Source organism: Pseudarthrobacter sp. J1763 (genome assembly GCF_050490295.1).
Lineage (GTDB): Bacteria > Actinomycetota > Actinomycetes > Actinomycetales > Micrococcaceae > JBNPEO01.
This window is the reverse complement of the sequence record NZ_JBNPEN010000013.1, coordinates 1-55097: the sequence shown is the minus strand read 5'-3', so window position 1 is coordinate 55097 and position 55097 is coordinate 1. Positions and strand designations below refer to the sequence as shown.

General features: G+C 64.8%; 57 protein-coding genes, 1 rRNA gene and 2 pseudogenes (1 of these 60 running past the window's edge). 39 read left to right on the top strand and 21 right to left on the bottom strand.

Translation table 11 applies throughout. The features are described 5' to 3' along the window. From ACQQCD_RS12045 to ACQQCD_RS12025, 5 genes are all read right to left on the bottom strand, one after another. Window positions 1–267 carry the 5' portion of a sulfite exporter TauE/SafE family protein gene (locus tag ACQQCD_RS12045; protein ID WP_430268627.1) on the bottom strand. It extends 498 nt beyond the left edge of the window, so 267 of the gene's 765 nt are visible here — the first part of the coding sequence; it begins with the start codon at window positions 265–267; its stop codon lies off the left edge, out of view. Beyond that, complete coding sequence (locus tag ACQQCD_RS12040; RefSeq protein WP_430268626.1) at window positions 264–872, bottom strand: rhodanese-like domain-containing protein; 609 nt, start codon at window positions 870–872, stop codon at window positions 264–266. Before ACQQCD_RS12040 ends, ACQQCD_RS12045 begins: the two co-directional genes overlap by 4 nt. A gap of 155 nt (window positions 873–1027) precedes the next feature. Further along, the gene (locus ACQQCD_RS12035; RefSeq protein WP_430268625.1) at window positions 1028–1330 is read right to left on the bottom strand and encodes a rhodanese-like domain-containing protein; all 303 of its coding nucleotides are present in this window, start codon (window positions 1328–1330) and stop codon (window positions 1028–1030) included. A 72-nt stretch (window positions 1331–1402) separates the two neighbouring features. Next, window positions 1403–1732 carry a metal-sensitive transcriptional regulator gene (locus ACQQCD_RS12030; protein WP_430268624.1) on the bottom strand — a complete coding sequence of 110 codons (330 nt, stop codon included), beginning with the start codon at window positions 1730–1732 and terminating at the stop codon, window positions 1403–1405. 2 nt (window positions 1733–1734) lie between these two features. Further along, window positions 1735–2049, bottom strand: coding sequence for a rhodanese-like domain-containing protein (locus ACQQCD_RS12025; RefSeq protein WP_430268623.1), 315 nt, complete (start codon window positions 2047–2049; stop codon window positions 1735–1737). A gap of 130 nt (window positions 2050–2179) precedes the next feature. Between ACQQCD_RS12025 and trxA the strand changes: the two genes are divergently transcribed. The 3 genes from trxA to ACQQCD_RS12010 all read left to right on the top strand — a co-directional run bounded on the left by trxA (window position 2180) and on the right by ACQQCD_RS12010 (window position 4780). Continuing rightward, window positions 2180–2545 carry a thioredoxin gene (gene trxA, locus ACQQCD_RS12020; protein ID WP_430268622.1) on the top strand — a complete coding sequence of 122 codons (366 nt, stop codon included), beginning with the start codon at window positions 2180–2182 and terminating at the stop codon, window positions 2543–2545. A gap of 400 nt (window positions 2546–2945) precedes the next feature. Continuing rightward, a complete protein-coding gene (locus ACQQCD_RS12015) occupies window positions 2946–4253 on the top strand; it encodes an MFS transporter (RefSeq protein WP_430268621.1) in 1308 nt (435 codons plus the stop codon). Beyond that, window positions 4250–4780: a hypothetical protein gene (locus ACQQCD_RS12010; RefSeq protein WP_430268620.1), complete on the top strand. Its 531-nt coding sequence runs from the start codon at window positions 4250–4252 to the stop codon at window positions 4778–4780. The genes ACQQCD_RS12015 and ACQQCD_RS12010 overlap by 4 nt, the downstream gene beginning before the upstream one ends. 36 nt (window positions 4781–4816) lie before the next feature. Here ACQQCD_RS12010 and ACQQCD_RS12005 read toward each other — a convergent pair whose 3' ends face one another. Beyond that, window positions 4817–5101: a DsrE family protein gene (locus ACQQCD_RS12005; protein ID WP_430268619.1), complete on the bottom strand. Its 285-nt coding sequence runs from the start codon at window positions 5099–5101 to the stop codon at window positions 4817–4819. A 381-nt stretch (window positions 5102–5482) separates the two neighbouring features. Between ACQQCD_RS12005 and ACQQCD_RS12000 the strand changes: the two genes are divergently transcribed. From ACQQCD_RS12000 to ACQQCD_RS11990, 3 genes are read left to right on the top strand one after another with little or no spacing between them, the layout of a single operon-like run. Continuing rightward, complete coding sequence (locus ACQQCD_RS12000) at window positions 5483–6247, top strand: DsbA family protein (protein ID WP_430268618.1); 765 nt, start codon at window positions 5483–5485, stop codon at window positions 6245–6247. After that, entirely contained in the window at window positions 6247–7089 is an 843-nt protein-coding gene (locus tag ACQQCD_RS11995; RefSeq protein ID WP_430268617.1) for a cytochrome c biogenesis CcdA family protein, read from the top strand. Before ACQQCD_RS12000 ends, ACQQCD_RS11995 begins: the two co-directional genes overlap by 1 nt. After that, window positions 7076–7600, top strand: coding sequence for a hypothetical protein (locus ACQQCD_RS11990; protein ID WP_430268616.1), 525 nt, complete (start codon window positions 7076–7078; stop codon window positions 7598–7600). The genes ACQQCD_RS11995 and ACQQCD_RS11990 overlap by 14 nt, the downstream gene beginning before the upstream one ends. A gap of 10 nt (window positions 7601–7610) precedes the next feature. On the opposite strand, the gene ACQQCD_RS11985 is transcribed toward ACQQCD_RS11990, so the two are convergent. Continuing rightward, window positions 7611–8381: a GntR family transcriptional regulator gene (locus tag ACQQCD_RS11985; RefSeq protein WP_430268615.1), complete on the bottom strand. Its 771-nt coding sequence runs from the start codon at window positions 8379–8381 to the stop codon at window positions 7611–7613. 116 nt (window positions 8382–8497) lie between these two features. On the opposite strand from ACQQCD_RS11985, the pseudogene ACQQCD_RS11980 reads away from it, so the two are divergent. From ACQQCD_RS11980 to ACQQCD_RS11920, 13 genes and pseudogenes are all read left to right on the top strand, one after another. Further along, window positions 8498–8621, top strand: a pseudogene (locus ACQQCD_RS11980) (IS21-like element helper ATPase IstB); the annotation flags it as partial. A 67-nt stretch (window positions 8622–8688) separates the two neighbouring features. Beyond that, entirely contained in the window at window positions 8689–9144 is a 456-nt protein-coding gene (locus ACQQCD_RS11975) for a MarR family winged helix-turn-helix transcriptional regulator (protein WP_430268614.1), read from the top strand. Further along, a complete protein-coding gene (locus ACQQCD_RS11970; RefSeq protein ID WP_430268613.1) occupies window positions 9122–9673 on the top strand; it encodes a hypothetical protein in 552 nt (183 codons plus the stop codon). Before ACQQCD_RS11975 ends, ACQQCD_RS11970 begins: the two co-directional genes overlap by 23 nt. A gap of 262 nt (window positions 9674–9935) precedes the next feature. Further along, window positions 9936–10253 carry a heavy-metal-associated domain-containing protein gene (locus ACQQCD_RS11965; RefSeq protein ID WP_430268612.1) on the top strand — a complete coding sequence of 106 codons (318 nt, stop codon included), beginning with the start codon at window positions 9936–9938 and terminating at the stop codon, window positions 10251–10253. Between the two features lie 72 nt (window positions 10254–10325). Continuing rightward, window positions 10326–12455 (top strand): heavy metal translocating P-type ATPase, encoded by a 2130-nt coding sequence (locus ACQQCD_RS11960; protein WP_430268611.1) that lies wholly within the window; start codon window positions 10326–10328, stop codon window positions 12453–12455. A 74-nt stretch (window positions 12456–12529) separates the two neighbouring features. Further along, a complete protein-coding gene (locus ACQQCD_RS11955) occupies window positions 12530–12997 on the top strand; it encodes a hypothetical protein (protein ID WP_430268610.1) in 468 nt (155 codons plus the stop codon). A 139-nt stretch (window positions 12998–13136) separates the two neighbouring features. Next, complete coding sequence (locus ACQQCD_RS11950) at window positions 13137–13754, top strand: DUF305 domain-containing protein (protein ID WP_430268609.1); 618 nt, start codon at window positions 13137–13139, stop codon at window positions 13752–13754. 79 nt (window positions 13755–13833) lie between these two features. Then, a complete protein-coding gene (locus ACQQCD_RS11945; protein ID WP_430268608.1) occupies window positions 13834–14709 on the top strand; it encodes a F510_1955 family glycosylhydrolase in 876 nt (291 codons plus the stop codon). A gap of 4 nt (window positions 14710–14713) precedes the next feature. Continuing rightward, window positions 14714–15463 (top strand): cytochrome c biogenesis CcdA family protein, encoded by a 750-nt coding sequence (locus tag ACQQCD_RS11940; RefSeq protein WP_430268607.1) that lies wholly within the window; start codon window positions 14714–14716, stop codon window positions 15461–15463. A gap of 40 nt (window positions 15464–15503) precedes the next feature. Next, a complete protein-coding gene (locus ACQQCD_RS11935; RefSeq protein ID WP_430268606.1) occupies window positions 15504–17057 on the top strand; it encodes a multicopper oxidase family protein in 1554 nt (517 codons plus the stop codon). A 12-nt stretch (window positions 17058–17069) separates the two neighbouring features. Then, window positions 17070–17975 (top strand): prolipoprotein diacylglyceryl transferase, encoded by a 906-nt coding sequence (gene lgt, locus ACQQCD_RS11930; protein ID WP_430268605.1) that lies wholly within the window; start codon window positions 17070–17072, stop codon window positions 17973–17975. Further along, window positions 17972–18607, top strand: a complete 636-nt coding sequence (locus tag ACQQCD_RS11925; protein WP_430268604.1) for a DUF3105 domain-containing protein — start codon at window positions 17972–17974, stop codon at window positions 18605–18607. The genes lgt and ACQQCD_RS11925 overlap by 4 nt, the downstream gene beginning before the upstream one ends. 908 nt (window positions 18608–19515) lie before the next feature. After that, a complete protein-coding gene (locus ACQQCD_RS11920) occupies window positions 19516–20850 on the top strand; it encodes a hypothetical protein (RefSeq protein ID WP_430268603.1) in 1335 nt (444 codons plus the stop codon). 49 nt (window positions 20851–20899) lie between these two features. On the opposite strand, the gene ACQQCD_RS11915 is transcribed toward ACQQCD_RS11920, so the two are convergent. Beyond that, a complete protein-coding gene (locus ACQQCD_RS11915) occupies window positions 20900–21310 on the bottom strand; it encodes a rhodanese-like domain-containing protein (RefSeq protein ID WP_430268602.1) in 411 nt (136 codons plus the stop codon). Between the two features lie 332 nt (window positions 21311–21642). Between ACQQCD_RS11915 and ACQQCD_RS11910 the strand changes: the two genes are divergently transcribed. The 5 genes from ACQQCD_RS11910 to ACQQCD_RS11890 all read left to right on the top strand — a co-directional run bounded on the left by ACQQCD_RS11910 (window position 21643) and on the right by ACQQCD_RS11890 (window position 24857). Beyond that, window positions 21643–21915: an SHOCT domain-containing protein gene (locus ACQQCD_RS11910; protein ID WP_430268601.1), complete on the top strand. Its 273-nt coding sequence runs from the start codon at window positions 21643–21645 to the stop codon at window positions 21913–21915. After that, entirely contained in the window at window positions 21915–23372 is a 1458-nt protein-coding gene (locus ACQQCD_RS11905) for a multicopper oxidase family protein (protein WP_430268600.1), read from the top strand. Before ACQQCD_RS11910 ends, ACQQCD_RS11905 begins: the two co-directional genes overlap by 1 nt. 54 nt (window positions 23373–23426) lie before the next feature. Then, a complete protein-coding gene (locus ACQQCD_RS11900; protein ID WP_430268599.1) occupies window positions 23427–23837 on the top strand; it encodes a DUF302 domain-containing protein in 411 nt (136 codons plus the stop codon). 193 nt (window positions 23838–24030) lie between these two features. Further along, complete coding sequence (locus ACQQCD_RS11895) at window positions 24031–24288, top strand: SHOCT domain-containing protein (RefSeq protein WP_430268598.1); 258 nt, start codon at window positions 24031–24033, stop codon at window positions 24286–24288. After that, window positions 24285–24857 (top strand): sulfocyanin-like copper-binding protein, encoded by a 573-nt coding sequence (locus ACQQCD_RS11890; protein WP_430268597.1) that lies wholly within the window; start codon window positions 24285–24287, stop codon window positions 24855–24857. Before ACQQCD_RS11895 ends, ACQQCD_RS11890 begins: the two co-directional genes overlap by 4 nt. Window positions 24858–24996: 139 nt before the next feature. Here the strand turns inward: ACQQCD_RS11890 and ACQQCD_RS11885 are convergent, their stop codons facing one another. Together ACQQCD_RS11885 and ACQQCD_RS11880 are read right to left on the bottom strand one after the other, a co-directional pair. Further along, window positions 24997–25371, bottom strand: coding sequence for an SHOCT domain-containing protein (locus ACQQCD_RS11885; protein WP_430268596.1), 375 nt, complete (start codon window positions 25369–25371; stop codon window positions 24997–24999). Between the two features lie 105 nt (window positions 25372–25476). Next, the gene (locus ACQQCD_RS11880; RefSeq protein ID WP_430268595.1) at window positions 25477–26151 is read right to left on the bottom strand and encodes an ArsR/SmtB family transcription factor; all 675 of its coding nucleotides are present in this window, start codon (window positions 26149–26151) and stop codon (window positions 25477–25479) included. Window positions 26152–26196: 45 nt separating this feature from the next. Between ACQQCD_RS11880 and ACQQCD_RS11875 the strand changes: the two genes are divergently transcribed. The 5 genes from ACQQCD_RS11875 (at window position 26197) to ACQQCD_RS11855 (ending at window position 29214) form a co-directional block, all read left to right on the top strand. Then, entirely contained in the window at window positions 26197–26424 is a 228-nt protein-coding gene (locus tag ACQQCD_RS11875) for a hypothetical protein (RefSeq protein WP_430268594.1), read from the top strand. Continuing rightward, a complete protein-coding gene (locus ACQQCD_RS11870) occupies window positions 26421–27704 on the top strand; it encodes an MFS transporter (RefSeq protein WP_430268593.1) in 1284 nt (427 codons plus the stop codon). Before ACQQCD_RS11875 ends, ACQQCD_RS11870 begins: the two co-directional genes overlap by 4 nt. Before the next feature lie 219 nt (window positions 27705–27923). Next, a complete protein-coding gene (locus tag ACQQCD_RS11865) occupies window positions 27924–28223 on the top strand; it encodes an ArsR/SmtB family transcription factor (RefSeq protein WP_430268592.1) in 300 nt (99 codons plus the stop codon). Then, entirely contained in the window at window positions 28220–28498 is a 279-nt protein-coding gene (locus ACQQCD_RS11860) for a glutaredoxin family protein (protein WP_430268591.1), read from the top strand. Before ACQQCD_RS11865 ends, ACQQCD_RS11860 begins: the two co-directional genes overlap by 4 nt. Continuing rightward, window positions 28495–29214 carry a class I SAM-dependent methyltransferase gene (locus tag ACQQCD_RS11855; RefSeq protein WP_430268590.1) on the top strand — a complete coding sequence of 240 codons (720 nt, stop codon included), beginning with the start codon at window positions 28495–28497 and terminating at the stop codon, window positions 29212–29214. The genes ACQQCD_RS11860 and ACQQCD_RS11855 overlap by 4 nt, the downstream gene beginning before the upstream one ends. 213 nt (window positions 29215–29427) lie before the next feature. Here ACQQCD_RS11855 and ACQQCD_RS11850 read toward each other — a convergent pair whose 3' ends face one another. Further along, complete coding sequence (locus ACQQCD_RS11850; RefSeq protein ID WP_430268589.1) at window positions 29428–29865, bottom strand: DUF4913 domain-containing protein; 438 nt, start codon at window positions 29863–29865, stop codon at window positions 29428–29430. A 13-nt stretch (window positions 29866–29878) separates the two neighbouring features. Continuing rightward, the gene (locus ACQQCD_RS11845; protein WP_430268588.1) at window positions 29879–31651 is read right to left on the bottom strand and encodes a TraM recognition domain-containing protein; all 1773 of its coding nucleotides are present in this window, start codon (window positions 31649–31651) and stop codon (window positions 29879–29881) included. A gap of 227 nt (window positions 31652–31878) precedes the next feature. Here ACQQCD_RS11845 and ACQQCD_RS11840 point away from each other — a divergent pair, with 227 nt between their 5' ends. From ACQQCD_RS11840 to ACQQCD_RS11825, 4 genes and pseudogenes are all read left to right on the top strand, one after another. Continuing rightward, on the top strand, window positions 31879–32970 hold the full coding sequence (locus tag ACQQCD_RS11840) for a tyrosine-type recombinase/integrase (RefSeq protein ID WP_430268587.1): 1092 nt from the start codon (window positions 31879–31881) through the stop codon (window positions 32968–32970). A gap of 4 nt (window positions 32971–32974) precedes the next feature. Continuing rightward, complete coding sequence (locus ACQQCD_RS11835) at window positions 32975–33325, top strand: helix-turn-helix domain-containing protein (RefSeq protein ID WP_430268586.1); 351 nt, start codon at window positions 32975–32977, stop codon at window positions 33323–33325. Window positions 33326–33732: 407 nt separating this feature from the next. After that, a complete protein-coding gene (locus ACQQCD_RS11830; RefSeq protein WP_430268585.1) occupies window positions 33733–34305 on the top strand; it encodes a hypothetical protein in 573 nt (190 codons plus the stop codon). 64 nt (window positions 34306–34369) lie between these two features. Continuing rightward, window positions 34370–37438: pseudogene (locus ACQQCD_RS11825) on the top strand (Tn3 family transposase). A gap of 120 nt (window positions 37439–37558) precedes the next feature. Here the strand turns inward: ACQQCD_RS11825 and ACQQCD_RS11820 are convergent. Next, window positions 37559–37951, bottom strand: coding sequence for a MerR family transcriptional regulator (locus tag ACQQCD_RS11820; RefSeq protein WP_430268584.1), 393 nt, complete (start codon window positions 37949–37951; stop codon window positions 37559–37561). 190 nt (window positions 37952–38141) lie between these two features. On the opposite strand from ACQQCD_RS11820, the gene ACQQCD_RS11815 reads away from it, so the two are divergent. Continuing rightward, the gene (locus ACQQCD_RS11815; RefSeq protein WP_430268583.1) at window positions 38142–39665 is read left to right on the top strand and encodes a SulP family inorganic anion transporter; all 1524 of its coding nucleotides are present in this window, start codon (window positions 38142–38144) and stop codon (window positions 39663–39665) included. A gap of 181 nt (window positions 39666–39846) precedes the next feature. Here the strand turns inward: ACQQCD_RS11815 and ACQQCD_RS11810 are convergent, their stop codons facing one another. Together ACQQCD_RS11810 and ACQQCD_RS11805 are read right to left on the bottom strand one after the other, a co-directional pair. Beyond that, a complete protein-coding gene (locus tag ACQQCD_RS11810; RefSeq protein WP_430268582.1) occupies window positions 39847–41100 on the bottom strand; it encodes an APC family permease in 1254 nt (417 codons plus the stop codon). A 2-nt stretch (window positions 41101–41102) separates the two neighbouring features. Continuing rightward, a complete protein-coding gene (locus ACQQCD_RS11805; protein WP_430268581.1) occupies window positions 41103–41414 on the bottom strand; it encodes a PadR family transcriptional regulator in 312 nt (103 codons plus the stop codon). A 524-nt stretch (window positions 41415–41938) separates the two neighbouring features. On the opposite strand from ACQQCD_RS11805, the gene ACQQCD_RS11800 reads away from it, so the two are divergent. The 5 genes from ACQQCD_RS11800 (at window position 41939) to ACQQCD_RS11780 (ending at window position 47396) form a co-directional block, all read left to right on the top strand. Next, window positions 41939–42514 carry a recombinase family protein gene (locus tag ACQQCD_RS11800; RefSeq protein ID WP_430268580.1) on the top strand — a complete coding sequence of 192 codons (576 nt, stop codon included), beginning with the start codon at window positions 41939–41941 and terminating at the stop codon, window positions 42512–42514. Between the two features lie 323 nt (window positions 42515–42837). Continuing rightward, the gene (locus tag ACQQCD_RS11795) at window positions 42838–44235 is read left to right on the top strand and encodes a hypothetical protein (RefSeq protein ID WP_430268579.1); all 1398 of its coding nucleotides are present in this window, start codon (window positions 42838–42840) and stop codon (window positions 44233–44235) included. 3 nt (window positions 44236–44238) lie between these two features. Beyond that, window positions 44239–44751: a GNAT family N-acetyltransferase gene (locus ACQQCD_RS11790; RefSeq protein WP_430268578.1), complete on the top strand. Its 513-nt coding sequence runs from the start codon at window positions 44239–44241 to the stop codon at window positions 44749–44751. Window positions 44752–44760: 9 nt separating this feature from the next. Continuing rightward, complete coding sequence (locus ACQQCD_RS11785) at window positions 44761–46353, top strand: helicase HerA-like domain-containing protein (RefSeq protein ID WP_430268577.1); 1593 nt, start codon at window positions 44761–44763, stop codon at window positions 46351–46353. A 50-nt stretch (window positions 46354–46403) separates the two neighbouring features. Further along, window positions 46404–47396: a hypothetical protein gene (locus ACQQCD_RS11780; protein ID WP_430268576.1), complete on the top strand. Its 993-nt coding sequence runs from the start codon at window positions 46404–46406 to the stop codon at window positions 47394–47396. Between the two features lie 55 nt (window positions 47397–47451). On the opposite strand, the gene ACQQCD_RS11775 is transcribed toward ACQQCD_RS11780, so the two are convergent. From ACQQCD_RS11775 to rrf, 6 genes are all read right to left on the bottom strand, one after another. Beyond that, window positions 47452–49419 (bottom strand): NHL domain-containing thioredoxin family protein, encoded by a 1968-nt coding sequence (locus ACQQCD_RS11775; RefSeq protein WP_430268575.1) that lies wholly within the window; start codon window positions 49417–49419, stop codon window positions 47452–47454. After that, entirely contained in the window at window positions 49416–51611 is a 2196-nt protein-coding gene (locus tag ACQQCD_RS11770) for a cytochrome c oxidase assembly protein (protein ID WP_430268574.1), read from the bottom strand. The genes ACQQCD_RS11775 and ACQQCD_RS11770 overlap by 4 nt, the downstream gene beginning before the upstream one ends. Window positions 51612–52287: 676 nt before the next feature. Further along, window positions 52288–52899 carry a DUF305 domain-containing protein gene (locus ACQQCD_RS11765; protein ID WP_430268573.1) on the bottom strand — a complete coding sequence of 204 codons (612 nt, stop codon included), beginning with the start codon at window positions 52897–52899 and terminating at the stop codon, window positions 52288–52290. A gap of 138 nt (window positions 52900–53037) precedes the next feature. Beyond that, window positions 53038–53502 (bottom strand): hypothetical protein, encoded by a 465-nt coding sequence (locus ACQQCD_RS11760; protein WP_430268572.1) that lies wholly within the window; start codon window positions 53500–53502, stop codon window positions 53038–53040. A gap of 682 nt (window positions 53503–54184) precedes the next feature. After that, entirely contained in the window at window positions 54185–54472 is a 288-nt protein-coding gene (locus ACQQCD_RS11755) for an HU family DNA-binding protein (RefSeq protein WP_430268571.1), read from the bottom strand. A 525-nt stretch (window positions 54473–54997) separates the two neighbouring features. Beyond that, window positions 54998–55097: ribosomal RNA gene (gene rrf / locus ACQQCD_RS11750) — 5S ribosomal RNA — on the bottom strand; the annotation flags it as partial.

Here is a 55097-nt window from a genome sequence, read left to right as displayed (position 1 = left end):
GTTCACATACGCGCCGAGGTAGGCGGTCGCGGTGCCGGCAGCGCCGATGATGATAGCCAGGCGCCAGTTCACCCCGCCGCGCAGCCGCGGCAGGACCGCGACGGCGGACGAGGCTCCAACGACGACGAGCGAGGTCGGGATCGCCGCAGCCAGCGGGAGCCCGACGCCGTAGACCAGAGCGGGGACGGCGAGAATGGACCCGCCGCCGCCGACCAGGCCCAGCAGGCCGCCGACGATCAGCCCGAACGCCGCCGCGGTGATGATCATGCCTTCGAGCCCAGGTTCTGCAGCGCCTGGTGGGCGGTGGGCTCGTTCGCGGACCGGTTCCACGGCATCTTGGAGAGCATCTGGCCCATTGCGCAGCTGTTGGTCGCTGCGGAGAAGGTCAGGCCCGCGCCGATCCCGCCGGCCAGCAGGCCAAGCTTGGGCGAGAGCAGCTTGCTGCCCACGACACCGGCGAGCACCAGTGAACCGGCCGTCATCCGGACCTGGCGTTCCAGGGCCCAGGTGTTCTTACCCTTGACGACGTTGCCGCCGGCCGCGGCGTAGGCGGGAACCCCGCCGGCCAGCACGCTGGCGCTGCCCAGGCCGACGGCGTCGAGGTGCTTGCGGGCCTGTTCGGCGCGGTTCCCGGACTGGCAGACCAGCACCACGCGGGTGCCCATCTTGGCGGCGAATTCCTCGGCATGCTCACTCAGCAGGGGCAACGGCACGTGGTACGAGCCCTTGATGTGCATCGAATCAAACTCGGCACCGCCGCGGACGTCAATCACCATCAGGTCATCGTGGTTGTCCTCCCAGGATTTCAAAGTGGCGGCGTCAATGGACTGGGGCGCGGACTGGACCGAAGTGGTCTTGTTTGAGGAAGTCATAATCTCTTTCGGTATAGCTTGGGCAGTTCTGGGGGCACCCCTGCGGATGCGGGGGCCGCCGTCCACCTTCCTGGGCCCGCGCGCGCGCGGTCAGGGCAGGTGGAAGCCCGGGCGGCGCACTGGGGGGAGGCGCCGCCCGGGCAGTCTTAGGGGTTCTAGCCGGCGGGCAGCCCTTTGGCGGACCAGTCGAGCATGCCGCCGGTCATCGTGTAGGCGGTGAACCCGGCCGCGGCCAGCTGGTCAGCAGCGGCGGCGCTGCGGCGGCCGCTGCGGCAGACGGCGATGACGGGACGGGCCTTGTTCAGTTCGCCCATCCGGGCAGGCAGGTCGCCGAGCGGGATGTGCCGGGCGCCGGCAATCATCCCGGCGGCGACCTCGTCGGCTTCGCGGACGTCCACGACCTGCGCGTCGGTGCCGTTCTGGAGGTGTGCGTTGAGTTCGGTGGGGGTGATGTCCATGGGGTGAGCCTTTCGGGGAACGTGGGGTCGACGGTGTGGCAGGGGAACGTCCGGAAGTAGTACCGGGGCGGTTCAGGTCAGGCGTAGGAAGAGGGCCCGGATTTCCTGAAGACTTGGCTGTCGGCCCGGTGCGTTGCCTCGGCCTTCACCCTCGGCGGGGATGGCGGCCGGGACCGTCAGGCAGTCCCGCATGGCAGCGGAGATCAGTTCGAAGCCGGCTTTGTCCAGGGCTCCGCGGACCGCCGCGAGCTGCGTTACGGCGTTCCGGCAGTCAGCGCCGGACTCTACGGCGTCGATCAACGCATTCAGCTGTCCCCTGGCCCGCTTGAGCCGATTGACCGTCCGCCGGTTCCCGGCCCCCGCCGGGGACTCGGGCGGGCGCGGGGTGAGTGTGGAGGACATGCTCAGTTGCCGTTCGCCCGATAGGTGACCGGGTGGCCGTTGCGGTACCACTCGGTGATGCCGCCCATGACGTTGACCGCATCGTATCCTTCGGCGACCAGGTGTGCCGTGGCCCGGGAACTGCGTCCCCCGGACGCGCACATGACGTAGACGGTCTTACCCGCGGGGACATCGCCCATGGACTGCTGGAACCGGGACAGCGGGACGTTTCTGGTCCCCGGGACCGATGCCTCCGCGTATTCATCCTCTTCCCGGACATCAATGATGGAAACCCCGGGTCCGAGTGCAGCCAGATCGTCCACTGAAATGCTCTTCATGCTCGTGTTCCTCTCATCAGGTCCGGACGCCCGGCGGGTCATCGCTCCTTCAATAATGATACCCCCAGGGGTATTTACGCAAGTTCACAGACCACTTGCAGAAATACCCCCGGGGGTATAGATTGCTGCTATGGCAACCATCGACATCTCTGAAAAAACCTTCAATGACACCATCACCGGCAACGACATCGTGCTGGTTGATTTCTGGGCAGCCTGGTGCGGCCCCTGCCGCATGTTCGCCCCGACGTTCAGCAAGGCCTCGGAATCCCACCCGGAAATCGTTTTCGCAAAAGTGGACACCGAGGCCGAGCCGGCACTTTCCGCTGCCGCCCGCATTACCTCCATCCCCACCCTGATGGCTTTCCGCGAGGGAATCCTGGTCTTCTCCCAGCCCGGCGCCATGAACGCCAGCGGCCTGGACCAACTCATCACCGGCATCAAGGAACTCGACATGGGCGAAATCCGGGCCAAGATGGCTGAAGCGCCGGTCTCCTAACCGTCCGCCGCCGGAGTCCCCGCCGGCCTCTTCGTCGGCCTGCCGCCACGCTGTTCAACGCCCGGCGGCAGGGGCATCAACGTCCTCCCCGCCGAAACGGGCAGGACGTTGGTGCCTGCCCTGCTTCTACTTACAGGTGCAGCGCTGCTCGGCGGGAACGTTGGCCATAACGGCGTCCACATGCTCGCCGCAACCGGACCAGGTCGTTTTTCCGCACTTAGCGCACTTCACGGGACTGCACATTTTGGCTCCTTAGAGTAGTTGACTGAATCTCAGACGATACCCATGGGGGTATTGTTTGCCAAGCCCCGGTGCTGTCGGAGTGGTACCCGGATTTCGGACGTACCTTGAAGGAAGCGCCCGGGACCGGGTTGCGGACGCGCACCACGAAGGATCATTCATGCAGAAAGAAGACACGCTGTCCGGCGCAGCGCCCGGGGGCGCCGCAGCACCGGACGCCCTTGGCCGCAGGGGGAATCCGCACGCGCGCCTGCAGCGCCGCGTCGTCCGGATCCTTGTCGGCGGCCAGATTCTCGGCGGAATCGGGATGGGGGCAACCCTGTCCCTGGGCTCGCTTTTGGCCGCCCAGCTCTCGGGATCCAATGCCTGGTCCGGTATGGCCGCGACAATGAGCACCCTCGGTGCGGCCCTGGCCGCGGTCCCCCTGGCCAGGCTGGCACAACGCCGCGGCCGCCGCATCTCGCTGTCCACCGGTGCGCTGATAGCCGGAGCCGGCGCCGTAACAGCCATCGCCTCCGCTGCCCTTGGCATTTTTCCGCTGCTTTTGTCGGGCCTGATGCTGCTGGGAGCGGGTTCGGCCGTGAACCTGCAGGCCCGCTTCGCCGCGACCGACCTTTCCCGGCCCGGGTCCCGCGGCCGCGACCTCTCGATCGTGGTGTGGTCCACGACGATCGGCGCCGTCCTGGGCCCGAACCTGTTCGGTCCCGGGGAATCCGTCGGCGCCGCCCTCGGTCTGCCGCCGCTGACAGGTGCTTTCGCCTTTTCCGTCGCCGCCCAGCTCGCGGCAGCCGCCGTCTACGCTGCCGGACTGCAACCGGACCCGCTCCTGACCGCAACAGCCTCCCGGGTGCATGACGCTGCCGCGCCCCGCCCGCAGGGTGGTCTGAGAATCCTGCGCAGCAACCCCCGCGCCCGGTATGCCGTGGCGGCGGTCGCCCTCAGCCACGCCACGATGGTGGCGCTGATGTCCATGACCCCCGTCCACCTGCGTGACCACGGAGCCAGCCTGACTGTCGTTGGGCTGACGATAAGCCTGCACATTGCCGGCATGTACGCCCTCTCCCCCGTCTTCGGGTGGATGTCGGACAAGGCGGGACGGCTGCCCACCATCCTTACCGGCCAGGCCATGCTGGTGGCCTCACTGGTACTGGCGGGAGTAGCCGCGGATACCCGTGCGGCCGTGACGGCAAGCCTGATCCTCCTGGGCCTTGGCTGGTCGGCCTCGGTGGTCGCAGGCTCCGCCCTGGTCGCTGAGTCCGCACAGCCCCAGGACCGGCCTGCCCTTCAGGGCGTGTCGGACCTGAGCATGAATGCCTCCGGCGCCATTGGCGGCGCATTGGCCGGCCCGGTACTGGCCGCCACCGGGTATTCGGGGCTGGGGTTCGCCTCCCTGGCCCTCGTCGCCGTCGTCATTATCTGGACCGCTTTGCAACCACGCCACACCACCCGGGAATCGGAGCAGCCATGACAGTCAACAACCGGAACGCCGAAGGATTACGCGCAGACAGCCCCGGGGCGCCGGCGGCCAGGGCAGGCTGGCTCCCGTTGCCCGCCATACTCCTCAAATGGTCCCGGAAACGGGTGGTCACAGCCGTCGTCGTTGCGGCAGCCTCCGCCGCCTTCCTCCTGGCCGCAACCGGCATCGCGGCCGACCCGGCAGCGGGCTGGACAGGCTACGTATCGGTGGCCGCCGCGGCGATCCTCGCCGGCCTGCTGGCCGGCAGCTACGTGGACGCACCCATCGGCGCGGCCGCCACATTCTGCGATCTGCGGTGGCCCGTCGCGGGCCTCTTCGGCACGATCTGGGCGAATTCACCCCGGGAAGCCCAGCCCCCGGTCCAGATCGCCGTCGGCATCCTGGCCCTGGCCGTGATGGCCTGGGCCCTGCATGCACGCCTTCAACTCGAGCACCGGGCCACGCTGGCCCAGGGCGCAGAGAATGCCGAACTCGAGGTCTGCACAGATTGCCGCCCGCTGTTTCCGGCCAAACCCTAGCCGCCGCTGAACTGCAACCGCCGGGGCCGACGCCGCTCAGAGCCGGACGTAGGCCCACCCCTGCCATTGGCGACGTGCAAGGTGGGCGATGGCGGCAGGGACGACACTGACGCCGGGAAGAAGCTCTTCCGCTTCGATGCCCGCGGACCTCAGGCTGTTGCCGCAAGCCAGGACCCGGATCCCGGCTGCTATGGCCTCGGTGACCGCCCCGCCCGACTCTGAGCCGGCCCCAAGCAGGGCAACTCCCGGTCCCTGAATAACGGCCTCAACCGGGACTTCCGCACCAAGGGCTTCGACGGCATTCCGGCTGCTCCGCAGCACGCCTTCCAGCGACCCGCTCTGCATCGGCCCGGCCCCGTGAACCACGAGTCCGTACCGGCGCTCCCCCGCCGGCAGCTCAGAAGCCGGGCCGGCGTGCCCGACGCTCCCCTGGTCGGGGCTCCGGGGCGAATAGGCTGCTGTCTCGGACATGCACTTCTCCTTCAGCTCGGTAGGTCCGCCCGCAGGTCCGGACCTACCGTGCATGCTAGCCAACCCGCGGAGGAAATGTACAAACATTCCGAATAGACCAGGGAACGAAAGCGGCCGCGCGGGGTTTGCCCGGCGCCGGATCTCTTGTAGCCTCGGTCAGGACATTAAATGTATAAACATTTCGCCGTTCCGGCTTCGTATCGAGCGTTTCGGCTTCCGTGAGGATCCTGCATGCCTACCGTGACCAAACCCCAACCAGTCCGCCCCAAACCGCGCCGCCGCACCGCCTTGGTTATTGTCTCCGCGGTGGGCATTGCCGTGGCGCTGTTGTTCGTGGGGTTGTTCTCCTACCAGGGCGCAACGGCACAGAAGGCGGCTGAAAAGACCGCACCCGCCGCACAACGGTCCCCGGACACTCAGGGCCCGGGCGGCGGGAAACTGGATATGTCCCGCCGGAAGGCCGGGGATCCGACGGCCAAGGGAAGTCCAACAGCGCCGGTTGTCCTGGTGGAGTACGCCGACTACCGCTGTCCGTTCTGCGGTCTCTTTTCCCGCGACACCCTTCCTTCGCTCGTCAAAAAGTATGTAGACAGCGGGCAGCTGAGGGTGGAATGGCGTGACCTGCCGGTATTCGGTGCTGAATCGTCCGCCGCCGCGGTCGCCGGGCGTGCTGCCGCGGAACAGGGCAGGTTCTGGCAGTTCAACGAGGCCGTCTATGCCATTGCTCCGGAACGCGGTCACGCCGCGCTGCCGCGGGAGCGCCTGATCCAGCTCGCCGGTACCGCCGGCGTCCCTGACCTGAAAAAGTTCGAAGCGGACCTTGATTCGGCCGAGCTGAAAAACGCGGTGGCCAAGGATGCGCAGGAAGCAGCCGGCCTGGGCGCAACCGGCACACCGACCTTCCTCGTCAATGACACCCCGATCATGGGGGCGCAGCCGCTGGCCACCTTTGAGAAGGCCATCGACGACGCCCTGAAATCGGCCCGGAACCGCTGATGGACATCGGATATGCCGGTGCCTTCCTCGGCGGCGTCCTCACCCTGCTCAGCCCATGCTCTGCCCTGCTGCTGCCGGCATTCTTCGCCTACGCCTTCGCAACAACGACACGGCTTGTCGCACGCACAGGCCTGTTCTACCTCGGCCTCCTGTCCACGCTCGTGCCGCTGGGCGTCTTTGCCGGGGTCCTTGGATCCCTGGTCACCGAGCACAGGACCGTGCTGGTCGGCGTCTCCGCGGCCATAGTGATCATCCTGGGCGTGGTCCAGATCAGCGGCATCGGGCTCCCGTCCGCCCTCGCCCCCACGGTCCGGGCCGGGACCACGAGGGTGTCCGTCTTTGCCCTGGGGACGGTCTACGGTGTCGCGGGAGTATGCACCGGGCCCATTCTGGGTTCCATCCTGACGGTCGCCGCCGTAGGCAGCAACGCCGTCTATGGCGGCATGCTGCTCTCGGTCTACGCCCTCGGCATGGCCGCGCCCCTGTTTATTCTGGCTCTCGTGTGGGACAAACTGGGCATCTCCGGCCGGCGCTGGCTGCGGCCGCGTCCCCTCAGGCTCGGAACCTGGTCCAACTCCTGGCTGATGATCATCGCCGGCACCATTTCCATCGCCATCGGGGTGCTCCTGCTGGTCAGTGACGGCACCGCGGGACTGGGCGGTGTACTCACCGTCCAGGAACAATTCACAACGGAATCCCTCATGGCTGGTGCTGCCGCCGGCATTCCGAACCTCATGGTCGCCGGAGCCGCGACCGTTGCCCTCGCCGTCGGTGTGGGATTCTATTTCAAAAACCGGCACGCCGAGCCCGCAAAAGACAGGACGCCCGATGACGCGCAGTAACACCCTGATATCCGCACTGGCCCAGTGGCCCGGGCGGCGCTGGGCGGCGGCATCCGCCGCCGCCGTCCTCACCTACCTCGTAGTGGCCATACCCACAGACCTGATCAACACGCCCTTCTTCAGCCGGGAAGTCCCGCCCACCTGGTGGTCCTACCCCGCCCTCGGGCTCACAGCCGTCCTCACCGGGCTCCTGCTGGCCACCTACATCTCCCGCGAACCCGCAGCGCAGGCCGACAGTGAGGAACCGGACACCAAGGGCCGCTTCGGCGCGGCCGGAACCATCGTCTCCTTCTTCGCCGTGGGCTGCCCCGTGTGCAACAAACTGGTCCTGCTGGCCCTGGGCACCTCCGGCGCCATGCAGTACTTCGAACCCGTTCAGCCCCTGCTCGCGACCCTGTCCATCGCACTGCTGCTGTGGGCCTTCCTCAAGCGTGCCACCTCCGAGGACCGCTGCCCGGTCCCCCGGATGCGGTCCGCGGCCGCAGGTTCAACATCCCGCAGCGGACACTGACCGTCCCGCCCTACCTTGGCGGGGCGGCCTTACAGCCAAACGCGGTCGCGATCGACACCCGGTCGCCAAGAACGTAGCTGTGCCGGATTTCGACGTCGCGGGCCCGATGGCAGCCGATACGCTCGATCAGCAGCAGCGGGGCGCCCACCGCACAACCGAGCAGGACAGCCTGCGCCGGGCTGGCCGGCACCGCGGTTAATTGCTCGGTGCCTCCGTCCAGCACGACGCCGCAGCGCCGGTCGAGCTCGCCGTACAACGAGGCATTTTGGAAGTCGGCGTCGAGGAGCTTCTCCGCCGTCGACCCCGGTAGCCAGACCTCGTCCAGGCCGATCGGTTCGCCGTCGGCGAGGCGGACGCGGGAGAGGTGGAAAAGCTCCGCGTCCGTCGGCAGGGAGAGTTTGGCCGCCACAGCCGGGGCGGTGACCAAGTGCTGTTCCAACACCACGCTGCTGTGCTCCATCCCCGACTCCCGGATCGACGCCAACACGCTGTAGATCGGCCCGAAGGCTGTGCTCTTTCCGGCGACCACCGTCGGCTTCTTCCCAGGATGGGCAGTGATGTGCCCGGCATCGCGCAGCGGCTTCAGGGCCGCCCGGATCGTGCCCCGGCTGACGCCATACCGTCGCGCCAGTTCCAGTTCCCCGGGAAATTGCGTCGCGAACTTCCCGGCGAGGACGTCTTCAAGGAGCTCGGAACTAACGCTTTTCCACAGAGGGCCGCCCTTGGCACGCGCTAAGGCCTCCGGACGGGACGCCGCCTCGGGGTCCTGATGATCGATCACGCCGCCTCCGTCCGGGGTTAGTCCTGAACTGCCGGACAACTCCCGGCCATACGACGTTACTCCATCGCCGCCCCCTCACACCCGGCCCGTCCAGGTTGATGCAGCGCTGCGCTCCCATCGGCGACTCCGGAACCGGCAAAATCCCACCTGCTCATTGGCTTCGGCACCGCTGCGGCCGAGAAAGGCCACCGGATCAGATACACCGTCCGTCGCCACCCGGCCCGTCAATTGATGGTGGCTGATTGATTCGATAGCTACGCCGGGTAGATGGTTGTATCATCGAACGAGTTGGTTGTATGGTGCAACCATGCAAGAAGATAGCGAGTCGGACGCGGTCGTGCTGCAGGCGCGGATCATTGCTTTCGTGCGCGCGTTCGGGTTGTATCAACCGGACCAAACCCCCTGCGGCCAACCCCTATCTGTTTCCGAGGCCCATGCGGTGACCGAGTTGGACCGTGACGGTCCACTCACTCAGGTCGAGCTCGCGGGGCGGCTACGACTGACCAAGAGTACGGTCAGCCGCCTGGTCGACCAGTTAACAGCCCGCGGCTGGGTGCAGCGCCGCAAGCGCGATGGTGACGGACGCCTGGTGTGGCTGGAATTGACCGACGCTGGACGCCACGCCGCTGGTGAGCTGTCCACCGCCCGCGCTGCACGCTTCTCCAGCCTGCTGGAGGCCATCCCGGCCGGCCGCCGCCAAACCGTAGTAGACGCCCTGACCCTCCTCGTGAAAGCCGCAGATGAACAACTTGACCAGCACTGACGCCAGTCGCCCACCTCGCAAGCAGCGGCGCCGCTGGTGGCTCGCGGGCGCCGCCGCGTTGATCCTGGCGGCCGGTGGCATCGGCTACGCCATGGCCACCGGGCATCAGGCCGCCAACGGAGAGGCGCAGACGATGGTTGCCCACGCCGCCCAGGTCATGCCGTTCGACTTGAACGCCACCACGCACACCTTCACGAAAACCACGACCGGAGGGGTCGAACAGATCGTCGCCAACAGCTCCGGCGACCAGCACAACATCACCCTGATCCAGCAGCATCTAAGCAAGGAAGCCGACCAGTTCGCGCAGGGAAACTACAGCGATCCAGCGAACATCCACGGCACCGCCATGCCCGGCCTGCGGGAACTGCAAGCCGGCGCGTCCCGGATGCAGAGCCACTACGAGCAGCTACCCACCGGTGCAAAGATCACCTTCGCTTCCAGCGATGCCGCCCTCGTCACCGCCCTGCATGCGTGGTTCGACGCGCAGACCATGGACCACTCAATGCCGGGCATGGGCGGCGGAAACTAGCGGGCATTCATCGGTGAGACGCCATGCGGAACGCGGACCGGTACCGAAACCGTCGCTGTGATTTCACCCGCCGCCCTGTGTCGGCGCATCGCATAAGGGGAACATCACACCCGACCCTGCTTGTCAAACATACCCCCTAGGGGTATGTTTGGCGTGTTGTCAGTAAAGTCGTTTTGTCCAGGCTTCGCGGCATTCGCCGGGCCGTCACGGCCCTCCAACCCCAGCACCCCATTACTCCTTCTCGAAAAAGGACCAGGCTGACATGTGCGGAACAGACACCAGGACCGGACTTCCTCTCGAAGCGCCGGAGGAGTCCGGCTGCGGCTGCTGCTCGACCGGGGCCCGGACAACGACGCCGCCAGCGGCAGACGTCTCCGTTTACTCGCTTGAGGGACTCACCTGCGGGCACTGCGTCCAGACCGTCGAAAGGGCGGTCGCCTCCGTGGATGGGGTGGAACCGGCGGCCGTCGAGTCCGTCGCCGGGGGAACATCCCGCCTGGCGGTAGCCGGGACCGCCAGCGCAGACGCGGTTAGGGACGCCGTGACCGGCGCCGGATACAGCTTCACGCCCAGCCCGTAACCCCGGCGGCGCACCCGTCGCGGGCAGGCCCCGGGGCCGCCGGAACCGGCAAAATTCCTAAGGAGCACAGCAATGGACCAAGACCACCACAACGGACCTTCCGCCCGGCAGGACGCGCCAGGCGCTCCGCACGGCGGGTCCGCGGTCGCGCATGCACCTGACGCCCACGCCGGCCATGGCCATGGCATGGACGACGAGCACATGGTGCATAACCATGGCCAGCATGCCGGACATAGCGTTGCAATGTTCAAGAAGAGGTTCTGGGTCACGCTGGCCCTGTCTGTGCCGGTGGTTTACTTCAGCCCGATGTTCGCGGATCTGCTCGGCTACATGCCCCCGGTTTTCCCCGGCTCGGTCTGGATCCCGCCGGTGCTGGGAACCGTGATCTTCTTCTATGGCGGGCAGCCTTTCCTCAAGGGCGGCCTGGATGAACTGAAGAGCAGGAAACCGGCGATGATGCTGCTGATCGCCATGGCCATCAGCGTCGCCTTCATCGCCTCCTGGGTCACGAGCCTTGGGATCGGCGGTTTTGACCTCGACTTCTGGTGGGAGCTGGCCCTGTTGGTGGCGATCATGCTGCTGGGGCACTGGATCGAGATGCGTGCCCTCGGCTCAGCGCGGGGCGCTCTCGACGCCCTCGCCGCCCTGCTGCCGGACGAAGCGGACCGGATCACCGCCGCGGGCACGGAAACCGTCAAAGTCAGCGAACTCGTGGCAGGTGACACCGTCCTGGTCCGCTCCGGAGCCAGGATGCCCGCCGACGGCGTGGTGGTCGACGGCCAGGCCGAGTTCGACGAGTCGATGATCACCGGCGAATCCAGGACCGTCCTCCGCTCACCCGGGGACAAGGTCGTCGCCGGGACCGTGGCCACGGACAACACGGTCCGCGTCCGGGTCACCGCCGTCGGGGATGACACCGCCCTGGCCGGGATCCAGCGGCTGGTGGCCGAGGCGCAAGCCTCGTCGTCCAAGGCCCAGGCCTTGGCCGACCGCGCGGCAGCGTTCCTGTTTTATTTCGCCGCCGGCGCCGGCGTCATCACGTTCATCGTCTGGTCCCTGCTGGGCAGCGTTCCCGACGCCGTCACGCGCACCGTCACCGTGCTCGTGATCGCCTGCCCGCATGCCCTGGGCCTGGCCATCCCGCTGGTCATTGCGATTTCCACCGAGCAGGCCGCCCGGGCCGGGGTCCTGATCAAGAACCGGATGGCACTGGAACGGATGCGGACCGTTGACGTCGTCCTCTTCGACAAGACCGGGACGCTCACCAAGGGCGAACCCGCCCTCAGGGACGTCGCGACCGCCGAGGGCGTGGAGCGGAACACTCTCCTGGCGCTGGCCGCAGCCGTTGAAGCAGACAGCGAGCACCCGGTGGCACGGGCCATCGTCCGGGCCGCACAAGAACAGGACCTGAAGATTCCAGCGGCTTCCGGATTTTCGTCCATGACCGGCCGCGGCGTCCGCGCCACGGTCGACGGCAGAACCATCCAGGTCGGCGGCCCGGCCCTGCTCCGGGACCTCGAAACGGAAGAACCGCCCGCACTGGCCGCCACCACCAAGGCGTGGATCGACCGCGGCGCGGCCGTGCTGCACATCATTGACGGGCAAAGGATTCTCGGGGCCGTGATCCTCGAGGACGCCGTCCGCGCCGAATCCCGGCAAGCCGTCAAGGCCCTGCAGGGCCGCGGCATCAAGGTTGCCATGATCACCGGCGACGCCCAACAGGTCGCCCGCGCTGTCGCCGAAGAACTCAACATCGATGAGGTGTTCGCCGAAGTCCTCCCGGCCGATAAGGACAAGAAAGTCGCCGAACTCCAGGCCCGCGGGCTCAAGGTCGCCATGGTCGGGGACGGCGTCAACGACTCCCCTGCGCTGGCCCGGGCCGAAGTCGGCATCGCGATCGGCGCCGGCACCGACGTCGCGATGGAATCCGCCGGCGTCGTCCTTGCCAGCAACGACCCCCGGGCCGTCCTGTCGATGCTGGACCTTTCCCGGGCCAGCTACCGGAAAATGTGGCAGAACCTCATCTGGGCCACCGGCTACAACATCATCTCCGTCCCGCTGGCCGCCGGCGTGCTGGCCTTCGCGGGAGTCGTACTCTCCCCTGCCGCGGGAGCGGTCCTGATGTCCGTCTCCACCATTGTCGTCGCCCTGAACGCGCAGCTGCTGCGACGGCTGCAACTCAATCCCGCCCAGGTCCGCTGAACCCGGCGGCGGCCCGGGCCTGTCCCGGGCCGGTAATCTTGAAGGCAACCAGACCGCATGGAAGGAGGAACACCATGACCGCCATCTCAGCCCGGCGCGCCACGGCGCTTCTCCTCCGGAGTGCCCTTCTTGCGGGATTGCTGGCGATCGTCGCCGGCATTTTGGGCATGCACATCATGACCGGCACGCACGCCATGCCGGCGGCGGCCACCGGTCATGAAACCGGGGCATCGCATGCCATGCCGGCGCCTGAGCACCCCGGCGACGTCGCCGACAGCACCAACCTCCGGGGCATCTCCACAGCCCCGGGTATCCCGCACGCACCAGCACCATCATGCGCCGATACCGGCGGGTGCACGGTGATGTCCACCATGGGCGGGATCTGCGTCCCTTCTCCCGGTACCACGACACTGGCAGCTCCGCCACCGGGCACCACGGCCCTGACATACGGTGGCGGCCCCATCACCGGTGGCCCCGCAGTCGGGTACGAGTTCATTCCGCGAAGTCCTTCTCCGGGCCAACTTTCCATCAGCCGGACGTAAACGGCCAGGCTGCGCCGTGTTCTGCCCGGCGCACCCCGCTTACCCGATACGAACCTGCCGGCCGTTCAGGCCGGTCATGGGCGTGTTGTCCGCAGTCGTGCAATAAAGCCGATTTGATGATTTAAAGGACCTGAACTCCATGAAGAAAACTCTGACCATCTCTGTCCTTGGCCTTGCCTCCGTCATAGCCCTCGCGGGCTGCGCGGGAACCTCCGGAAATACACCCGCCAGCTCCATGCCGGGCACGGGCCAAAACGGGATGGGGATGTCCTCAAGCGCAGCCCCGGCCGCCTCGGACCACAACGCGGCGGACACCATGTTCACCCAAGGCATGATCCCGCACCACGCCCAGGCCGTGGAGATGAGCGACATGATGCTCAAGAAACAGGGCATGGATGCCCGGATCACCGCTCTCGCAACCAAGATCAAGGCCGCGCAGGCACCCGAAATGGAGAAGATGACGGGCTGGCTCAAGCGGTGGAACGAGCCCGCCCAGATGGCCGGCGGCGACATGTCCGGGATGACATCCGGAACGATGAGCAGCGACGACATGGCGAAACTGGATGCTGCGCAGGGCACCGAAGCGGCCAAGCTCTACCTGAGCCAGATGATCGCCCACCATCAGGGGGCAGTGACGATGGCCAAGACCGAGGAAGCGACCGGTAAAAGCGCCGATACGGTCGCCCTGAGTAAAAGCATCGCCACATCCCAGGCAGCGGAAATCCAGGAAATGAAGAACCTGCTGGCTGCCCTCTAGCCGGCATTCCCGCGGCACCGGCCCCCGGGCGGGGACCGGTGCCGCGGAACCATTCCCCTCCCTCAACCTGGAGTCACCCATGCCCTTCCCCACCACGACCACGGCCACCGCCGCGGCCGGTCTGCTCCTGGCCCTCTCGGCCTGCACACCGGCCTCCTCTACCCCGGCCTCTGCCCCGGCCTCCCCGTCGACAAACGACGCGGCGGCCGGCCTGCCGGGCGCCCACATCCATGGCCTCAGCGTTAACGGCGCAACCGGTCAGGTGCTTCTGGCCACCCACGAGGGCCTCTTTGACGTGTCCAAGAAACCGGCCGTCAAAATTGGCCCCGCCAACGACCTGATGGGCTTCACCGCCGCCAGGGACCAAGGCGTGTTCTACGCCTCGGGACACCCGGGCAAGGACTCGTCGTTGCCAAGCCCGCTGGGTTTGATCAGGACCAGCGACGGCGGCAAAACCTGGGAACAGCTCTCCCGGCAGAACGAATCCGACTTCCATGCCCTCGCCGCCACCAAGTCCGGGATTGTGGCTTTCGACGGGACCCTGCGCACCAGCACCGACGGCGCCACTTGGAAATCCGTCGCCGCAGGCTTTACCCCGGCAGCCCTTGCGGGGAATCCCTACAGCGACACCGTCCTTGCCACCACCCGGGACGGTGTGCAGCGTTCGACCGACGGCGGCGCGACCTGGGCGCTGGACAAGGCCGCCCCGGTGATCCAGTACGCCGCCTTTGCCAGCGCCAGGGAAGCCGTCGGCGCCGCACCCGACGGGACCGTGTACTACTCCTCGGACGCCGGCTCCACCTGGAAACAGACCGGTAAAATCCCCGGCGAGGTCCAGGCCGTCGCCGCCACGGAAGGCACGGACCGGAACCCCTGGCTCTGGGCCGCCACCTCCACCGGGCTGGTGGTGTCCACCGACGGCGGGGCCACGTTCCGGCCCTCAGACGCGGACTGAACCGATGGACATCGGCGGCTTCTTCGCATCCACGGTGACCTCCGGGGCCCTGATCATCGCCATCCCCCTGGCCATGGCGGCAGGCCTGGTGTCGTTCCTTTCACCCTGCATCCTGCCCCTGGTACCGGGCTACCTCGGGTACGTGTCCGGGCTGACCGACCCGACCCAGCCGCATAACCGCCGCCGCGTTCTGGCCGGGGTCGGACTCTTCGTGCTCGGCTTCGCCGCCGTGTTCACCCTCTACGGGGCCGCCTTCGGCGCGATCGGGTCCTGGCTGCTGCGCTTCCAGGATGTCCTGATGCGCGGCCTGGGCGTTGTCGTGATCCTGATGGGCGCGTCCCTGCTCGGCCTCATCCCCTGGCTTCAGCAGACCCGCAAGCTCACCCTCGGCCGCAGGACAGGCCTGGCGGGGGCGCCCCTGCTGGGCATCGTCTTCGGACTCGGCTGGACCCCCTGTATGGGTCCGACGCTGAGCGCTGTCCTGTCCCTGAGCGTCACCACCGCCAGCGCCGGCCGCGGAGCGCTGCTGGCCTTCGCCTACTGCCTGGGCCTGGGCATCCCGTTCGCCCTGACCGCCTTGGGTCTGAACTGGGTCAGCACCGCGCTGGCCTTCGTCCGCCGGCACATCCGGGTCATCAACATCGCCGGAGCCTCCATGCTGATCATCCTGGGCGTGCTCATGGTCAGCGGACTCTGGGTGCAGTGGATCTATCAGCTCCAGAACCTCTCCGGGACCTTTCTCACACCCATCTAACACCTCGGCCCGTCACAGGCCCCACCGCGAAGGACTTCACATGAACAACCACACCGATCACCACCTCGGCCGGCGCCGCTTTCTGGGCCTGTCAGTAGCAACGGCCGCAGCGGCGGCCCTCGCCGCGTGCACCAACACGCAGGGCGCCACAGGCCTCCCGGAGAGGATCCTGCCAACCGACGCGCTCGTCGCCGACTACGAAGCCCGCCGGGTATTCAGCGGAAAAACCGTTGCCCAGAACCTGACCGCCGCATCCGTCCAGGCAACTGTCGCAGGGAAGCCAGTCACCACATGGGGCTACAACGGCGCTCTGACCGCGCCGACGCTCCGGGCCAAGGCCGGGGACCGGCTCCAGGTATCACTGGCCAATAATCTGAAGGACGTAACTAGCATCCACTGGCACGGCCTGGCCCTGCGGAACGATCAGGACGGCGTTCCGGACGTCACCCAGGACCCAATCGCCGCCGGTGCCAAATTCACGTATGATTTCCGCCTCGCCCATCCCGGCACTTATTGGTACCACTCCCACGTTGAAATGCAGCGCGAACGCGCCCTCTACGGGGCGCTGATCATTGAGGACCCGGCGGAGAAACTCATCTACGACCGGGACTGGGTCATCGTCCTGGATGACTGGATGGACGGCATCACCGGGACCCCGGACGACGTCCTGAAAGAACTCTCTGCCGGGATGTCCATGTCCGGCATGGACATGGGTTCCTCCCCCTCCCCCTCAGGCGGCTCGATGGGCACGGGAATGAAGCATATGCTGATGGGTTCCCGCAGCGACTTCCTCGGCGGCGACGCCGGCGACGTCAGTTACCCGTACCACCTGTTCAACTCAAAAGCCCCGGACCAGGCCGAGATCCTGGCCGCCAAGACGGGTCAGGTCATCCGGCTGCGGATCATCAACGCCGCCGGAGACACCGCCTACCGCGTCGGCATCCCCGGCCAGAAACTCACCATCACCCACACCGACGGATTCCCCGTCCAACACCAGGACGTGGACGCCGTCGTACTCGGAATGGGCGAACGCATCGACGCCCTCCTCACCGTCAAAGACGGCTTCACCCCCGTCATGGCGCTGCCCGAAGGTAAAACCGGGCAGGCACTGGGCTTCATCAGCACCGGCACCGGCAAACAATCCCTCCCCGCGACCCTGCCCGACACCCTGGACGGGATCGTCGTGGACGGCGGCCAGCTCAAAGCCGACCCCGCCGTCAACCTCAAGGACAAGACCCCGGACCGTACCCACGAAGTGCACCTCACCGGCGGGATGGCCAAATACGACTGGGGCATCAACGGCCACCGCTTCGACATGACCAAGCCGTTCGAGAACACCTTCGACATCAAGGCCGGCGAACGCGTCGAAGTGAAATTCATCAACGACACCGACATGTGGCACCCCATGCACCTGCACGGACACACATTCCAGATAGGCGCCGGGGGCGCCCGCAAAGACACCGTCATCGTCCGCGCCAAACAAACCGTCACAGTGATCTTCGACGCCGACAACCCGGGCCAGTGGCTCACCCACTGCCACAACGCCTACCATGCCGAACGCGGCATGATGGGCGTCTTCTCCTACATCAAATAAGGGACACCGACCATGAACACCCCTGTCGCGGCAGAACTGTTCTTCCCCTCCCCGGCCGTCAGCGCCTTCCAGCTCGGGCCGCTCACCATACGCTTCTACGCCCTCGCCATCCTGGCCGGCATCGTCCTCGGCGTCTGGCTCACCGCCCGCCGCCTCCGGTCCCGGGGCGGCACAACCGCCCAGACCCTGGACATCGTGGCCTGGGCGGTGCCCTTCGGCATCGTCGGCGGCAGGCTCTACCACGTCATCACCGACAACCAGCTCTATTTCTCACCCGGCAAAGACCCTTGGGGGGCGCTGCGGATCTGGGAGGGCGGCCTCGGGATCTGGGGAGCCGTCGCCCTCGGACTTATCGGCGCCGGCATCGGCGCCCACCGCGCCGGGGTCCCCTTCGCCGCGTTCGCCGACGCGGCCGCCCCCGGGCTGCTCCTGGCCCAGGCCCTGGGCCGCTGGGGCAACTGGTTCAACAACGAACTCTACGGCGAACCCACGGACCTGCCCTGGAAACTCCAGATCCACGCCATGAACCAGGCCACCGGCCAGGCCCTGACCGGCCCCGACGGAACCCCGGTGGTCCTCGGCTACTTCCAGCCCACCTTCCTCTACGAATCGCTCTGGTGTCTGGCCGCAGCATCGCTGCTGATGTTCCTGGACCGCAAGTACACACTCGGCGCTGGGTCAGTGTTCGCCCTCTACATCGTGCTCTACACCGCCGGGCGCTTCGTCTTCGAACTGATGCGCTCGGACCCCGCCAACCTGATCCTGGGCCTGCGGGTCAACACCTGGGTCTCCGGCCTGCTCTTCCTCGCCGGAATGGCCCTCTTCCAGCGGCTCAGGACCCGTCCCCGCTCCGCCGTCCCACCCGCACCCGTCCAGAAGCAGGACACTGAAGTGCCCGGCAAAGGAATCCCCGCATGAACAACACCAGCAAACGCCCCTCCGAACATCAAGCCATCGTCGCTGCACTCCGCGGCCGGCAACAGGCCAAAAGGCGCCGGTTCAACATCCTCGTCTACGGCGGCTTCGGCCTGGTCCTGGCCGCCATCATCACCGCCGTCGCCTTCGTTGTTGCCGGTTCCATCCAGCAACGAAACGCCGCCGCCGAAGCGGCCAAAAAACCCATCGACGGGATCCAGACCTTCGCCGGCCTGTCCCGCAACCACGTCCAGAACGCCGTCGCCTACCCCCAGGAACCCGGCGTCGGAGGAGACCACTCCCCCGTCTGGACGAACTGCGGCATCTACACCGAACCGGTCAACGAAGAACGCGCCGTCCATTCCCTGGAACACGGCGCCGTATGGATCACCTACAACCCCGGCCTGCCGGCATCCGAGATCACCAGACTCACCACTCTGGCCAAAGACAAGCCCTACCTCCTGCTCAGCCCGGACAAGAACCAAACCAGCCCCATCACCGCCACCGCCTGGGGCGCCCAGCTGGCAGTCCAGGATGCCGGAGACCCGCGCATCCCCGCCTTCATCGGCGCCTACGCCCAATCACCGAAAGCCCCGGAACCCGGCGCGCCCTGCACCGGGGGAACCGACGGCTAGGCGCATCTGACCCGCTCGATGGACAGTCATGGAACACGCGAAACCGACCGCTGACGCAGACCGAAACCACCGCCGCAGTCGTCCCTTCCCGGCCGAGAGCACCGCCAAACGCCGCGGGATCCACCGGCCGTGGCCGCTAACCCCCGGCCGTGGCGGCGAACTGTGACGTTCTACCTCCGGATCAGCCTCCGAGCCACTGACCCTCACCTCGGGAACCCGAGGGATGTCCCGGACCGTGCCAGGATGGCCCAAGCCGTTGCTGGTGCGTCTGACGGGACGGGCCGGGCCAGGTCAGGCGGCTCCGCGTCCCGGCCCGCGGCTGCTGCGGGACCACTAATGTCTTGGGCGCGCTCTGGATGCGGGGATACCCAGAGTATTGCTCTCGCCCCGGGCCTGGATAGAGCGCCGGGGGGAACCCGCTCTGGGAGCGGCGGCATGGCCGGGCGCAGCAGTCATGTATGCGCGCGGACCCGATGAGGGCGCCGTCCGGGGCGAGGGTCCGGCGATACACCCCCGGGGGTATGTTGGCGTAGTCTTGATGCAGACGGTTGCGGAGCAGGGCCGGTGGAAGGAGTCACCCCATGATGGGTGGTGGGTACGGGTCCGGTATAGACGTGTCCTGGTTGTTCTGGTTACTTCCGGTCGCGGTCGTCGTTCTACTGTCGGCTCTCGCGGCCCGGGCATTGTCCGGTAGCGCCCGCCGACGAGGAAGGGGACTACACCCGGGGCAGCACCGTAACGCCGCCGCGGGCAGGAGCAACGCACGCCGCATCCTTGATCAGCGATACGCCGGCGGCGAGCTGGGCACGCAGGAATACCGGGACCGGTTGTCGGTGCTTACCGGCCAGGCGACCCAGCCGGAAGAACCGGGGGTAAATACACGCGACGACCGCCGGAACAATCAGCCAGTGGCATTGAGCCTTCCGGAGCTGAAGAAACGGGCTGCATCGCTGCTGATAGCAGCCGATGACGCAGTGCGCTCCAACGAGCAGGAAGCAGGATTCGTACAAGCCCAGTTCGGGGACGATTCCGTTGCGCCCTTTGTGAGGGCCCTCGCCGATGCCAGATCGGATCTGAGTGAGTCCTTCAAACTACAGCAGAAGCTGGAAGATCCGATCCCGGGCACCGAGGAGCAACAGCGGGCATCGTATATTGAGATCATCAATCGTTGCGAGGCGGCCCGCCAGGTTCTGGCCGAACAGAAAGTCTCCTTCGACTCCCTGCGCGAACTCGAAAAGAACGCACCGCAGGCACTCGAGCTGCTCCGGTCCGGACAAGCCAAGGCGGCGGCCAAGATAGCGGATGCGGAGCGCCACATGGCCGAGCTGTGCCTACGGTACTCCGATGCGGCGGTGGGTCCGGTCTCGGACAACATCGCCCAGGCCCGGGAGCGGCTGAAATTTCTGGACACCGCAACGCAGACTGCACAGCAGAAGCTCTCCGAGGCCGATCCGGGCGCCGCCGCCGTCGCTGTCCGTGCGGGCGAAGAAAGCCTGCATCAGACCAACGTGCTGGTTGACGCCATCGGCAAGGTCCGGCAGGACCTTGACTCCGCCCGGACTAATCTCGACCGCGCGGTAGAGGACGCCGCCCAGGACCTCGCCCAGGCCAAGGCCACCATGGCGGCCGGGCAGCACACCGACCTCGCGGGCCCCGTCGCGGGCGTCGAGGCGGTCCTGAACCAGGTGCAACAGCAGCTGCAGTCAGGCAGGATCGACCCGATCGCCGCGTTGCAGCGCATGGAAGCGGCGCGCCAGGGACTGGATCAGGCCCTCTCCGGGGTGCGGAACCAGCAGGATCAGGCGCGGCGGGCCGGGGAGGCTCTCCAGCAGGCCATCATGCACGCACAGGCCCGGATCTCGGTCGCCTCGGACTACATTGCCGCACGGCGCGGCGGCGTGGGAACCGGAGCCAGGATGCGCCTGGCCGAAGCGCAACGCACCCTGGATACCGCGCTCTCCCTCCAGCAGATGAATCCTGGATCTTCCCTGACCCACGCGCAGCAGGCCGGAGCTCTGGCATCCCGGGCGGCAGAGCTCGCCCACTCTGATGTGCAAGGTTTCGGCGGTCTGGACAACCGCGGCTACGGCGGGGGCATGTTCGGGAGCCGAGGGTTCGGCGGGGGCCTCGGCGGGGCCGTGCTGGGCGGGATTCTGATCGATTCGATCCTGCACGGCGGCGACGCAGTCCGGGACGGCGACTCCGGCGGCAGCGGAAGCGGCAGCGGAAGCGGCAGCTTCTGATCCGGGGGGGGCTTCGCCCCAGACCCCGGGGCATGGAAGAGCGCGGGGGTCAGGCGATCTGTTCCGTGGGCATGGCCAGGGTGACCCAGTCGTGCAGTCCTCCCCGGTAGTAGGCCAGTCCGGATGCCGGATACCCGGTTTCCAGCAGCGCCCGGATGGCCGTCGGTGACTGCGGGCATTGCGGGCCGTTACAGAAGAAAATGCTCAGCCTCGAAGGCTCGAGTTGATCGCTGAATCCAATGATCCGGTCGTGCGGGATGTTCACCGCGCCTGGAATCGTAACCCCAGCCCTGGAGTCAGGTACGCGGCAGTCGATCAAGACGGCGCCGACGCTGATCTGCTCGAGGAGTTCGAGCTCGCCGAGGGTGACCACCCCGGGTGCGCACTGCAGTGGCTGCAGCTCACCCCAAGTGGTGTCCACCGCTACCAGATCCGGTTCGCCCTCCACCTCCCGGGGCACGCTGACCGGAGCCTGAGGACGCATTCTCGACATTCGCTTCATTACCGCCGGTTCGACTCCCATGGTCCCACCATAACGCCGCCGGACGCGCGGCCGCGGTGACATGCCACCCCGGTGCCGCGGTGGCGGCCGCGCTACACGCCCGATTCGCCGTCCGGACCATGCTGTGTCCTCCCCGTCACGGGCGCCGAGAGCTGAATTCTCGGCTGAAGCCCCGAGCGTCAAACGCGCGGCCGCGACCCGCCATATACCCCCACGGGTATTTGGGTGTAGCCTCATAGATATCACTGCAGGCCGGGCAGCACCGGTTTCGCGGGAAAAGGAGACGGGTAATGATGGGTGGATACGGATCGGGCATGGGTTGGGCCTGGATGTTCTGGCTGCTGCTGATCGTCGGGTTCCTGCTGCTCGCCGGCGCGGGAATATGGTTCTTCTCGGCCGGCAGGCGCCGCGGCTCCCCCACAGGCTCCCCGGACGCCAGAGGCACCGGGCCTGCGGACCGTGGAGACACGCCCCGGGAGATCCTGGATGAACGCTTTGCCAGGGGCGAGCTGACAGCGGAGGAATACCACGAGCGGCTCAGGATCCTCAAGGGCGATAGCTGATGCGGTCTGTCCGCCGCCGCACTGCCCTCATGCTCGGGGGCGCCGGAACCGCAGCCGCGCTGACGGGCGCGGCAGGCCTGTTGTGGGGCCCCGGAGCCGGGTACCAGCCGTCCGGCGGCCAGGACCTCAGTGAACCCGAGGTCCTCCGCAGCAGCAACGGGACGCTGCAGGTGCGCCTGAGAGCGTCACAGGGTCAAGCAAGGATCGCCGGTACGAATGCCACCGTGTTGACCTACAACGGGTCGGTGCCCGGCCCGACGATGTTCCTGCGGCCCGGTGATCGGGTGAACGTGACCTTGGAGAACGGCCTGCGGGATCCGACCAACGTGCACGTCCACGGCCTGCACGTCTCCCCGCAGGGCAACAGCGATAACGTGCTCCTATCCGTTGATCCCGGGACGTCCTTCGAGTATGAATACCGGCTTCCCGCGGACCATCCTCCGGGCGTGTACTGGTACCACCCCCACCACCATGGCATGGTCGCTGACCAGGTCTTTGGCGGACTGTACGGTGCCATCATCGTCGAGGACCCGCACCCTGTCCCGGTCTCACGGGACCGGGTCATGGTCATCTCGGACATATCGCTGAACAGCGACGGAAGCGTCGCTGCCGTGTCGGCGATGGAGAAAATGATGGGCCGGGAAGGCAGCCTGGTTCTGGTCAACGGCCAGCTAAACCCGCAACTATCAGCCAAACCGGCAGAACGCGAGCGGTGGAGGATCATCAACGCCTGCACCGCCCGGTACCTGAAACTGCGCATGGACGGCCAGCGCCTTCAGCTGCTTGGACTCGACTCCGGCCGCTATCAGAACCCCCGGGACGTTGAGGAGGTGTTGCTGGCTCCAGGCAACCGGGCCGACCTCCTCGTCACCGCAGCCCCCGGCTCGGCGGTGCTGCGCACCCTGCCGGTGGACAGGGGAACCGCAGGATCCATGATGGGCTCCGGTACCGGAGGCCAGCGGGCCCAGGCAGACAGTAACGGGACCGTCCTGGCCACCTATGCCGTCAGCGGCGAACCGGCCCCGTCCGCGGAGCCGCTCCCGGCCCAGCCTGCACCCCGGGACCTGCGGTCAGCAACGGTCACGGCACGGCGGGAACTGACCTTCGCGATGGGAATGGGCATGGGGTCGGGAATGAGCTTCACCTTTAACGGCAAACCGTTCGACCCTGCCCGGATTGACACCACCGTCCCGGCCGGGTCCGTCGAGGAGTGGTTGCTGACTAACACGAGCCCAATGGACCACCCCTTCCATCTGCACGTATGGCCCATGCAGATCATCGAAACGGCCGGGGGTCCCGTGGCCGACCCCGAGTGGCAGGATGTGGTCAACGTCCCGGCCCGCAGCAGCGTACGCGTCCGGATCGCGTTCGATGATTTCACCGGCAAGACCGTCTACCACTGCCATATCCTCGACCACGAGGACAGCGGCATGATGGGCCTCATCGAATCCCGCTGACACCGCGAGACGGCGTCATTAACTCACAGTAAAACCCAACGAAGGAGACTAGCTATGAGCTACGCACACACCATCACCGTCGCCCTGCCGTACGAGGAAGCGGTGCGCCGGACCAGGGAGGCGCTCCTGGGCCAGGGCTTCGGGGTCCTCTCCGAAATCGATGTCCGCTCAACCTTTGAGGCCAAGCTCGGGGAGGAAAGCGGACAGGCCCTGGGCGACTACCTCATCCTGGGCGTCTGCAACCCCGCCCTGGCCCAGCGCGCTCTCACCGCGGAACCGGACATGGGACTGCTCCTTCCCTGCAACGTCGTCATCCGGCGCGGCCGCGACGCCGACGCGACCATCATCCAAACGATCGACCCGCAGACAATGGTCAAGCTCAGTGACGCCCCTGCCGTCGCCCTGGTCGCCGGCGAAGCCGACGACCGGCTCCGGGCCGCGCTGAAAGAGCTCCAAACTGCCTGAGACCCGGCCGCCCTCCGGGCCGGAGGCCCACGGGACGCGAAACAGGCCCGCTGCCTGACTTTTGTGTCCGCGTGCGCTCGGAGCATGGCCGGCTGCCGCCGGCCCCCTGAAGCAGACTGTATACACCCGCCGGGCCTTTGGGCACTGTTCCGGGAAGCGGGACCGACGTAGTTTCGTCAGAGGAGGTCTGATCATGATGTATGGGTGGGACGGGAATGGCTGGGGTATCGGCGCGTGGGTAGCCATGGCCGTGTTGATGCTGATTTTCTGGGGCGGAGTAGTCACTGTCGTTGTGCTCCTGCTCCGGCGTCCCCATCCCGGTGAGGGACCGGGCGCACAGCGGCCGCCGCACCACGACGCCGAGCGAATCCTTACTGAGCGCTTCGCCCGCGGGGAAATCGACGAGCAGGAGTTCACTGCCCGGCGCACGGCGCTCAGGCGCCAGGATTGAACTCGTTGAGCCGCCGCGCGCAGATCATCCTCGCAATCACATCCGTGATTCTTCTGACCGCACTGTCCCTCGTGGCGGTCGGCGTCGTGGGAGGTGTTGTGAACCCCGGGGGCGCCGGTTTTCTGTCCCGGACCCGGTGCGTGGCACCGAATCTTCCTGGACCGGTCGTCTCCGTTTCACTGACCAACATGGGCGGACCCATGTTGCGCCCGCGCAACGGCATGATGGGCGGCGCCATGCGAATGACGGCAGACCGAAACACTGTGGCGCACGGCCCGGTGTCCTTCCTGGTCACCAACGCCGGCACCATCAGCCACGAACTCGTCATCCTTCCCCTTCCCGAGAGCCAGATACCCGGCACCCGCCCGATCGGCGCGGACGCCAAAATCGATGAGGCGGGCAGTCTCGGGGAAGCTTCCAACACCTGCGCCGACGGCGCCGGGCAAGGAATCCTTCCCGGCGCGTCAGGCTGGGTCACCGTCACGTTGCCGCCAGGGCGCTATGAGCTCGTTTGCAACCTCCCCGGCCACTACGCAGCCGGCATGTACACCCAACTCACCGTCACCTAGTCCCTTCGCGAAGTCTCCGCCCCGCGACATTGACGCCCGCAAGCAGACGGCAGTTTCGGGGCGGCCCATCATGGGACCGCCCATGTCGGTCGCGGCAACGTTGACGACGCTTCCGGCCAGGCCGGGAACCGCGCAGCCGTCATTGTTGGTAGAGCCGACGCCCGCACGCGGGACGGCCAGGACCGCGACGGCGGCGAGAGAAAGGGCCGTGAGGGCCAGTGTGGCGAGGATCCCGATCAGCAGCTGGCTTCGGGAACGCGGTGTCATCATTGCGCCTGAGGGCTGTCCGGCGCGCGGTGAATTCAGTTTCGTCGATTTTCCCCCGGGCGAATCGTTCGTTGAGGATTCGTTCAGCCTCGTCGTGGGCCGGGGCGTAGGGGCCCGAGGGCCACGGTGGTTCCGAACCCCGGCTGCGCCGGAGCAGCAGGATCACAACGGTAACAACGCCGCCCCAGAAGATCAGCATCATCAGTGCCATCAGCGCCCACCCCAGACTCCCCAGCCGCCGTTCCATCCATACATCATGTGAAGACCTCCATCATTGTGATGAGTCTTCTTGGTACCGGGTCCCTGTGAACGACGATTGTGCCTTCATCGTGGCGGCAGGGCAGTGATGTGTCTAAGCGGCCGCTTCCACGGGCAGGCCGCCGAGGCGCCATTCGAGCATTCCCTCGTTCAGCCGTCTGGCCCTCCGGCCGGTGGAGCGCAGCAGGTCTACCGCCTCGTAGGCCAGGACGCAATAGGCGCCGCGGCAGTAGGCGACGATCTCCCGGTCCCCGGGCAACTCGGAGAGCCTGTCGCGGAGCTCCTCGAGCGGGATGGAGAGGGCTCCGGGGATGTGGGCGGCGTGATACTCCTCGTCGGGGCGCACGTCCAGGACGGTCACGGTTCCCGCGCCCGCACGCACGAGCAGGTCTTCACGGGCGACTTCCTCCTCTTCGACCCGCGCGCCATCCAGCCCCAGGTAGGCGACGCGTTTGGCTTCGACGTCCGCCACGTGCTCCTGCGCGACGGAACGGAGCAGGCTGTAGAGCCGGAGGATGTCCGGGCCGGCGAGGTCGTAGTGGATCCGGTTGCCGTCCCGCCGGGTGGTGACCAGTCCCGCCTGGCGCAGGGCCTGCAGGTGGGCCGAGGCCGTGCTAAGCCCCAGTCCGGCGGCCGCGGCGAGGGTTTCCACGCTGCGCTCTCCCTGGGTGAGCAGGTCCAGCAGCTCCAAGCGCTTGCCGTTGCCCATGGCCTTGCCCACCCTGGCGAACTCTTCGAAGAGTTCCGATTTCCTGACCTTGTCGCCCACTTGCTCCTCCAAAGATCCATGTAATACTGGAACAAATACTATTCCATGTTTATCTGGAATACCACTCTGCCGCCGGAATTCACCTCCGGCGTGGAAGGACTGAGAGTCATGGGCCCCTTGAATCTGATCCCCGCCGTAGACGAGGGACTAGGCAAGTCCACCCACCTCCTGGACCTTGGTGAGGGCCGAGCCCCCGTCATGGACCCGGAACGCGATCTGCGACACGTACGCAGCGAAGCCTCCAGGCGCGGATTGAGCATCGCCGCCAAATGAACAACCACACCCCCGCCACCCACAAACCCGCCACCCGCGACGCAATCACCTTGGGCCTGCGGCAGAACCTGGCCCAGTTCATGCTCCTGGTCGCCGTCAACGCCCTGGTCGGGGGCACCCTCGGCCAGGAGCGGACCGTCCTGCCCCTGCTGGCCGGGCAGGTCTTCCACCTCGACCTCTACACATCCGCCCTGACCTACATCCTGGCCTTCGGCGTGGCCAAGGCCGCCACCAACTACTTCGCAGGGACCCTCTCTGACCGCTACGGCCGCAAACCCGTCCTGATCACCGGCTGGCTCATCGCCTTGCCCGTGCCGCTTCTGCTGATCTTCGGACCTTCCTGGGGCTGGATCGTCGCCGCCAACGTGATCCTGGGCATCAGCCAGGGCCTGACGTGGTCCACCACCGTCGTGATGAAAATGGACCTCGTCGGCCCGTCGCGTCGCGGCCTGGCCATGGGCCTGAACGAGGCCGCCGGCTACCTCGGCGTGGCCGCCACAGCCCTGGCCACCGGCTACATCGCCGCCACCTACGGTCTGCGGCCCGGACCGTTCCTGCTCGGCGCCGCCTACATCGCCCTAGGCCTCGGACTCTCGGTCTTCGCTGTGAACGAAACCCGGGGCCACGCCCGTCTGGAGGCGGCCAACCATGTCTCCGCCCACTCCGGCGCCCACGGGGAACTGAGCAACCGGGAGATCTTCACCCTGACCAGCTTCCGGGACAAGTCGCTCTCCTCGGTCAGCCAGGCCGGCATGGTGAACAACCTCAACGACGGTCTGGCTTGGGGCCTGTTTCCCGTGCTGTTCGCCGCCGCAGGACTGAACATCGAGAAGATCGGCATTCTGGCGGCCGTGTACCCCGCCGTCTGGGGTGCAGGGCAACTCGTCACCGGTGCACTCTCTGACAGGTATGGCCGTAAGCGTCTGATCGTCGGCGGCATGCTCATCCAGGCAGTGGCATTGGGAATGGTCGCCCTCGGCCAGGACTTCGGGATCTGGCTGGCCGCCGCGGTCCTGCTCGGCGCCGGCACCGCCATGGTCTACCCCACCCTGTTGGCCGCCATCGGCGACGTCGCCCACCCTGTCTGGCGGGCACGCTCGGTGGGGATCTACCGGCTCTGGCGCGACGGCGGATTCGCCGTCGGAGCACTGCTCGCCGGCATCCTCGCGGACGCCTACGGCATCCCGACAGCCGTCGCAGTCGTCGCCGTACTCACCGGAGCATCAGGGATCCTGGTCGCAATACGTATGCGCGGCACCGATCACCACCCGGTTGGCTGAGTCCGGCTGCCATATGGCTCTTCTCCGGCCCCGGCAAGAGCGTCGAGGAAACTCGACGCCACTATCCGAACTCCTCACCCGAGGGTAAGTAGACATGCGCGCGGGACACCTGCTCCTTGCCGGAATATCTATGAATCTAGATGTGTTGATAAGGTCATGATCACTTACCCCGCCGTTTCGGAGGCGGACACACTCCAGGACCAGCCTGACCTGTCTCCTATGCCCGGTGTCGACGAGGCCCGGCAGCTCGCGGCGCTGACACAGGCGCTCGGGGATCCCGTCCGACTGCGGATCCTCGCCGCACTGGAGTCGGTGTGCGTGCCCGTGGGCACCATCGTCGACGCCACCGGCCTTCGGCAGCCGGCTGTCTCGCACCACCTGCGTGTCCTCCGTGACCGCGGTCTCGTCCGTGGGGAGCGGCGGGGCACCTACATCTATTACTGTCTGGCCACCGATTCGGTCGCGCCGGCCATCGAAGCCCTTCGCCGCCTGTCGGCATCCGTCGGAGGCGCTCGGTGAACGCGGCTGTGGAGGTTTTTTGCCGGACAGGATGCGGCAAGTGCGGCGCCGTCCGGCGCTGGCTGAGCACCTTGGGCCACTCTGTGCTGATGCACGATGTAACACGTGACGCCGGCGCCGCCGCGCGGCTGGCCGAGCTCGGCTTCACCAGCTTGCCGGTGCTCCTCACCCCGGACGGGCGGGCCGCGGCAGGCAGCGACCCGCACATCCTCCCCGAGCAACTGCCCATGTTGAAATCCGCCCGGACGAATACCGAACCAGGAGAGCCCCGATGACAAATACCGACCCCCGCGTGCTGGATGACCAGCGCCGGCATTGGCGCACCACCTTCGAATCAAACCCCACCATGTACGGCCCGGCCCCCAGCGGGCCGGCACTGGCAGCACTGGAACTCTTTGAACGCGAAGGCGTCAGGGATGTTCTCGAACTCGGCGCGGGCCAGGGCCGGGACACCCTCGCGTTCCTGCGGGCAGGGATTACCATGACCGCGCTGGACTACGCCCCCGAAGGCCTGACCGAATTATCCGACGCGGCCACCACCGCAGGGCGGTCAGGAAAGCTGACCACGGCGGCCCACGACGTGCGCGACCCGTTACCCCTGCCGGACGATTCCGTGGACGCCGTCTTCAGCCACATGCTCTTCAATATGGCCCTGACCACTGACCAGCTCACCGCCCTCGCCGCCGAGGTCCGCCGCGTGCTGCGCCCCGGCGGCTGGCACATCTACACCGTCCGCTATACCGGGGACCCCCACGCCGGCACCGGCGTGGACCGCGGCGACAACATGACCGAGCACGGCGGATTCATCGTCCACTTCTTCGACCAGGACCTCGTCGGCCGCCTCAGCCAGGGATACTCGGCACCAGAAATCATCCCCTTCGAGGAAGGGGACCTGCCCCGCCGTCTCTGGCGTGTTACCCAGCGCAAAACCCACTCAACCGAGGGTGCCCCGGTACCCGGCCATGAAAGGTCCGGCACCCCGCGACCCTGACACGACCCACCGCCGTTTCCGGCTCCGCCCGGCACTCCGCTCGACTAGCTCCGGGCCGGAGACGGCAATCATGAGTCCAAGGAACAGCGGGCCGAGGACGGCTCCGCCGTCCTCGGTGAACGGTCGAGGCAGTAACGATTCCCGTCCTGGCGAACGCAGCAAAAGCCGTCGCCGCTGAGGACTTAGGCATCACAGGAACGCTGGCGTTGCAACTCAAAACTGCTTCACACGGACGTCCGGAAACCAGCCCGGGGGTGCCTTGCTTGGTTCCAGATGTTCGGGGTCGCGGTGTTCTTGCATGTCGCAGTTGTAGAACGGGCCGCGCGGGTCCAGGAGCACGCCCATGTGGTGGTCCGCGTGGTCCCGCCACCACACACTCATCCCGGTGGCCGGGTCGAGGCGCAGGTGCTCCCACGACCGCCACAGGGCCGCGACCCGGGAGACTGCTTCGGGGTGGAAGTACCACTCGATACACCACTTCGCGGACTTACCGGTGACGGCCCGGACATAGGTCGGCAGCAGCTGCTCGTGCAGGAACTCTTCGGCAGACCCATACACGAGCTCGGGCGTTTCTTCCGCGGCTCCCTCTAATGCTGCGCCCGAGCTTTGGGTTGGGGTGTCGGTGTCGAATAGTCCGAAATCGTCGGCCATGATCGCTCGCTTCCTACCCGGTGACCCAAGGGTTGGCGGCGGGAGCCGTTGCCGCCAGAAGGGTCCCTGCCTCCTCCGGGCGGGGGCTGTAGCGCCGGATTGACGCCTCGACAGCGTCTTTGTGCTTGCCGGTGAACCAGGGCATGGTGCGCACCAGCGTCGCGGGGGCGCCGGAGGCGAGGACCACGGCGCGGCCGCGGTCGAGCTCTGCGAGGTTGGAGACGTCGAAGATGCGTTCTTTGCCTTCCTGGCGGGAGCGGCTGGACCCGGTTTTGCCGGAGCTGATGGAGACGTTGGTGTAGCTGTAGTCCCCGATCAGGTCCGAGAGGGCGCGGAGGAAGCCTTCCTCGGCCACTCCCCCGCCGTAGACCTTGACGTTGGCGGCCGACCAGATTTTCCGCATGTTTGCCTCGCCCCAGAGTTCGACGCCCTGGGACCAGGATTGCAGGATCCCCATGACGATCAGGCCCTTGGAGCCGTAGTGGCTGAACTGGTCCGGAAGGGCCGCCCAGCGGACGACGTTGGCCAGCTCATCGAGCGCGAACAGGGCCGGCTTGGGCAGGCGTCCGCCGCTGCGCTCTGCCCGTTCTTCCATGGCCTCGGCGATGGCGACGGTCAGCGCGGTGGTGAGCGGGGCGGCCGAGCCGGCTCCTTCCTTGGAGAGGATGTAGATCGTTTCCTGGGACGCGGCGAAGGCGTGAGGGTTGAACTGCCGCCGCGCGTCGGTGGCGACCGTGGCCCCTCCGGTGGGGGCGACCCAGCGGAGCGTGTTGCGGCTCTTGAGGCACTGGATCATCTTCTCGGCGGTGCCGAAGATGCCGTCGCGCTGCTTGTCCGCCAACTCCAGCGTGGACTCCAGCCCCCGGTACTGCAGCTCGTAGTCGTGTGCTTTGAGGATGTTGATCGGTTCCCGGTTGACCTGCTCGGTGACCCAAAAGTAGACCTGCGTGATCGGCAGGCCGCCGAGGGCGGCGGCGAGGAAGTAGGAGGAGAGGATGTCTTCGGCTTTGGGGTCGAAGTAGGCGTCCGGCTTGGAGCCGGGGACCCGGGAGCCGACGGAGAAGTGCTGGGTGAGCTTGTAGGCCTTCTCTTCGTCGGTGACGTAGGAGAGCGGGTTCCACCACCAGTCCGGTTCTTCCTGGGCGATCTTCTGTGGGTCAAAGACCCACACCGGTGCGGTGGCCACGCGGACGCCGCGGGTCCCGTCAACGACGTCGCGCTTGTTCGAGGTCGAGACGACCGCACCAGGTGCGTCGAGGATCGCAGGGATGACCCGGGAGGTGGACTTACCGGTTCGGGGTCCCCAGATGTCGAGGCTGAGGTCTTCCCAGGACTGGATGAACGTCTGCCCGGTGGAGACAACCTTGCCCACGACGATGCCGGGGTTGCCGGTGACGCCCAGGCGGTCGGCGGTGGCCTGTGCGCCCTTCGCCGAGAACGCGGTCAGGTGCTTGCCGCGGCCGAGGTATCGGGCTGCTTTGTCGACGCGGGCGCGCTTGGAGGCACCCTTCCTCCACGCCCAGAACACGACGATAGCCAGCGCCAGGATCAAACCCACGATCACTGCCACAACGATGGTCGACTGGACCGGCCAGATGACTTTGCCTTTCACGAGGCCGGCGATCAGGTCAATCGGGTGCCTTGGCGGTGTCGGCAGGCCGGCCATCCATGACCCGATGTGCACGGCGGCGTACGCGCCGCCGCCGACGATGACGATGAATCCGATAGCCAGCCAGATCAGGATCGCGTCCCCCAGGCCCATGCCTTTGCGGTTCGGTGCGCTCACAGTGCATCTCCTGTCGTGGGCAGCTCCGCGGCCACGGGGTCCATCAAGGGGGCCGCGGGTATCTCTATTCGCTCAGGTTCGTTGGCCTGTTCTGCGGCCGGGATTCGCGTTTGAGCAGGTGATGTCGGTTCGGAGCCCCTTGGGGCCCGAATCGACGAACCATCGACGAGAGTGACGGTTTGGGCGTAATGTCGACGCATGCTCGCTCCTTCTGAAGTTGGTCGCTGATGGTGCTGGTGGCGTTGCCCGGTGGCGGCGCCATGGATCCGGCGTTCTGGAGTGTGCAGGCGGCCGAGGATTTCGAGCAGGAGATCGTTGACCAGTACGCGTTGGCGATGGCAGCGGCTGGTTTGAGCGACTCGCATATCCGCAATACCCGGGCGACGATTATTGAGTTCGCCCGGTCGGTGACGGGCCCGCTGTGGGCGGCGACCTGTCAGGACGCCGACCGGTTCCTGGCCGAGCAGCGCAGGCTGGGTCGCAGTGTGAGCACCAGGGCTGGCAAGGCAGGGACACTGGCGTTGTTTTACGAGTTCATGATCAGCCGTTATCAGGGCCGGATCCATCGGGTGGCCGGGGTGCTGGTCGAGCAGCCCATCGATGAGTTCAACCGCCAGTCCGGGGCGGCGCTGGGCAACGTCAGAGTGCCGCCGTCGGATGCCGAGATCGACGCGTTCTTTACGTGTTGGCGGCACTCGATCCCGCAGGCCCGCAAGTATCTGCCCGCCGCGCGGGATTACTTCGCTGCCTCGCTGTGGCGTCGGCTCGGGTTGCGGATCAACGAGACCGTGATGCTCGACATCCGTGACTGGCGCCCGGACCTGGGCGGGTTCGGCAAGCTCCATGTCCGGTTCGGCAAGGGAGCACAGGGCCGCGGCCCGAAGCCGCGTCTGGTGCCCGCGATCAATGGCGCGGCAGAGCTGATCGACTGGTGGCTGGGCGAGGTCCGACACCAGTACGGCGAGGACTGGGCTGATCCCGATGCGCCTTTGCTTCCCTCGGAGCGGTTCGACCGCGAGCTGGGGCGATGCGGCCGGGTCGGTGGCAACGCGCTGCGGCGCAGCTTGGGGTTGCAGGTCGAGCAGTGGTTGCCGGCATGGTCGGGTCGGATGACTCCCCACGTTCTGCGGCATTACTGCGCTTCCTCGCTGTACGGGGCCGGGATGGACATCAAGGCGCTTCAGGAGCTGCTGGGGCATCAGTGGCTCGCGACTACCTCGGGTTACATCCACGTGCGCAGCGAGCACGTCGAACTGGCCTGGAAGAACGCCAATGAGCGGGTCGAGTCCCGCTTCGCGACCACACAAAAGGAAGGATGAGGCCGTGCTGTGGAACCTGCGGATCAGAGCCGCCGAACGCGGGGTCTGGAAATCGGCGCAGATGCGCCGGATGCTCGCCGATGCCGGGCTGGAGATCAGCGCCGGGAAGATGTCCTCATGGTGGGCCGGGACACCGGCGACGATGAGACTCGAGGAGCTCGACGTGCTCTGCTCAGTGTTGAAGTGCACGCCGACGGACCTGATGAGTCCCGAGCCGGAGAAAATCGCTGCACGTCGTCCACGCGCGACCGAGACCGTCAACGGCGATGACCAGAGCCACGGCGCCGGCAATGACGGGGTATCGCCGGTCGTCACGCCGAGATTCGGCAGGCCACGGTCCGAGCCGCCCCTATAGGCAGGGCTATTGTGAGTCCCGCCCCGGGCCCGACGGCGGCGCTGCGGCCGCCATCGATGTGCCCCCACTGCCAGATCAACCGTGTCGCGTGGGCCCACCCTCGGGTGGACTATTGCTATGACTGCCTTCCCGGCGGCCCGTTCATCCCGCCCCCGTGTTCCAAGTGCGGCACCAACGCGGGCTACTTCAGCCAAGGCATGTGCGCCAGCTGCCATCCCGGCAGCCCGCAATACCCAGGCTCGTGCAAGGGCTGTCTGGCGTGGGGTGTCTACCGCCGCTACAACTGGACGTGCTGGCAGTGTCGTTGGTGGCGCTCCCACAACCCGGAAGGAATCTGCGACTTTTGCGGGCGCGCGGCCCGTATCGGGGAGCGGCGGGCCTGCCGGCTGTGTCTGGAACAGGCCCGAATGCTCCAGGAGCCCGGACATGGCCTGGACCTGGCCGGCGCGAATAAGGCCGGGCACCAGCTCTTCTTCGCCAACATGACCTCCGCACGCCGGGGCGCACCGCCGCTGAGCCCGGAACAACGCGCCCCATGGAAGCGGCGGGACAAGAACAACCCGCCCGGCACGGGTTCGGCTGCCGACTACGGCGTGCAGATGCCGTTGTTCGATATGGCGCCCGATCCCGCGGCCCTCGCAGCGCGTGCCCGCCTCGAAGACAGAGACCTGACCCGCTACTGCGCCGCCATCGTCCGTGAACACGCCGCGAGGGCCGGCTGGAGCAAGCGGCAACGCAACGACGTGACCCGATCGCTGCGGCTGCTGCAGGGCTTCCGGCTCAGCCCGACCGCGAAGATCCGCGCCACCGACGTCCTCCAACTGCGCCAATACTCCGGCAACGTCATCTCCACGATCGACGTTCTGGCCGCGGCAGGCCTGCTTATCGAGGACCGGCCAACCCGGATCGAACGCTACTTCGCTGCCAAGACCAGCACCCTGCCGCCGGTCATGAAGGACCAGCTCGAGGTGGGGGTTTGAGTAGTAATGGAACAGGATTGCGCGTTTAGCCCTTGGCTTCGTGGCTGTCGGTAGTCTGTAGGGTGTGCCGGTTGAATTCTTGAGTGATGCGCAGGTTGCCGCGTTCGGGCGGTTCGTGGGAGAGCCCTCGCAGGACGATCTGGAGCGGTTCTTTTATCTTGACGACACCGATCAGGAGTTGATCCGCAGACGCAGAGGTCAGCACAGCCGGCTAGGTTTTGCTTTACAGATCGGAACGGCCCGGTTCTTGGGGGCGCTGCTTGCTGACCCGCTCGATGTGCCATGGTCTGTGGTCGATTACGTTGCGGCGCAGCTCGGGATCGCGGATCCCTCGGTGGTCAAGCGATACACCGAACGCGTGGAGACAGCCAACACGCATGCACGCGAGATCCGTGCCGTCTACGGGTACCGGGACCTTGATGCTCCCTTAACCGAAGCGTTGACGGCTTTCGTCTTTTCTCGGTCCTGGACCCATGGTGAGGGGCTCACCATGTTGTTCGGACACGCGGTTGCCTGGTTGCGCCGGGAGAAGATTCTATTGCCCGGCGTGAGTGTATTGGCACGGATCGTGGCCGCGACCCGCGACCAAGCGACGGGCCGTTTGCACGCGCAGCTTGCTGCTGCGGCTCAGAGCGCCGATCCACGGTTGCCGGTGGTGCTACGGAGCTTGCTGGGAGCTGATCGGGGCGATCGGGCAAGCCGCCTAGAATTGTTGCGTACCGGGCCGACGCGGGTGTCGGGTCCCGAACTGGAAAAGTCTTTGCAGCGGACGGCTATGGTCCGTTCGTTCGGGACCGGGGCGGCTGACTTGTCGATGGTGCCCCCGGCACGGGTGCGTTCCTTGGCCCGCTACGGTCTGGGGTCCAAGGCCCAGACGCTAAGCAGGCTTGCCGAGCCACGCCGCACGGCGACATTGGTGGCAACGCTTGCGGCGTTGGAAGCGTCCGCAGTCGATGACGCGCTGGATCTTTTTGACCTGCTCATGGCGACAAAGGTGATGGGCCCCTCCCGTCGTGCTGCGACCGCGGACCGATTGGCGAAGATGCCCGAGCTCGAGAAGGCTTCCAGCGTCTTGGCCCGGGTCGGAGCCGAGCTGCTGCGCGTGCTTGAAGATGCGGGTGAGAGCCTCGACGTCACTGCCGCATGGGCTGCGTTGGAGAAGATCACTACCCGTGACCGGATTGTTGATGCCGTTGCGAAAATCGGCGAGCTCGTCCCTGACGGAACTGGCGCTGAGGGCGCGATGCGCGAGCAAATGTCTCGACGCTTCCGCACCGTTGCCCCATTCCTGAAGCTGCTGGGAACCACGATTCCCTGGGGCGCCACACCGTCCGGGGAACGTGTCGTGACTGCCTTGGCTGGGATCGATGGGCTGCACGGGCGACGCAAGGTACGCCGCGAAGAAATTGACGCGGCGCTGGTGCCGCCATCCTGGCATGCAGCCGTGTTCGGGCGAAGCGATGGAACCGAAGTTGACCGCGACGCGTGGGTGGTGTGCGTCCTGGAACAATTGCGAGCGAACCTGCGCCGACGCGACGTGTTTGCAACAACTTCAACCCGATGGTGTGATCCGCGCGCACAACTGCTCGCGGGCCCCGCGTGGGATGCGGCACGGGAACCGGCCTTGCGGTCATTGAGCCTGGACACCCCGGTGGACGAGCACCTGCGGGCGAAGATCGACGTGTTGGACGCCGCGTGGCGCGGCTTAGTCGAAGCCGTAGAAAAGGCTGGCCCGGACTCGAGCGTCCGTTTGGTCGATGACGGCGAGGGGAGAGCCAAACTATCTGTAGCGCGGCTCGATGCCCTGGAAATCCCCGAATCGCTGACCAGGCTACGGGCACAAATTGCAGAGATGCTTCCGAAGGTGGATCTTCCCGAGATCCTGCTTGAAGTGCATTCCTGGACCGGATTCCTTGACCCCTACACTCACCTTTCCGGGTCGGGTCCCCGAATGCGTGACCTACCGCTGTCGGTGGCTGCCGTGCTCATCTCCCAGGCCTGCAATGTCGGACTGACCCCTGTCGTGGCCGACGGACAACCCGCGCTGACACGTGAACGCTTGGGGCATGTGGACGCAAACTACATCCGCGCCGAGACCCACACCGCCGCCAACGCGCTCCTGATCGACGCCCAGTCGAACATTCCGGTAGCCCGTTCATGGGGCGGCGGACTGCTGGCCTCTGTGGACGGGCTACGGTTCGTGGTCCCGGTGCGCACGATCAACGCGGCCCCGAACCCGAAATACTTCGGACACGGACGGGGCCTGACATGGTTCAACGCCGTCAACGACCAGGTCGCCGGCATCGGCGCCGTCGTGGTCCCGGGAACGGCCCGCGACTCGCTGTATGTGCTGGACACGATGCTCAACCTCGACGGCGGGCCCAAGCCCGAAATCGTCGCCTCCGATACGGCATCCTACTCGGACATGGTCTTTGGGATCTTCACCCTGCTCGGCTACAGGTTCTCCCCACGCATCGCGGACCTCACCGACCAGCGCCTGTGGCGCGCAACGTTCCGTGGCGAGGCGGCCGCCGACTATGGGGCACTCAATGAGGTTGCGCGGCACAGGATCAACCTGGAAAAAATCACCACGCACTGGGAGGACATGACCCGTGTGGCCGCTTCCCTGGCTACCGGATCGGTGCGCGCGTACGATCTGCTGCGCATGCTGACCCGTGAGAACGGGTCCCCGGCGCCGCTGGGGGCAGCGCTCATCGAATATGGGCGCATCGCCAAGACCCTTCATTTGTTGTCCCTGATCGACCCGACCGATGAGACCTACCGGCGGGCCATCAACTCCCAGCTCACGGTGCAGGAGTCGCGTCATCGTCTGGCCCGGGCAATTTTCCACGGTAGGCGCGGGCAAATCTACCAGCGTTACCGCGAGGGCCAGGAAGACCAGCTCGGCGCGCTGGGGCTGGTGCTTAACGCCGTCGTGCTCTGGAACACCAAGTACACCGATGCCGCCATCACGGCACTGCGCGAAAACGGGCAATAAATCCCGGAAGAGGACATCACGAGGTTGTCCCCGCTGGCCGATGCCCACATCAACATGCTGGGCCGCTACGCGTTCACCGCGCCCACGCTCCAAGGGCTACGACCCTTGCGAAGCCCGGCCGCCTCCGGAAGCTGACTCATCTGTGCGGCAAATCTCCCGATCCGCCTTGCAAGCCATCATTTTCGGTAGTCTGCCAGTGATGTCAGCGAGGCGCCGATATGACCTCAGCAGCCCTCTCTCGAATGCGATCTTGGACTATTTGCTTCGGAGGTCGTGAATGAACGCGTCAGCGCGTTCAAGGTTCAGGGCGAGCTTGTCACGCTTCTCATTCGCCCGTTGCAGGTACTGCCCGAGCAGGTCCCGTGCGGCCTGATTCTCCGGTTCAACGGCGAGGGTGTCCACGGTGTCCAGGAGTTCGCCCATTTCCTCCAGGGTGAATCCCAACGGTTTCATGGAGCGGATCACCAGCATGCGCTGCAGGTCGGATTCGGTGTAGATCCGAAAGCCCCCTTCGCTGCGCGTGGTCGCCGGCAGCAGGCCCACCTCGTCGTAGTGGCGGATGGTGCGCTGGGACAGGCCCGTGGCCTCGGCCAGGTCCCCGATATGCATGGTCTGTTCAGTTTTGGTGGGGGGCTGGGTCTCGTTCATGGGGGTTCTCCTTCTCCCTCAAATACCAACTCTACCCTTACGTTAAGTTAGAGTTGGAATCACTTGGTGCGCTGCCGCGGCCATTCCTAGTCGCGGCCATGCTTTGCACAACGCGATGGCGCACAGACCCATTGATTCTATGTAACCGAGCGCCTTGGCGCTCACACCTTCTTTCGAACGGAGCCATTCAATGGCCATTCAGACCACAACGGGCCACCCGGTCCTGTCTCCGGAGGAACGGCAATCCGTTCTGCGCACCCTCAAATCCCCACGCCTGCTCAAGGTTGAGGTCCTCGCCGGATTGGTCGTGGCCCTGGCCCTGATCCCCGAGGCCATCGCCTTCTCCATCATCGCCGGGGTCGATCCGCGCATCGGACTTTTTGCGTCCTTCACCATGGCCGTGTCCATCGCTTTCCTCGGCGGACGCCCGGCCATGATTTCCGCGGCCACCGGAGCCATCGCCCTGGTCATCGCACCCCTGGTGAAAAGCCACGGCGTGGACTACTTCGTTGCCGCCGTGATCATGGCGGGCGTATTCCAGGTCATCCTCGCGGTGCTGGGTGTGGCCAAGCTGATGCGGTTCATTCCCCGCCAGGTCATGGTCGGATTCGTCAACGCCCTGGCGATCCTGATCTTCATGTCCCAGGTCCCCGAATTGCTCGGCGTCCCCTGGCTGGTCTACCCGCTCACCATTCTGGGCCTGCTGATCGTCTTCGGCCTGCCCAAGATCACCACCGCCGTGCCTGCCCCGCTGGTGGCCATCGTCGTCCTCACGTTGATCGCCGTCATCGCATCCCTGGCCGTCCCCACCGTGGGAGACAAGGGGGAGATGCCCGAGAGCCTTCCGGCCCTGTTCCTGCCGAACGTGCCGCTGAACTTTGAGACCTTGCAGATCCTCTTTCCCTACGCGCTGGCCATGGCCTTCGTCGGATTGCTGGAATCCCTGATGACCGCCAAGCTGGTCGATGACGTCACCGACACCCGTTCCAACAAGACCCGTGAGTCATGGGGCCAGGGCGCGGCGAACATCATCACCGGTTTCTTCGGCGGCATGGGCGGCTGCGCGATGATCGGCCAGACCATGATCAACGTCAAGGCCTCCGGCGCCCGCACCCGCATCTCCACCTTCCTGGCCGGGGTGTTCCTGCTGATCCTGGTGGTCGCCCTGGGCGACATCGTGGCCCTGATCCCGATGGCCGCACTGGTGGCCGTGATGATCTTCGTGTCCGTGGCCACCTTCGACTGGCACAGCATCAAGCCCTCCACCTTGCGCATGATGCCCAAGAGCGAAACCACCGTCATGCTCGTCACGGTCATCTTCACCGTCGCCACCCACAATCTGGCCATCGGCGTCGGCGTCGGTGTGCTCACCGCCATGGTCCTCTTCGCCAACCGGGTCGCCCACCTGGTCACCGTGGAACGGCGCATCGAGGAACACTTCGGAGAACAGATCGCCAAGTACGAGGTCAACGGGGAGCTCTTCTTCGCTTCGTCCAACGACCTCTACACCCAGTTCGACTACGTTGAGGATCCCGACCACGTCGTCATCGACATGTACAACTCGCACCTGTGGGACGCCTCCACGATCGCCTCCTTGGATGCCATCACCGCAAAATATGAGAAGTACGGCAAGACCGTCGAAATCGAGGGCCTGAACGCGGCCAGCCTGAACATGCGCGAACGCATGGCGGGCAAACTCGGAGCCGGACACTAACCGCATCTAAACCGCCAAACGAAATCACCCCCGGTTCAGGTGTCCGGTAGCGACCGGATCGGAGACGCTCTCGGGTCCCGGCGACGCGTGTGGATTTCCTCGCTCTTTGTCGAGGACTGTTATCGCGGACTGGCGGCCAACTTGCTGCTTCAGCTAGGGATTCCTCTCCTGTATCCGGAAGCTACCCGTGCTGGCGTAACCGGAGCACACGCAGCAGGATCCCGACAGCAAAGACGGCCACTCCGGTCAGGACCGAGGCCGGTGGCAGCGTCGCGACCAGGGCAACGCAGGCCAGGGCGCCGATGGCTTGCAGCGCCTTGGGGTAGCGGCGATCAGCGGCAGGTTGGGTGAACGCCGCGATGTTTGCCACCAGGTAGTAGACCAGGACGCCGAAGGATGAGAATCCGATGGCTCCACGCAGATCCGCCACGGCGATCACGGCGCAAATCACGACCGCCAGGATCACCTCGGCCCGATGCGGGACCTGGTAGCGAGGGTGGACGGCGGCAAGCCAATGCGGCAGGTCGTGTTCCCTGGCCATGGCCAGGCTGGTGCGGCCCAACCCGGCCACCAAGGCGAGCAGTGCGCCCAGCGCTGCCACGGCGGCGCCCACGCGTACGATCGGCGCCGCCCACGCCCAAGCACCCGAGCTCACGACATCGGCCAAGGGGGTTGTGGAGGCCGCGATTCCCTCGGGCCCGAGGGCTGCCAGCAGCGTCACGGCGATGATCGCGTAAACGATGATCGTGATGAGCAGGGAGATTCCGATGGCACGCGGGATGGTTCGCTGGGGGTTGCGGACTTCTTCGCCCATCGTCGCGATCCTCGCGTACCCGGCGAACGCGAAGAACAGCAGTCCCGCCGATTGCATGATCCCGTACCACCCGTGGGCCAGGAGGCCTTCGCCAAGAATGTTCGGCGGAGCGGGTTCGCTGCCTCCCCAGGCGGCGGCCACGCCAACGGCCAGGGCAACGAGTACGGCAACCACCAGGATTCGCGTCAGCCGTGCGGTGCGGGTGACTCCGTGGTAATTCACGGCCGCGAGGCCGATCACGGCGGCGATGGCGACCGGTCGTTCCCATCCGACCGGGGCCGCGTAGGCGGCAAACGTCATGGCCATCGCCGCGGCGCTGGCGGTCTTGCCGATGATGAAGCCCCATCCGGCCAGGTACCCCGGCCACGGGCCAAGGCGTTCACGCCCGTAGACGTAGGTTCCACCCGAGGTTGGATAGGCCGCTGCGAGTTGGGCGGAGGATGTGGCATTGCAGAACGCGACAAACGCCGCCACCACGAGACCCACCAAAAGGCCCGACCCCGCCGCCGCGGCGGCGGGGGTGAAGGCCGCAAAGACGCCCGCGCCGATCATCGACCCCAGCCCGATGACCACCGCGTCGGCAGTCCCCAGCCGGCGCGCCAAGGTTGGATGATTACTCATTGTCACTGTCCTTTTGCGGCGTTAGGGAGCACTTCGGCGGCTAGCTCGGCAACGGCCTTGCGGCCTTCGGCCAGCGCTTCAAGGCCCTGTGGTGTGGCTCGGTAGATTCGACGGGGACGCCCGCCAACGACATCCTGGCGGGAGGTGAGCAGTCCCTGCTCTTCCATCCGGTGCAGGGTTGGATACAACGTCCCCGGGGAAATCGAGTATCCGTGGTTGGAGAGTTCCTCTGACATCCATGCGCCGTGAATTTCTTCCTCGGCGGCATGGTGCAGGATGTGCAGCCGGACGGCGGCACGGGTGAGTTCACGCATTTGCACCTCGTTCAATACCAGTCATATCGGGAACCGATATCTAGAATCGATATTAGTGGCGATTCCGCTCGTATGGAGCGGCTGCGCTGTTTGTTGGTGAACTGTTCATCTGGGGCGGTGTCGTTCTTCTGCTGCATGTGGCATTTCGAGGCCAAGGGCACCTTCCCATACTGCAGGGAACCGGCGTCCGCCACGCCACCTTCCCCATCGATTGCTTGTGGCACCAGAAATGGCCGCATTTGCTGTGCAGAACCACCCATCAACATGGGATCCGGGAGTCGGCCCGAAAAGGCCAGCGCCGACCCTGCTGTCGGCTTCTGATGGACCCACCAATGACAGGGCGCCGCCAAGCGAGCCCTTGGCGGCGTCTTGAAAAACTAAAGCTTTTTGAGACATTGGTGCGGGTCCCCCTTCGAAAATCGGCCGGCCCCGGGTGGCGGGGCGCCAAGTGTCTCGAAAAGTCATCCCGCCGTAAAGCGTCTCATCCGATTGCCGCGAAGAGGTTTCTGAGTCAAAATGGTGGCGTGAGACATTTGGGATACACGCGTGTGAGTACTTCGAGCCAGGATGCGCAGCTTCAGCTCGACGCGCTGGTCAAGGCCGGGGTGCAGAAACGCGACGTGTTCGCCGACGTCACCTCCGGCAGCAGGACCGCGATCGAGCGGCCCGGGATGAAGAAGCTGCTCGAGTACGCCGAGGCCGGGGACAACGTGGTGGTCTGGCGGGTCGACCGGCTCGGCCGGTCGCTCATCGATGTGCTGAACACCGTGAACCTGTTGCGCGAACGCGGTGTGAACGTGCGCTCCATCTCGGACGGGATCGACCCGGCGACATCCACCGGTCGGATGATGTTGAACCTGCTGGCCTCCCTGGCCGAGTACGAGCGCGAGCTGATCGTTGAACGCGTCAATGCCGGGATCGCCGCGGCCCGGCAATCGGGCACCCGGTTCGGCCGTCCGCTCTCGGACCCTTTGGTGATCGCGGATAAGCTCGCGATCGCGAAGGACGCCCGCGCGAAGGGACGCACCGCCGAAGATGCGGCACGCCTGGTCGGGTGGAGTCGCGCGACGCTCTACTGCCACCTCGGCCCAAACGCCTGATCCGTCAAAAGCCAGCGATCACTGATGCCCCAGCGGAGTACAGACGACTTCTGAACGACACATGCCCGAAGAGATCGACCTCCGCGAGCAACTTCAACTTCACCCGCAGCCAAGGACCACGATCACGCGCTTAGCGCCAACCGCTATACCGATGGTTTTGCCTTAAACGCGCAATTCTGTTCCATTACTACTCATACCCCATCACTAGTGGAGATGTCACTGGCGCAGAGCTCATTGAAGCAGGGGGCACCGCCGACATTCCTGCAGAAGCTGGCGGTTACAGCGTTCTGCTGGCCAACGGAGAAACCCTGCACGCCGATGTTGTGGTCACCGCTTTGGGGCACACTGACTCCCGCCCAGATTCCGCCTCCGCACGGTTCTCCGTTTTTGCTGCCCAGCACGGCGGGTTCCACGCAGCACCCAGCTACACCACGGACGTCGACTATTCAGCGATCGCCCCCGGCCAGGACGTGATCGTCGCCGGTATGGGGCTTGCGTTTGTGGACCTTCTGGTCCTGCTCATGGAAGGGCGTGGCGGCCGTTTTGAAACAATGTCCGACGGCGAGCTGCGCTACCTTCCGTCGGGAAAGGAACCAAAGTTGTGGGCCGGTTCCCGGCGTGGGGTGCCGTATCACTCCAAAATTTCGGCCCAGCTTAAAGGTGCAGCACCCGGGCCCTTACGATTTTTCTCCGCCGCCGCAGTGGGCCAACTGCTAGAAAAACACGAAGAGTTGGACTTCCGTGAACACCTCTGGCCGCTGATCGCCAAAGAGGCCGGCTACTTCTACTATCGCGAGGTGTTGACCGGCAGCCCCGAACGTGCGGCCATGGCATGGGAGTCCTTTGAGGCGCAATTTAACGGGCTGGATTGGTATTCCCGCGAGCGCGCCGAACTGATCGCAGCAGCCGTGCCGGAAACTGCACTTCATCTGGACTTGGAGCGTCTGGATGACCCCTTTAGGGGTGTGTACTTTGCTGACCATCAGGATGTTCAAACAGCCCTAGCCCAGTACATTAAACGGGATCTGCAACAGCGGGATAGCCCTGATCATCCGGAGACCCTAGCCCTCTTCTTGGCGTTTTTACACGTGTACATGGAAGTGGGCCGGGTGGTTCCGGTGGAACGGCTGAACGCACCATCGCAACAGCACATCCATGGGTGGTGGCACGGCTTCTTCAGCTTTGTGGACTCTGGGCCTCCCCCACACCGGCTACGCCAAATGTTGGCTCTACACCGTGCCGGGCTGCTGGAATTTCTGGGCCCAAGCCTAGAAGTTTCAGTTGACCAGACCAACGGGACGTTCATTGCAAGCTCACGGCAATCCGGAGTGCGTATCAGCACCACCGCTCTGATTGAGGCACGGTTACCGGCAACATCCTTAGCCCGCTCCCTTAACCCCGTCCTAGCCTCCTTGCACAGCAGCGGCTTAGGCACTGAGCAACAGCTGCTGACCTCGGACGGCATCCGCTCAACCGGCAAGTTGTTAGTGACTGCCCAACACCAGCTGGTAGGTGCCGGTGGAAACACCCAAGCCGCGCTTTTTGGCATAGGTCCCGGAACGTCCGGGTGGGGCGCCGGCGCCTTTGCCCGTCCCAGCACCAACGCCGCACCGTTCAGGGAGAACGATGCCCTTGCGCGGAACATCCTCGAAGCGATTCGCGTTACCCCCACAACGTCACAAACTGCACCTTCAGAACCAGCCGCAGCGGGAAAGAACTGAACCATGACAACTGAGACCAGCGAATCAACTCTAGAAATCTTGACGCTTCCCATGCATGATCCTCGGGTGGCGCCGCTGCTTGAAGAGCTCGCCGTGGAATACACCAACCGCTATGGAGACAAGTTCGGCCCCCAAGGTGCGCTCGAGGAACTCAACCGCTACCCGGCAGAAGAATTTGCCGCCCCGCACGGGGCGCTGGTGATCATCCAAGAGGCCGGCGAGTCAATCGCCGGAGGCGCATTCCGCCGTTATGACGAAACCACGGCGGAACTGAAACGGATCTGGACATCCTCAGCTCACCGGCGTCGTGGTTTGGGGCGCTTGGTGTTGGCCGAACTGGAAAGACTGGCTGTAGAGAGCGGTTACAGCAATATTTATTTGACCACCGGACCGCGGCAGCCTGAAGCCAAAAACCTCTATCTTGCCACCGGCTACACAGCTCAGTTTGATCTGGATGCGGACCCGGAAACAGTCGGACACTTGGCGTTCACTAAAGTGCTTGGCGCTAACCGCTAAGCTAACCTCATGGCTGAGAAAACCACCGCAGAAAAGCTTGCCACCATCCAGCAGGGTTACACCCTTGAAGGACCCACCATTGAGCTCGGTGTTGCGCTCATTGACGGTGAACTTCACAAGGATGCCCCAGTCCGTTTGCCGCTTTCCATGATGAACCGGCACGGGCTCGTCGCCGGAGCCACGGGTACCGGCAAGACAGTCACGTTGCACATGATGGCAGAGCAGCTTTCCACAGCTGGCGTTCCGGTATTCCTCGCGGACATCAAGGGTGACCTCTCCGGCTTGGCCACTGCCGCCACCGGTAGCGAGAAGCTCAAAGCCCGCACGGACAGCCTAGGCCAGGACTGGTCCGGCAAAACGTTCCCGGTGGAATTTTTGGCCCTCGGCGGGGACGGTAATGGCATCCCGGTCCGCGCCACCATTACTTCATTTGGCCCCATCTTGCTGTCGCGTGTGATGGAACTGAACGCCACTCAAGAATCCAGCCTGCAGCTCATCTTCCACTTCGCTGACCAGAAGAACCTTGAGCTTATTGACCTCAAGGATCTGCGCGCCGTCATTCAGTACCTGACCTCGGATGAGGGCAAGGACGAACTCGCCCAGCTCGGCGGACTTTCCAAGGCCACGGCCGGTGTGATCCTGCGTGAACTGGTCAACCTTGAAGCCCAGGGGATGGGGCCGTTCTTCGGTGAGCCCGAGTTCGACACCGCCGAGCTGCTGCGTACAGCACCTGACGGCCGCGGGGTGGTCACCTGTTTGGAACTGCCCACCCTGCAGACCAAGCCCATGTTGTTCTCCACCTTTTTGATGTGGCTGCTCGCGGACCTCTTTGAGGATCTTCCCGAGGCTGGCGACCTGGACAAACCCAAATTGGTGTTCTTCCTTGACGAGGCCCACTTGCTGTTCAACGGCGCCTCCAAAGCGTTCTTGGATGCCATCACCACCACGGTGCGCCTGATCCGTTCTAAGGGTGTAGGTATTTTCTTTGTCACCCAGACCCCCAAGGACGTTCCGTCCGAGGTTTTGGGTCAATTGGCTAACCGCATTCAGCACGCGCTGCGCGCTTTCACCCCGGAGGACGCCAAGGCACTCAAAGCCACAGTTTCCACCTTCCCGGTCAGTGACTACGACCTTGAGGAGGTACTGACCTCGGCCGGCATTGGTGAGGCAGTAATTACCGTGATGAATGAGAAGGGCGCACCTACCCCGGTGGCTTTGACACGTTTGTGCGCGCCGGAATCTGTGATGGGCCCCAGCACGGATGAACTGGTCAAGAGCACTGTGGCTGGTTCGTCGCTGCTGAGCAAGTACGGCACGGCTGTTGACAACGTTTCAGCTTTCGAAAAGCTCGCCGGTCAGGCAGCTGCGCCCACCGGTGACGCTGCCCCGCCGCTGCCAGCACCACCACTGCCGTCTCCTTCGTTGCCTTCGGAGCCTCGCCAGCAAAGGAACGACGGCGGCGGAGCAGTTGGCGAGGTTGTCGGCGCCTTGGGCGGCGCCCTCGGTGGTGGGCTGAAGTCGATGGTTCGTTCCTTCGGCACCCAGCTGGGCCGTGAGTTGTTGCGAGGCGTATTTGGGACGTCTTCGCGTCGCCGTCGTTAGGGCTATACGGCCCTCAGGGGCCCTCTGCCGGTAACGTAGGGACAATGCAGATGAGTCAGGCCCTCATAAAGATCGCAGCCGGTTGGCTGACTGGTCTACTGTTGGCGATCGCTGCGGCCATTGTGACAATCACCCTGGTGAACAACGGTGCCGCCGGCCCGCAAGAGCCGGTGCGTGAATATTTGGCTGCCCTGCACAATGGGGACGGTGCCAAAGCTCTAGGCCTGCTGCGCGCCAACGTGCCAGCAGCTAATGCGGCGATGCTGGATGGTGCTGCACTCAAGACGGCCAGCTCACGGGTGGATGACGTCAAACTCGGTTCCCCTGAACCGCGCGACGGCGGCCAGATGATGGTCCCGGTGGAGTACACCATTGACGGCAGCCACCTGAAAACCGAATTCTTGCTGGAAAAGACTGGCACACAGTGGCTGTTCTTTAACAAGTGGAGCCTAGTGCCCTCTACCCTGCCCACCGTGAACGTTTCCGTGGTGAACTCCGTTGAAGTTGAGCTCAACGGAAAACCCGTCAACGCGCCCAATGGGAAAGCAAGCTTCGCAGTTTTTTACCCGGGCGAATATGAGGCCAGCTACACGTCCGAATACTTCACAGCAGCACCCCAACGAGCCACCGTCACTTCGGCTCGTGAAGAACTGCCCGGCCTCAACCTTGCCACCCAAGCCAACACAGCCCTGAGGAATGCTGTTGGCGGCCAGCTCAAAAAGTACCTGGATGATTGTGCAGCCGAGGCCACCAAGCAACAACAGCTACAACCGAATTGCCCGTTCTATCACGTGAGCACCAACCGGGTAGAGGACGGCACCATCAAGTGGGCCATCAAGGACTACCCCAAGGTCAGCATCGAACCGTTTGAGGGACATTGGGTAGTTGCGCCGTTGAAGGGCACAGCGCAGCTCACAGCGCGCGAACAGGACCTGTTCACCGGTGAAATCTCCACCCTGAAGGTGGTCCACGACTTCAGCTTCACCACTGAACTGAACGTTGGCGCCGACAAGATCACCGTCACCCCGGTGGTCACGTACTAGCGAGTCTGCGGCACTCATTCGCTAGCCCGCTCCCACCGGATGCTTTAGCGGCGAGTTAGTCCATTCCGCGCAGGTCCAACACCAGTTCAGTGTCGCCGTCGGACTGCAAAAGAACCGGAATGCCCCAGTCCTGCTGGTATAGGTGGCACGCAGCGTGGTCCGGAATTTCCCCGTCCTCGTTTTCCGGGCCGTCACAGGCCGCGGCACGCGCGGTGATGTGCAAGATACCCTCAGGAACATCACCGGACAGTTCTAGGGTGCGCTTGAGACCTACCGACGTTCCGCCGCCGGAGACCAAAAGCTCAGGCGGTGTGGAAGAAATCTTCAACTGAGTGGGATCCCCCCAACGGTCATCCAGCTTCTGACCAGTAGGTGCCTTAAACCGAACTGTCAGATCAAAGGGACCAGCCGCAACAGGGCTCTTGGGCCGTTGCGTCTGGGAGGCGCCTTCGTCAACCTGCTGCGCTTCCTTGGGGATTGGCACGTACACCAGCTGGTGCTTGTTCGCTTCAACCACCACCAGGAGCGGCTCCTCCCCGGCGACGTGCGTGTGGTCCACAATCACGTCAGATGGTTCAGAAAGACCACGAGCCAAGGTTGAAACAGTGCCAGTGCTGGGGTCGAAGCGGCGCACTGCACCGTTGTAGGTGTCAGCGATGGCCACGGAACCGTCCGGCAGGACAGTAACACCCAAGGGGTGCTGCAAGCGGGCTTCGGCGGCAGCGCCGTCACGGAAGCCAAAATCAAACAAGCCCTTACCCACAGCAGTTTCCACAGTGACGGACTGATCATCAGCAATCACCAGCTTGCGCAGCGCCGAGGTCTCAGAATCGGCCACCCAAATGTTGCCTTCGGCGTCCTCCGCCAAGCCGGAAGACTGCGCAAACCACGATTGATCGGCGGGGCCGTCCAACAAGCCTTCAAGCCCGTTGCCCGCAAGGATCTTCACAGCACCGGTGGCCGGGTCAAAACTGAAAATCTGGTGCACACCGGCCATCGCCACCACCACGGCGCTCAACTTTTGAGACCAGACAACGTCCCACGGGGAGCTCAGCGCGACCTGAAGCGGATCAGATGCCAAGGCACCGTCTGTTGCGGCGCCGTCGTTATCAACACGTGCCGGACCGGCCTCCAACAGCCGCTGCACACCATTGCCAGCCAACGTGCTTACCGCGCCAGTGCTGAGGTTCAGCCCCCGCAGACGGTGGTTAACAGAGTCGGCAATAACGACGTCGTAACCGGCCTTTTCTGCCACGACTGCCGGTAGAAGGGTCAAGCCTTGAGGTTCGTTGAACTGGGCGGTGGTGCTGTCGCCGTCGTTGTATCCCTTGGTTCCGGAACCGTAGGTGTCCAGGACCGTTTCAAAATCGGTTGCCAAGCGCACCAAACGGTGGTGGCCGGTGTCCGTGACCAGCCAACTGCCTGCAGCACTCTGGTCCCCGTCTGCCGGCAGGAAAAGTGCCTTACCGGGGAAACGGAGCGTACCAGCAGTAGCTTCAGGTGCAATGTACGGGCCGTCGCCGCGGTGGAGCGTGCCCCTGGCTTCGTGCTCGGCAATCAACTCAGGAATCAGAACGGCAAGACCGCCTGCGTGTCCTTCGCCGGAGAGGTTGGCCACAATGTAACCCTCGGGGTCAATGACCACCAGGGTGGGCCAAGCGCGTGCTGCATAAGCTTTCCACGTGTCCAGCTCAGGATCATCCAGCACCGGGTGGTGGATCTCGTAGCGCTCAACGGCGGCCGCTAGGGCAACCGGGTCAGCTTCATGTTCAAACTTCGGCGAGTGCACACCAACGGTGACCAACACGTCCGAGTACTGCTCCTCGAGTGGGCGCAGCTCGTCCAATACGTGCAGGCAGTTGATGCAGCAGAAAGTCCAGAAGTCGAGCAGCACAATTTTGCCGCGCAATGCCTCGAGGTCCAGTTGCGTTCCACCGGTATTCAGCCAACCGCGTCCCACCAATTCGGAGGCGCGAACACGGCCCTGCGTACGGAGCGACGCTGTGGGGGCTGTGCTGGTCATAAGGACTCCTTCGATTCGGTGTTGACGTTTGCGCTGGTGCCGGTTGGTCTTTCCCTAGCCGCGAGTTTGGCAAACATATCGTTGTAAGCGGTCAGATCGGCGTCGTTATTCCTGTCGGCTGCGCGGTCTTTGCGTTTTGTTTCGCGCTCATCCGAGCGGGACCACATCACGGCCACACCAATCGCCACCAAAAGGGTTGGCACTTCGCCGATCCCCCACGCAACGCCGCCGCCCAATTGCTGATCGGCCAACGCCGAGAGGCCCCACGGCCGGCCCAAGTTGCCAAAGTAATCAGCCGCCAGCAAACCGGTACCGCCCATAATCGAGACGCCGAAGAACGCGTGGAAGGCCATAGTTGCCAACAGCAGCAAGAGGCGCAGCGGGTATGCAGCGCGGCGTGGAAGCGGGTCACTGCCAATCATGGTCTGGACAAAAATGTAGCCAGTCATCAAGAAGTGGAAGTTCATCAACTCGTGGCCCACGTGATCCTTCATCGCAAAGCCAAAAGCATCGGAGAAGTAGAACAGCACAATGGAGCCGGCAAAGTTGGCCGCCGCGAACAGCGGGTGCGTGATGAGTTGCGAGAACTTGGAATGAACAAACAAGAGGAGCCATTCACGCAGTCCACGGCTGCCATCCCCACGCGGAGTCAGAGACCGCAGCGCAAGTGTCACGGGCGAGCCCACCACCAGGAACAGCGGGGCAACCATGGTCAACGCCATGTGGTCCACCATGTGCGCGGAAAACAGCACGCGGCCATACACAGCCGGCGGGCCGGAGGTGATGTAAGTCAGTGCGAGCAAACCAATAAACCATGCGACGGTGCGGAACACGGGCCATGAGTCGCCACGAGCACGCAATTTGCGGATGCCCAGAATGTACGCCACGGCCAAAGCCAAGACCACTGTGATCCACAGCCAATCCATGCGCCACTCGCTAACCCAACGCTCCATCGTGGGTTCGGGTGGCAGTTCATAGCCACTGAGGATAAAAGCGGGAGTCGCGTCCGGCGCGTAACTAGTGACAGTCGGCGGCGCGGAACTGGCCAACGCAACTGCAATTCCCGACGTCGCACCCATCACCAAAAGTTCAACGGTGATCAATTGCCACAGCACACGGCGGACAGCGAAGCCCGGGCGGCCCAGCTGCGGGATCACCCATTGGCGGTGCATCAGGCCCACAGCGCCGAGGATCAGGGCGGCAATGGTTTTGATGATGATCAGCTGACCGTAGCTCGAGGTGAATAGGTCATGCCATGAGGTCACCCTGATGCTCGCGCTAATCACACCCGAGGCGAACACCAAAACGAAGGCGAACCCTGCCAGTGATGAGAACCGCTTCAAAGTTTGAGTGGTCAGGTCCAGCTTGAGGTTGGCTCTTTGGGTGTTGTTGCTGTTTTTACCGGTGGCCTTCGCGCTCGACTTGGTGGCTGCCTTGGCGCCGGATTTGGCGCCGGACTTTGCCAGTACGTCGGAGACCGCTGCGAGGATCACAATGCCGCCTACCCAAGCGCAGACACCCAAAAGGTGCAGGCCAATGGAGTTCACTGCCCCTTCGTGGTCGCTGGAGCTGGCTGCGTGGCCGTTGAGGGCTGGTGGAATGAGACCGCCGATCGCCAAGGCGAGCGTCAGGGCTAGGCCCGTGAGTGAGCGGATACCAAAAAGTGCTGTGGTGACTAGAGCGGAAACAATCACTACGGCCACTGCTCCGCGGCCGTTAGGGAAGTCGGTCATAAAGTACACCAGTGCGTTGGTGTACTCCCGGTCACCGGCCAGCGGCTGACCAGACATGTCTGCGTAGGTGAATACCAGCACGGCGATGGAAGACAACGTCCATAGAACAGAGGCTATGCCCGCCACCGAGAGCGCACGTGCAAACGCCGGATGCTCTGGAGAGACATCCCTGACTTTGCTGGCGCGGGTACCGGTTAGTTTGTGAGGAAGGATGGTGGTGGCAAAGATCAAGCCGCCAATCACTGTGGCCATAGAGACGTTGAGAACCGTCTTTGCAATCGGTAAACCCCAACGAACCAATGCGCCGGGATCCGAAACCTCCCGGGCCAACAAGCCGCCAGTGAGGATCAAACCAGCTCCCAGCCCAATAACCAAGGCTGCGATGCCTAGGAGCTGCCAGACAAGGCTTACGCCATTGTCCGGAGCTGTGCCCCGGTTCAAGCCATTGTTCGCCAGCATAGACTTCGCTTTTTGCTGATGGGTGGGCTCTTGCGGGGCATGGGGTTGGTTCCTGACAGATGACACCCTTCTATTGTCTTGCACAGGCAGGGGGTGGGGCTAATCCGTGGGCACTAACCCAGCTGCCACGTAACAGCTGCGGCCTGGTGCGAGAACGCTTTCGGTGGATGAAGACCGAAGAGTAGGTGCTTATCCAGCCCAGACTTGAACCGCCCTGTGCTGAGGAGTGATTTTCAACGGTAAATGTCGCATTCTTTGCAGCGCTAAATGTCGCAAGGCCCAACGCAGTGGCTCTTGGTTCACACTGTTTTGCAGGGGAAATCTATATGGGACGGCAATGCTCGGCTGATTGCGTCTCCGGCAGAAGTTTTCCGGTCCCAGCACGCACTCAGGGCGTAGCCATCGGCGAGGTGCCGTGTTTCGCCAAGGCCATTGGTGCTTGTTGGGCTGCCTGGCTTGCCAAAGTTGACATCCCGGAAGAAGGCGACGTGTTTCATCATTCCCCGAAGACGCTTGGTAAAAGTGGCCCGGTCTCAACTGATACCCGCCGTGCGGGCCAGGCACGGATTCGATACCGATGCCAATCTCTTTCAATCCAGCGATGAGCCTGCGCACGTTGCGCTCGTTGACACCGGCCGATGCCGGCCCGTGACGGGCCGGCACCGGCGGACACCGGTCAGACGGTGGCCAGCAGATCCTGCATTTCCTTGATCTCGGCTGTCTGGGAGGTCACGATTGCCTTGCTCAGTTGGATCGCGTCAGGGTTCCTGCCTTGGCTGATTTCAGTCGTGGCCATTGCAACAGCCCCCTCGTGATGGGCGATCATCCGGGTCAGGAAGAGCTTGGCCGCGTCAGTACCCTGGGCGGAATCGAGCGCCTTCAAGTCATCATCGCCCATCATCCCGTTGCCCATTCCATGGCCGGACGCCATCTGCGTCGGTTCGTTCCAGCTCGTGAGCCAGCCCGTCATCTGCTCAATTTCGGGCGCCTGCGCGGCCTTGATCTTGGTGGCGAGAGCAGTGATCCGGGCATCCATGCCCTGCTTCTTGAGCATCATGTCGCTCATTTCCACGGCCTGGGCGTGGTGCGGGATCATCCCTTGGGTGAACATGGTGTCCGCCCCATTGTGGTCCGAGGAGGACGAGGCCGAGCTCGAGGCCATCCCCATTTCGTGTTGGCCCATGCCCGGCATGGAGCTGGCAGGTGCACTCCCGGAGGTCCCCGCACAGCCCGCAAGGGCTATCACCGAGGCAAGGGTAAGGGCAGAAATTGTCAGAGTTTTCTTCATGGAGTTCAAGTCCTTCAATCATCGAATTGTCGTTGTTGCACGACGCCGGAGAATACGCCCGTAACCGAGCTGAACGGCAGGCAGGCGCGTATCGGGTGAGCGGGGCGCGCCGGGCAGGACACAGCGCAGCTTGACCGTTTACGTCCGGCTGATGGAAAGTTGCCCCGGAGAAGGACTTCGCGGAATGAACTCGTCCCCGATGTTGGGAATGCCGGTAATGGGCCCGCTGCTGGAAGGCAGGGGCGTCGTGCCCGGAGGCGGCGCTGCCAGTGTCGTGGTCCCGGGATAGGGGACGCAATTCCCGCCCATGGTGGACATCATCGTGCACCCGCCCGTATCGTCGCATAACGATGCTGTTGCGTGCGTGACACCCGGCGCTGCGGTGGTCACCGGGACCGCGGTGATGTCCGCGAGGTGGCCGCGGTGCTCCAGGGCCTGCATGTGGGTCAGTGCCCCCGTGTTATGACCGGTGACCGCCGGCATGGCGTGCGTGCCGGTCATAATGTGCATGCCCAAAATGCCGGCGACGAGCGCCAGCAATCCCGTGAGAAGGAGCGCGCCTCGGAGAAATGCCGTTGCACGCCGGGCTGAGATGGCGGTCATGGTGTTCCTCCTTCCGTGCGATCTAGTTGGCTTCAAGATTACCGGCCCGAGTGGCTGACGAGTTTAGCGGACCAGAGAAGAATCGAGTTTCAGCCGGCGCAGGAGCTGGGCGTTCAGGGCGACTGCAATGGTGGAAATGGACATCAGGACCGCTCCCGAGGCAGGGGAGAGCACAACTCCGGCGAAGGCCAGCACACCGGCGGCGAGCGGAACGGAGACGGAGTATTTGGGGCTGGGGTTGAACGGCTGTGACGGCCCGCCGAATTTCGAGGAGCCTGGACAAACCGCTTCACTTTCAACACCCCAAACATACCCCTAGGGGGTATGTTTGGCCAGCAGCTTCGGACGTAACGTCCCCTCATGCGCGCAAACTCAGATCCCCGCGCAGAGCCCCAACCAGAAGCCGTTCAGACGACTTCTGAAACTGACACGGCAGAAGCTCGTCCGGAACCTCCGTCGATGATCACGACCCTGGGCTGGGGAATTCGTTCCATCAACGCGATCCACGCCCACAACTTTTCCGTACACTGCTGGCACCCCTACCACTGCAAGCAAGGTAACGCCAGCGCTGAGAAGCTCAGCCCACCACAGACACACTTATGTCCTGTAGGTCCTAACGAGACTCGACTTAAACGACAAAGGACGGTGACCACACGGTCACCGTCCCTTGAGGTGTCGAAGGCTACTTCTTGTTAGAAACAGCTGCCTTCAGCTTGGAACCAGCGGTCAGCTTAACGCTGTGGCCGGCTGCAATCTGGATGGTCTCGCCCGTCTGCGGGTTGCGACCGGTGCGTGCTGCACGGTCGGTGCGCTCAATGGCCATCCAACCCGGGATGGTGATCTTTTCGCCAGCTGCAACGGAAGTCTCGAAAACTTCGAACAGTGCGTCGAGCACGGAGTTTACTGCTGCCTGGCTGGTGCCAGCCTTGCCTGCTACCTCAGCTACCAGTTCACTACGGTTCTTAGCCATTTGTGTCCTCCTGGACGTTCATCATTCTTGGAGTCTCCCCGCAGTGTACGAGGAAACCACTGTTCGAAAACTTACCAGTTTGAACGGCTGAGGCCAGCAGAAATCCGCGTGTTTTCAGTGTTTTTGCCCGATTTCGGGGTTTTTAGCCCCCATTTAGGCCAAATTTCACAATCAGCGAACAGTGAGATTAGCCCATAATCCGCACAAACTAAACAACGTTCGACCCCGCTACGCGCCTCCCAGCCCCACTCCGCCGCACGCTTCGCGGCCATCGCGGCACGCGCCATCCCACTTGTTACGCGTCCTTAACCACATCAGACACACCGTCGAGTGGGTGGGTGATGCTGTTTAGAATCACCTCTAAGGGCCGTTTTCTGCCCGTTCGGGATATGAACTAACAGAGCTTTTGTCCTGGCCGGGCGGAGCGTTGGGGTTCCAGGGCCGGCGTCGTGTGGGCCGGTGTGGGGTTGTTAAAGTAGTAAAGCCCCGTACCTGTGTGGGTGCGGGGCTTTACTATGAATGGTTGTCCGGCGGTGTCCTACTCTCCCACACCCTCCCAGGTGCAGTACCATCGGCGCTGTGGGCCTTAGCTTCCGGGTTCGGAATGGGACCGGGCGTTTCCCCC

Excerpts from the sequence above, each read along its gene's own strand:
- ACQQCD_RS11785 (WP_430268577.1), top strand. The coding sequence starts at position 44,761 with ATGGCTGAGAAAACCACCGCAGAAAAGCTTGCCACCATCCAGCAGGGT.
- ACQQCD_RS11815 (WP_430268583.1), top strand. The coding sequence starts at position 38,142 with ATGGCCATTCAGACCACAACGGGCCACCCGGTCCTGTCTCCGGAGGAA.
- trxA (WP_430268622.1), top strand. The coding sequence starts at position 2,180 with ATGGCAACCATCGACATCTCTGAAAAAACCTTCAATGACACCATCACC.
- ACQQCD_RS11790 (WP_430268578.1), top strand. The coding sequence starts at position 44,239 with ATGACAACTGAGACCAGCGAATCAACTCTAGAAATCTTGACGCTTCCC.
- ACQQCD_RS11850 (WP_430268589.1), bottom strand. The coding sequence starts at position 29,865 with ATGGCCGACGATTTCGGACTATTCGACACCGACACCCCAACCCAAAGC.
- ACQQCD_RS11805 (WP_430268581.1), bottom strand. The coding sequence starts at position 41,414 with ATGCGTGAACTCACCCGTGCCGCCGTCCGGCTGCACATCCTGCACCAT.
- ACQQCD_RS11855 (WP_430268590.1), top strand. The coding sequence starts at position 28,495 with ATGACAAATACCGACCCCCGCGTGCTGGATGACCAGCGCCGGCATTGG.
- ACQQCD_RS12015 (WP_430268621.1), top strand. The coding sequence starts at position 2,946 with ATGCAGAAAGAAGACACGCTGTCCGGCGCAGCGCCCGGGGGCGCCGCA.
- ACQQCD_RS11765 (WP_430268573.1), bottom strand. The coding sequence starts at position 52,899 with ATGAAGAAAACTCTGACAATTTCTGCCCTTACCCTTGCCTCGGTGATA.
- ACQQCD_RS11755 (WP_430268571.1), bottom strand. The coding sequence starts at position 54,472 with ATGGCTAAGAACCGTAGTGAACTGGTAGCTGAGGTAGCAGGCAAGGCT.
- ACQQCD_RS11820 (WP_430268584.1), bottom strand. The coding sequence starts at position 37,951 with ATGAACGAGACCCAGCCCCCCACCAAAACTGAACAGACCATGCATATC.
- ACQQCD_RS11960 (WP_430268611.1), top strand. The coding sequence starts at position 10,326 with ATGGACCAAGACCACCACAACGGACCTTCCGCCCGGCAGGACGCGCCA.
- ACQQCD_RS11775 (WP_430268575.1), bottom strand. The coding sequence starts at position 49,419 with ATGACCAGCACAGCCCCCACAGCGTCGCTCCGTACGCAGGGCCGTGTT.
- ACQQCD_RS11770 (WP_430268574.1), bottom strand. The coding sequence starts at position 51,611 with ATGCTGGCGAACAATGGCTTGAACCGGGGCACAGCTCCGGACAATGGC.
- ACQQCD_RS11760 (WP_430268572.1), bottom strand. The coding sequence starts at position 53,502 with ATGACCGCCATCTCAGCCCGGCGTGCAACGGCATTTCTCCGAGGCGCG.
- ACQQCD_RS12010 (WP_430268620.1), top strand. The coding sequence starts at position 4,250 with ATGACAGTCAACAACCGGAACGCCGAAGGATTACGCGCAGACAGCCCC.
- ACQQCD_RS11910 (WP_430268601.1), top strand. The coding sequence starts at position 21,643 with ATGATGGGTGGATACGGATCGGGCATGGGTTGGGCCTGGATGTTCTGG.
- ACQQCD_RS12000 (WP_430268618.1), top strand. The coding sequence starts at position 5,483 with ATGCCTACCGTGACCAAACCCCAACCAGTCCGCCCCAAACCGCGCCGC.
- ACQQCD_RS12040 (WP_430268626.1), bottom strand. The coding sequence starts at position 872 with ATGACTTCCTCAAACAAGACCACTTCGGTCCAGTCCGCGCCCCAGTCC.
- ACQQCD_RS11945 (WP_430268608.1), top strand. The coding sequence starts at position 13,834 with ATGCCCTTCCCCACCACGACCACGGCCACCGCCGCGGCCGGTCTGCTC.
- ACQQCD_RS11950 (WP_430268609.1), top strand. The coding sequence starts at position 13,137 with ATGAAGAAAACTCTGACCATCTCTGTCCTTGGCCTTGCCTCCGTCATA.
- ACQQCD_RS11975 (WP_430268614.1), top strand. The coding sequence starts at position 8,689 with ATGCAAGAAGATAGCGAGTCGGACGCGGTCGTGCTGCAGGCGCGGATC.
- ACQQCD_RS11885 (WP_430268596.1), bottom strand. The coding sequence starts at position 25,371 with ATGGAACGGCGGCTGGGGAGTCTGGGGTGGGCGCTGATGGCACTGATG.
- ACQQCD_RS11965 (WP_430268612.1), top strand. The coding sequence starts at position 9,936 with ATGTGCGGAACAGACACCAGGACCGGACTTCCTCTCGAAGCGCCGGAG.
- ACQQCD_RS11905 (WP_430268600.1), top strand. The coding sequence starts at position 21,915 with ATGCGGTCTGTCCGCCGCCGCACTGCCCTCATGCTCGGGGGCGCCGGA.
- ACQQCD_RS11995 (WP_430268617.1), top strand. The coding sequence starts at position 6,247 with ATGGACATCGGATATGCCGGTGCCTTCCTCGGCGGCGTCCTCACCCTG.
- ACQQCD_RS11810 (WP_430268582.1), bottom strand. The coding sequence starts at position 41,100 with ATGAGTAATCATCCAACCTTGGCGCGCCGGCTGGGGACTGCCGACGCG.
- ACQQCD_RS11925 (WP_430268604.1), top strand. The coding sequence starts at position 17,972 with ATGAACAACACCAGCAAACGCCCCTCCGAACATCAAGCCATCGTCGCT.
- ACQQCD_RS12035 (WP_430268625.1), bottom strand. The coding sequence starts at position 1,330 with ATGGACATCACCCCCACCGAACTCAACGCACACCTCCAGAACGGCACC.
- ACQQCD_RS11940 (WP_430268607.1), top strand. The coding sequence starts at position 14,714 with ATGGACATCGGCGGCTTCTTCGCATCCACGGTGACCTCCGGGGCCCTG.
- ACQQCD_RS11780 (WP_430268576.1), top strand. The coding sequence starts at position 46,404 with ATGAGTCAGGCCCTCATAAAGATCGCAGCCGGTTGGCTGACTGGTCTA.
- ACQQCD_RS11955 (WP_430268610.1), top strand. The coding sequence starts at position 12,530 with ATGACCGCCATCTCAGCCCGGCGCGCCACGGCGCTTCTCCTCCGGAGT.
- ACQQCD_RS11935 (WP_430268606.1), top strand. The coding sequence starts at position 15,504 with ATGAACAACCACACCGATCACCACCTCGGCCGGCGCCGCTTTCTGGGC.
- ACQQCD_RS11865 (WP_430268592.1), top strand. The coding sequence starts at position 27,924 with ATGCCCGGTGTCGACGAGGCCCGGCAGCTCGCGGCGCTGACACAGGCG.
- ACQQCD_RS12030 (WP_430268624.1), bottom strand. The coding sequence starts at position 1,732 with ATGTCCTCCACACTCACCCCGCGCCCGCCCGAGTCCCCGGCGGGGGCC.
- ACQQCD_RS12025 (WP_430268623.1), bottom strand. The coding sequence starts at position 2,049 with ATGAAGAGCATTTCAGTGGACGATCTGGCTGCACTCGGACCCGGGGTT.
- ACQQCD_RS11840 (WP_430268587.1), top strand. The coding sequence starts at position 31,879 with ATGGTGCTGGTGGCGTTGCCCGGTGGCGGCGCCATGGATCCGGCGTTC.
- ACQQCD_RS11830 (WP_430268585.1), top strand. The coding sequence starts at position 33,733 with ATGCTCCAGGAGCCCGGACATGGCCTGGACCTGGCCGGCGCGAATAAG.
- ACQQCD_RS11870 (WP_430268593.1), top strand. The coding sequence starts at position 26,421 with ATGAACAACCACACCCCCGCCACCCACAAACCCGCCACCCGCGACGCA.
- ACQQCD_RS11895 (WP_430268598.1), top strand. The coding sequence starts at position 24,031 with ATGATGTATGGGTGGGACGGGAATGGCTGGGGTATCGGCGCGTGGGTA.
- ACQQCD_RS11900 (WP_430268599.1), top strand. The coding sequence starts at position 23,427 with ATGAGCTACGCACACACCATCACCGTCGCCCTGCCGTACGAGGAAGCG.
- lgt (WP_430268605.1), top strand. The coding sequence starts at position 17,070 with ATGAACACCCCTGTCGCGGCAGAACTGTTCTTCCCCTCCCCGGCCGTC.
- ACQQCD_RS11875 (WP_430268594.1), top strand. The coding sequence starts at position 26,197 with ATGTTTATCTGGAATACCACTCTGCCGCCGGAATTCACCTCCGGCGTG.
- ACQQCD_RS11970 (WP_430268613.1), top strand. The coding sequence starts at position 9,122 with ATGAACAACTTGACCAGCACTGACGCCAGTCGCCCACCTCGCAAGCAG.
- ACQQCD_RS11990 (WP_430268616.1), top strand. The coding sequence starts at position 7,076 with ATGACGCGCAGTAACACCCTGATATCCGCACTGGCCCAGTGGCCCGGG.